The sequence below is a fragment of the Streptomyces sp. NPDC000878 genome, from assembly GCF_053599695.1.
On record NZ_JBSFMT010000030.1, the window covers coordinates 1 to 57,671 of the forward strand.

50 protein-coding genes and 3 pseudogenes (1 of these 53 running past the window's edge) are annotated in these 57,671 nt (G+C 69.8%); 46 read left to right on the forward strand and 7 right to left on the reverse strand.

The window, feature by feature from the left end; genetic code table 11:
* Nucleotides 1-144: 144 nt before the first annotated feature.
* The 24 genes and pseudogenes from ACWDR4_RS25315 to ACWDR4_RS25430 form a co-directional block, all read left to right on the forward strand.
* Nucleotides 145-285: pseudogene (locus tag ACWDR4_RS25315) on the forward strand (RNA-guided endonuclease TnpB family protein); the annotation flags it as partial.
* 401 nt (nucleotides 286-686) lie between these two features.
* Nucleotides 687-1,259: pseudogene (locus ACWDR4_RS25320) on the forward strand (eCIS core domain-containing protein); the annotation flags it as partial.
* A 90-nt stretch (nucleotides 1,260-1,349) separates the two neighbouring features.
* Nucleotides 1,350-3,563: a hypothetical protein gene (locus ACWDR4_RS25325; protein ID WP_450412050.1), complete on the forward strand. Its 2,214-nt coding sequence runs from the start codon at nucleotides 1,350-1,352 to the stop codon at nucleotides 3,561-3,563.
* A gap of 596 nt (nucleotides 3,564-4,159) precedes the next feature.
* Nucleotides 4,160-5,434: an eCIS core domain-containing protein gene (locus ACWDR4_RS25330; RefSeq protein WP_450411903.1), complete on the forward strand. Its 1,275-nt coding sequence runs from the start codon at nucleotides 4,160-4,162 to the stop codon at nucleotides 5,432-5,434.
* Between the two features lie 725 nt (nucleotides 5,435-6,159).
* The gene (locus ACWDR4_RS25335) at nucleotides 6,160-7,947 is read left to right on the forward strand and encodes an eCIS core domain-containing protein (RefSeq protein ID WP_450411905.1); all 1,788 of its coding nucleotides are present in this window, start codon (nucleotides 6,160-6,162) and stop codon (nucleotides 7,945-7,947) included.
* 718 nt (nucleotides 7,948-8,665) lie between these two features.
* The gene (locus ACWDR4_RS25340) at nucleotides 8,666-9,259 is read left to right on the forward strand and encodes a DUF4255 domain-containing protein (RefSeq protein ID WP_450411907.1); all 594 of its coding nucleotides are present in this window, start codon (nucleotides 8,666-8,668) and stop codon (nucleotides 9,257-9,259) included.
* Between the two features lie 19 nt (nucleotides 9,260-9,278).
* On the forward strand, nucleotides 9,279-10,484 hold the full coding sequence (locus ACWDR4_RS25345; RefSeq protein ID WP_450411909.1) for a phage tail sheath family protein: 1,206 nt from the start codon (nucleotides 9,279-9,281) through the stop codon (nucleotides 10,482-10,484).
* A gap of 4 nt (nucleotides 10,485-10,488) precedes the next feature.
* A complete protein-coding gene (locus ACWDR4_RS25350) occupies nucleotides 10,489-11,652 on the forward strand; it encodes a phage tail sheath family protein (RefSeq protein WP_450411911.1) in 1,164 nt (387 codons plus the stop codon).
* Between the two features lie 109 nt (nucleotides 11,653-11,761).
* A complete protein-coding gene (locus ACWDR4_RS25355) occupies nucleotides 11,762-12,199 on the forward strand; it encodes a phage tail protein (protein WP_371658253.1) in 438 nt (145 codons plus the stop codon).
* Nucleotides 12,190-12,579, forward strand: coding sequence for a hypothetical protein (locus ACWDR4_RS25360; protein ID WP_450411913.1), 390 nt, complete (start codon nucleotides 12,190-12,192; stop codon nucleotides 12,577-12,579). Before ACWDR4_RS25355 ends, ACWDR4_RS25360 begins: the two co-directional genes overlap by 10 nt.
* Nucleotides 12,576-12,755, forward strand: a complete 180-nt coding sequence (locus ACWDR4_RS25365) for a DUF6760 family protein (RefSeq protein ID WP_318323770.1) — start codon at nucleotides 12,576-12,578, stop codon at nucleotides 12,753-12,755. Before ACWDR4_RS25360 ends, ACWDR4_RS25365 begins: the two co-directional genes overlap by 4 nt.
* Nucleotides 12,752-13,294 (forward strand): phage tail protein, encoded by a 543-nt coding sequence (locus ACWDR4_RS25370; protein WP_371658251.1) that lies wholly within the window; start codon nucleotides 12,752-12,754, stop codon nucleotides 13,292-13,294. Before ACWDR4_RS25365 ends, ACWDR4_RS25370 begins: the two co-directional genes overlap by 4 nt.
* A 14-nt stretch (nucleotides 13,295-13,308) precedes the next feature.
* Nucleotides 13,309-14,658 (forward strand): hypothetical protein, encoded by a 1,350-nt coding sequence (locus ACWDR4_RS25375; RefSeq protein WP_450411914.1) that lies wholly within the window; start codon nucleotides 13,309-13,311, stop codon nucleotides 14,656-14,658.
* A complete protein-coding gene (locus ACWDR4_RS25380) occupies nucleotides 14,655-15,434 on the forward strand; it encodes a CIS tube protein (RefSeq protein ID WP_450411916.1) in 780 nt (259 codons plus the stop codon). The genes ACWDR4_RS25375 and ACWDR4_RS25380 overlap by 4 nt, the downstream gene beginning before the upstream one ends.
* 15 nt (nucleotides 15,435-15,449) lie before the next feature.
* Nucleotides 15,450-16,508, forward strand: a complete 1,059-nt coding sequence (locus tag ACWDR4_RS25385) for a phage late control D family protein (protein WP_450411918.1) — start codon at nucleotides 15,450-15,452, stop codon at nucleotides 16,506-16,508.
* The gene (locus tag ACWDR4_RS25390) at nucleotides 16,505-17,149 is read left to right on the forward strand and encodes a phage baseplate assembly protein V (RefSeq protein ID WP_450411920.1); all 645 of its coding nucleotides are present in this window, start codon (nucleotides 16,505-16,507) and stop codon (nucleotides 17,147-17,149) included. Before ACWDR4_RS25385 ends, ACWDR4_RS25390 begins: the two co-directional genes overlap by 4 nt.
* A gap of 17 nt (nucleotides 17,150-17,166) precedes the next feature.
* Complete coding sequence (locus ACWDR4_RS25395; RefSeq protein ID WP_371658246.1) at nucleotides 17,167-17,565, forward strand: PAAR domain-containing protein; 399 nt, start codon at nucleotides 17,167-17,169, stop codon at nucleotides 17,563-17,565.
* Nucleotides 17,562-17,963 carry a GPW/gp25 family protein gene (locus ACWDR4_RS25400; protein WP_371658245.1) on the forward strand — a complete coding sequence of 134 codons (402 nt, stop codon included), beginning with the start codon at nucleotides 17,562-17,564 and terminating at the stop codon, nucleotides 17,961-17,963. Before ACWDR4_RS25395 ends, ACWDR4_RS25400 begins: the two co-directional genes overlap by 4 nt.
* A complete protein-coding gene (locus tag ACWDR4_RS25405; protein ID WP_450411922.1) occupies nucleotides 17,960-21,499 on the forward strand; it encodes a putative baseplate assembly protein in 3,540 nt (1,179 codons plus the stop codon). Before ACWDR4_RS25400 ends, ACWDR4_RS25405 begins: the two co-directional genes overlap by 4 nt.
* Nucleotides 21,500-21,507: 8 nt before the next feature.
* Nucleotides 21,508-22,470, forward strand: coding sequence for a baseplate J/gp47 family protein (locus ACWDR4_RS25410; protein ID WP_450411924.1), 963 nt, complete (start codon nucleotides 21,508-21,510; stop codon nucleotides 22,468-22,470).
* Complete coding sequence (locus ACWDR4_RS25415; RefSeq protein WP_450411925.1) at nucleotides 22,467-23,120, forward strand: phage tail protein; 654 nt, start codon at nucleotides 22,467-22,469, stop codon at nucleotides 23,118-23,120. The genes ACWDR4_RS25410 and ACWDR4_RS25415 overlap by 4 nt, the downstream gene beginning before the upstream one ends.
* A 17-nt stretch (nucleotides 23,121-23,137) precedes the next feature.
* A complete protein-coding gene (locus ACWDR4_RS25420; RefSeq protein ID WP_450411926.1) occupies nucleotides 23,138-24,958 on the forward strand; it encodes a hypothetical protein in 1,821 nt (606 codons plus the stop codon).
* A gap of 35 nt (nucleotides 24,959-24,993) precedes the next feature.
* Nucleotides 24,994-25,224: a hypothetical protein gene (locus ACWDR4_RS25425; RefSeq protein WP_450411928.1), complete on the forward strand. Its 231-nt coding sequence runs from the start codon at nucleotides 24,994-24,996 to the stop codon at nucleotides 25,222-25,224.
* A gap of 99 nt (nucleotides 25,225-25,323) precedes the next feature.
* Complete coding sequence (locus ACWDR4_RS25430; RefSeq protein ID WP_450411929.1) at nucleotides 25,324-26,253, forward strand: peptidoglycan recognition protein family protein; 930 nt, start codon at nucleotides 25,324-25,326, stop codon at nucleotides 26,251-26,253.
* A gap of 819 nt (nucleotides 26,254-27,072) precedes the next feature.
* Here the strand turns inward: ACWDR4_RS25430 and ACWDR4_RS25435 are convergent.
* The 3 genes from ACWDR4_RS25435 to ACWDR4_RS25445 all read right to left on the reverse strand — a co-directional run bounded on the left by ACWDR4_RS25435 (nucleotide 27,073) and on the right by ACWDR4_RS25445 (nucleotide 29,339).
* Entirely contained in the window at nucleotides 27,073-27,417 is a 345-nt protein-coding gene (locus ACWDR4_RS25435) for an STAS domain-containing protein (protein WP_450411930.1), read from the reverse strand.
* A 176-nt stretch (nucleotides 27,418-27,593) separates the two neighbouring features.
* Nucleotides 27,594-28,847 carry a cation:proton antiporter gene (locus ACWDR4_RS25440; RefSeq protein ID WP_450411932.1) on the reverse strand — a complete coding sequence of 418 codons (1,254 nt, stop codon included), beginning with the start codon at nucleotides 28,845-28,847 and terminating at the stop codon, nucleotides 27,594-27,596.
* A gap of 6 nt (nucleotides 28,848-28,853) precedes the next feature.
* Nucleotides 28,854-29,339, reverse strand: a complete 486-nt coding sequence (locus ACWDR4_RS25445) for a cation:proton antiporter regulatory subunit (RefSeq protein ID WP_450411933.1) — start codon at nucleotides 29,337-29,339, stop codon at nucleotides 28,854-28,856.
* Nucleotides 29,340-29,720: 381 nt separating this feature from the next.
* On the opposite strand from ACWDR4_RS25445, the gene nhaA reads away from it, so the two are divergent.
* From nhaA to ACWDR4_RS25480, 7 genes are all read left to right on the forward strand, one after another.
* Nucleotides 29,721-31,049 (forward strand): Na+/H+ antiporter NhaA, encoded by a 1,329-nt coding sequence (nhaA, locus tag ACWDR4_RS25450; protein WP_450411934.1) that lies wholly within the window; start codon nucleotides 29,721-29,723, stop codon nucleotides 31,047-31,049.
* The gene (locus tag ACWDR4_RS25455) at nucleotides 31,049-31,318 is read left to right on the forward strand and encodes a hypothetical protein (protein WP_450411936.1); all 270 of its coding nucleotides are present in this window, start codon (nucleotides 31,049-31,051) and stop codon (nucleotides 31,316-31,318) included. The genes nhaA and ACWDR4_RS25455 overlap by 1 nt, the downstream gene beginning before the upstream one ends.
* A 119-nt stretch (nucleotides 31,319-31,437) precedes the next feature.
* The gene (locus tag ACWDR4_RS25460; RefSeq protein WP_450411937.1) at nucleotides 31,438-31,734 is read left to right on the forward strand and encodes a hypothetical protein; all 297 of its coding nucleotides are present in this window, start codon (nucleotides 31,438-31,440) and stop codon (nucleotides 31,732-31,734) included.
* Nucleotides 31,731-32,003, forward strand: a complete 273-nt coding sequence (locus ACWDR4_RS25465; RefSeq protein ID WP_450411939.1) for a hypothetical protein — start codon at nucleotides 31,731-31,733, stop codon at nucleotides 32,001-32,003. Before ACWDR4_RS25460 ends, ACWDR4_RS25465 begins: the two co-directional genes overlap by 4 nt.
* 125 nt (nucleotides 32,004-32,128) lie before the next feature.
* Complete coding sequence (locus ACWDR4_RS25470) at nucleotides 32,129-33,292, forward strand: hypothetical protein (protein WP_450411940.1); 1,164 nt, start codon at nucleotides 32,129-32,131, stop codon at nucleotides 33,290-33,292.
* A 216-nt stretch (nucleotides 33,293-33,508) separates the two neighbouring features.
* Nucleotides 33,509-34,246, forward strand: coding sequence for a flavodoxin family protein (locus ACWDR4_RS25475; protein ID WP_450411942.1), 738 nt, complete (start codon nucleotides 33,509-33,511; stop codon nucleotides 34,244-34,246).
* A gap of 121 nt (nucleotides 34,247-34,367) precedes the next feature.
* Nucleotides 34,368-34,940: a DM13 domain-containing protein gene (locus tag ACWDR4_RS25480; RefSeq protein WP_450411943.1), complete on the forward strand. Its 573-nt coding sequence runs from the start codon at nucleotides 34,368-34,370 to the stop codon at nucleotides 34,938-34,940.
* 455 nt (nucleotides 34,941-35,395) lie between these two features.
* Here ACWDR4_RS25480 and ACWDR4_RS25485 read toward each other — a convergent pair whose 3' ends face one another.
* Nucleotides 35,396-36,904, reverse strand: coding sequence for a SulP family inorganic anion transporter (locus ACWDR4_RS25485; protein WP_450411945.1), 1,509 nt, complete (start codon nucleotides 36,902-36,904; stop codon nucleotides 35,396-35,398).
* Between the two features lie 422 nt (nucleotides 36,905-37,326).
* On the opposite strand from ACWDR4_RS25485, the gene ACWDR4_RS25490 reads away from it, so the two are divergent.
* Nucleotides 37,327-37,731 carry a MerR family transcriptional regulator gene (locus tag ACWDR4_RS25490; protein WP_450411947.1) on the forward strand — a complete coding sequence of 135 codons (405 nt, stop codon included), beginning with the start codon at nucleotides 37,327-37,329 and terminating at the stop codon, nucleotides 37,729-37,731.
* Nucleotides 37,732-38,458: 727 nt separating this feature from the next.
* The gene (locus tag ACWDR4_RS25495; protein WP_450411948.1) at nucleotides 38,459-39,502 is read left to right on the forward strand and encodes a lactonase family protein; all 1,044 of its coding nucleotides are present in this window, start codon (nucleotides 38,459-38,461) and stop codon (nucleotides 39,500-39,502) included.
* 48 nt (nucleotides 39,503-39,550) lie between these two features.
* Here ACWDR4_RS25495 and ACWDR4_RS25500 read toward each other — a convergent pair whose 3' ends face one another.
* Nucleotides 39,551-40,069, reverse strand: coding sequence for a nitroreductase family deazaflavin-dependent oxidoreductase (locus ACWDR4_RS25500; RefSeq protein ID WP_450411950.1), 519 nt, complete (start codon nucleotides 40,067-40,069; stop codon nucleotides 39,551-39,553).
* Nucleotides 40,070-40,237: 168 nt separating this feature from the next.
* Here ACWDR4_RS25500 and ACWDR4_RS25505 point away from each other — a divergent pair, with 168 nt between their 5' ends.
* From ACWDR4_RS25505 to ACWDR4_RS25515, 3 genes are all read left to right on the forward strand, one after another.
* Nucleotides 40,238-41,344, forward strand: coding sequence for a PP2C family protein-serine/threonine phosphatase (locus ACWDR4_RS25505; RefSeq protein WP_450411952.1), 1,107 nt, complete (start codon nucleotides 40,238-40,240; stop codon nucleotides 41,342-41,344).
* Between the two features lie 34 nt (nucleotides 41,345-41,378).
* Nucleotides 41,379-41,915, forward strand: a complete 537-nt coding sequence (locus ACWDR4_RS25510; protein ID WP_371658225.1) for a MarR family winged helix-turn-helix transcriptional regulator — start codon at nucleotides 41,379-41,381, stop codon at nucleotides 41,913-41,915.
* A gap of 218 nt (nucleotides 41,916-42,133) precedes the next feature.
* On the forward strand, nucleotides 42,134-42,844 hold the full coding sequence (locus ACWDR4_RS25515) for a hypothetical protein (protein ID WP_450411954.1): 711 nt from the start codon (nucleotides 42,134-42,136) through the stop codon (nucleotides 42,842-42,844).
* 28 nt (nucleotides 42,845-42,872) lie between these two features.
* Here ACWDR4_RS25515 and ACWDR4_RS25520 read toward each other — a convergent pair whose 3' ends face one another.
* On the reverse strand, nucleotides 42,873-43,619 hold the full coding sequence (locus ACWDR4_RS25520; protein WP_371658223.1) for a DUF4142 domain-containing protein: 747 nt from the start codon (nucleotides 43,617-43,619) through the stop codon (nucleotides 42,873-42,875).
* Between the two features lie 298 nt (nucleotides 43,620-43,917).
* Nucleotides 43,918-44,905: pseudogene (locus ACWDR4_RS25525) on the reverse strand (chloride channel protein); the annotation flags it as partial.
* A 382-nt stretch (nucleotides 44,906-45,287) separates the two neighbouring features.
* Here ACWDR4_RS25525 and ACWDR4_RS25530 point away from each other — a divergent pair.
* From ACWDR4_RS25530 to ACWDR4_RS25575, 10 genes are all read left to right on the forward strand, one after another.
* A complete protein-coding gene (locus tag ACWDR4_RS25530; RefSeq protein ID WP_450412048.1) occupies nucleotides 45,288-47,042 on the forward strand; it encodes a copper resistance CopC/CopD family protein in 1,755 nt (584 codons plus the stop codon).
* Between the two features lie 761 nt (nucleotides 47,043-47,803).
* Nucleotides 47,804-47,893, forward strand: coding sequence for a K(+)-transporting ATPase subunit F (gene kdpF / locus ACWDR4_RS25535; RefSeq protein WP_371658220.1), 90 nt, complete (start codon nucleotides 47,804-47,806; stop codon nucleotides 47,891-47,893).
* Nucleotides 47,894-47,901: 8 nt separating this feature from the next.
* Nucleotides 47,902-49,566, forward strand: a complete 1,665-nt coding sequence (kdpA, locus tag ACWDR4_RS25540; RefSeq protein ID WP_450411956.1) for a potassium-transporting ATPase subunit KdpA — start codon at nucleotides 47,902-47,904, stop codon at nucleotides 49,564-49,566.
* Nucleotides 49,563-51,701: a potassium-transporting ATPase subunit KdpB gene (kdpB, locus tag ACWDR4_RS25545; protein WP_450411957.1), complete on the forward strand. Its 2,139-nt coding sequence runs from the start codon at nucleotides 49,563-49,565 to the stop codon at nucleotides 51,699-51,701. Before kdpA ends, kdpB begins: the two co-directional genes overlap by 4 nt.
* 5 nt (nucleotides 51,702-51,706) lie before the next feature.
* Complete coding sequence (kdpC, locus tag ACWDR4_RS25550) at nucleotides 51,707-52,318, forward strand: potassium-transporting ATPase subunit KdpC (RefSeq protein WP_450411959.1); 612 nt, start codon at nucleotides 51,707-51,709, stop codon at nucleotides 52,316-52,318.
* Nucleotides 52,319-52,439: 121 nt separating this feature from the next.
* A complete protein-coding gene (locus ACWDR4_RS25555; RefSeq protein ID WP_450411961.1) occupies nucleotides 52,440-53,123 on the forward strand; it encodes a response regulator in 684 nt (227 codons plus the stop codon).
* 46 nt (nucleotides 53,124-53,169) lie between these two features.
* A complete protein-coding gene (locus ACWDR4_RS25560; protein ID WP_450411963.1) occupies nucleotides 53,170-55,722 on the forward strand; it encodes an ATP-binding protein in 2,553 nt (850 codons plus the stop codon).
* 212 nt (nucleotides 55,723-55,934) lie between these two features.
* Nucleotides 55,935-56,684 (forward strand): DUF4118 domain-containing protein, encoded by a 750-nt coding sequence (locus tag ACWDR4_RS25565; protein WP_450411965.1) that lies wholly within the window; start codon nucleotides 55,935-55,937, stop codon nucleotides 56,682-56,684.
* Nucleotides 56,685-57,053: 369 nt separating this feature from the next.
* Complete coding sequence (locus tag ACWDR4_RS25570) at nucleotides 57,054-57,485, forward strand: NfeD family protein (protein WP_450411967.1); 432 nt, start codon at nucleotides 57,054-57,056, stop codon at nucleotides 57,483-57,485.
* Nucleotides 57,486-57,489: 4 nt separating this feature from the next.
* Nucleotides 57,490-57,671, forward strand: partial view of an SPFH domain-containing protein gene (locus ACWDR4_RS25575; RefSeq protein ID WP_450411968.1) — the start only. It continues 856 nt past the right edge of the window; 182 of the gene's 1,038 nt are visible here — the first part of the coding sequence; its start codon is at nucleotides 57,490-57,492; its stop codon lies off the right edge, out of view.

Genomic DNA, 57,671 nt, shown 5'->3' on the forward strand with positions numbered 1-57,671 from the left:
CAACGGCACCAACTTGGGGCCCCGACGAGGAACTGACGCACCAACAGCAGAAGTCACACACCAACTAACGATCAACTACTGGCGCAGGACACTAGTACTCCAGCAGTACTTCGTGGCTTGACCTGGGGGAACGTCGAGCGGTGAAGCTACACCTGCACCGCGTGCGGAGCTGTGTCCCCCAGGGACAAGAACTCCGCCCGTGTGATGCTCCTCCGGGCTGGTCTGACCCCGGCTGGTGTTGAGGGCGTAAGGCCTCCTGGAGCGCTGCTCCAGGAGGCGGCCTGAGCCAGGAACCCCCTCCCTTCAGGGAGGGGAGCAGTCAAGGTTGCAGTGAGTGACCGCGTGTGTTCCCGAGCAGCGAGTCTCAGGTGCCGGCGCCGTTGCGGGCCGCTTGAGAGTGCCCGCTGACCTCTCCTCCGCCGGGACCGGCCGGTGAATGGCCCCCGGTCGGCTCCGCGCCACCGCCGAGCCGGCCGCGATGCGACCGGACCTCGGCCCGGCCGTGTCTTCGGCGTCTGCCGCGGTGTCGTCGAAGACGCCGCGGCAGACGCGGCGGAGACAACCTCCGTGTATTCAGTGACCGCGTCGCCCCGTCCGGTCCTGTCGCTCCGTGGCGTGCCGTGCCGGGAGGACGGTACGGGTCGAGCGGCCGCGTCGAGTCGGCCGGTCAGTTCAGGAGGAGATGGATGCCGTTCTTGTCGGCCCCCCGGCGCGATGCCACCCGTGGACCGGAGACACCGGAGGGAAGCACGGGTTCCGCGGCCCGCGGCCGCGGTCCCGGCGGTTCCCGCAAGGCTGCCGCGGACCTGCAGCGCCGGTTCGGCAACCGCCGCGTCCAGCACGTGGTCCAGACAGCACTCGACGTGGGCCGGGTCGATGATCCGCTGGAGCGGGAGGCCGACCGGACCGCGGAGCGGGTCACGGGCACGTCGTTGCGTCGGGCGCCGGCGTTCGCCCGGGACATACCGGCCGCGAGCGGTGGCGCGGCGGATCCGGCGGTGACGGGTGCGGTGGGCCGGTTGCGTGGTGGCGGGGGCGGGCGTCCGGTGCCGGAGGGGATCCGGCGGCGGATGGAAGGCGCGTCGGGCGCGGATCTGAGCGGCGTGCGCGTGCATGTGGGCGGCGAGTCGGACCGGTTGAACGAGTCCCTGGGAGCGCGGGCGTTCACGGTGGGTTCGGACGTGTTCGTTCGGCGTGCCGAGTTCCGGCCGGGGACGACCGCCGGCGACGCGCTCCTGGCACATGAGCTGACGCACACCATCCAGCAGGGTGCGGTCGCGGCGGCCCCGGGGACGGCGACGCGGACCGCGCCGTCGGTGCAGCGGCTGGCGGCCCCCTACCGGGCGCCCATGGGTTTCCGGGCGTTCTACGGGAACAGGGCCCTTGCGGACGAGTACGTCCGGGGGTTCGAAGCCAAGGTCGGTGCCCACTACTTCAATGACCAGGACACCGTGGAACTCGCCAGGGTCGCCGTCGAGAAGCTGAAGGACACGCTCAGCACCATCATCAGGAAGGAACTGGAGAAGGCTGATCCGGCCGCCGAAACGGAGCAGGAGGCCGAGGACCGTGCGCGGAGGGCGTTCTTCCGCGACGACGTGATGTCCGCCGGGCAGGTCGGGACGGGCGTCCCCTACGAGGAGCTGCTCCAGAAGGGCAACGTCCGCGAGCTGATGACGGCCTTCTTCAACGCTGCCTACTACAACAGCAATACCCTCCCCTCGGGGGCCGCGGGATCCGTCGACACCCTCCAGAAGAAGGTCATCTCGGGCGCCGCGGAGCGGGCACTGGCTGCGGAGCCGACCCCGATGCCGACAGAGGATGGCCATGACGCCGCACCCGGGAACGAGCGGCAGCGCGACGAGTTGCGGCGCGTCGGCCGGTGGCTCGGAAGCCACCGCCGGCGTGCCGTCTCCTGGTTGAAGGGGTTCGCCAGGGACCCGTTCGCCACGGGCAACGTCGCGGCGCTGTCCGCGTCGCCGCGCTACCAGTGGTTCACTCTCATGGCGAGCGTGCTGGGGCGCCGCACGATCGGCGGCGACGAAGTGCAGCCGAGGACGCCGAAGTACTACGCCGACGCGGGCACGCCACTCGGTGAACTGGAGCAGCGTTTCGTCGCGCGCCATCTGGATCTGGCCGAGGACGAGCGGCTGCCGGACGGCCAGCCCTTGCCCTGGCGGGAGGGGGCGGTCGCGCTCCGGCCGATCTCGAACCCCTGGTCGCGGAGGGTCCGTTCCTTCGGGATCCCGGTGCAGACGGGCATCTCGACGACGACGGCCAGGATGCTCCTGGCCGCGAAGCTCATCGGCCTCGACCCACAACAACAGGAGACGTTCCTGGGGGCACTGATGGCCTGGATGCTGCCCGGCAAGGACCACACGCTGTTCGAGATCCAGCGTGGTGCCGGGATCGCCGGCCTCAGGATCGACGGCCGCGACCCGTCGAGTTCCCGCTACACCTTCGTCGACGCGTACCAGAACCTCCCCGGAAAGCCGAAGATCGGCGATGTGCGTGCGATGGCCGACGAATCCGCGCTGCCTCACGACCGCCTGTACGACGACGCGATGGCTTCCGGCAGGATCGCCGAGCATGGAGCCGACTGGCTCACGACGGTACATGATGTTTTCGACGAGTACGTCGACGATCCGGACCTCGCAAACTTCAACGCGATGTACGAGGATTTCGAGAACTCGCTGGATCACGACGCGGGCCTGACGCCCGAACAGGGGGACGCGAAGCGCGGCTGGCGAGCCGAGAAGGAAAAACTCGAAAGTCTGAAGAAAGTCATCGACTTGTACCGCGAGGAGAACGGGCTCAGCGTCGACGAGTTCAAGCTCCTTCTGTCCAAGAGACACCGGCAGGCGCTGACCGCGTGGACCGGCCCGCTCTTCCCGCTGCTGAACGACGCCATGAAATACCGTCATTCCTGGAATCCGGCAAAGCGTCTCCTGGGGTATGCGCTGTTCCGGAGGAAGGTCGGCATGATGGTGGGAGAGGGGCGTATCCTCGCCTTCTCCTATGCATCGAAAATGCCGCAGGCGCTTGTCTCCGAACAATTCGAGCGTGCGAAACAAGCACCTCACTCCGCAGCGGAATGGAAGAGGTACCAGAACGAGCTTCCCGCACTGAGACGGCGCCTGTATGAGGAGATCAGCTGGCAGTCGGACATGGCCTACGACGCTCTCCAGCAGTTGCCGAAAGTCGGCAAGGAGTCGAAGCCCGTCATGGTGTTCCGGGGTGAGCGGGCGAGCGCAGGCGTGGGAGTGTGGCGGGCGAGGCGGTCGTGGGCGAAGGGCCGGAGGCTTCGGCAACTTCTCAGCTTCAGCCGCAGCAAGGCGATCGCCGACAACTTTCGGGACGGCGTGGGCATGGGGCTGCTGATCGTCGCCAAACTGGTCGGCAAGTACGCCCGGGACATCGCTCCGTTCTCCAGCGCGGTCCACGAATCGGAGGTCCTTCTGCCACCGGGCGCTCACCTGGCCCCGATGGCGGAGGGAGAGGCCGCCGAAGCGGCCACGGCCGCGGGGGTGAACAGGGGCGACGCGGTCTTCGTGAAGGAGGCGTGAGGTCGGCAGGCGGGAGGGTGATCCGCAACCGCGAGACACATGCCGATCGCCTACGACGGCCCGCTCGGTCACGACCCCTTACCGCGAGGCCTGCGAGTGGGCCGGGTGCGGCGATCTCCGGCGGGTGGCGGAACGGTGCGGCGACGTCGAGATTGTCGACCTGCACCGCGTGTACCGCGGAGAGTGATGCGCGCGGTGTGCGTCGGGCGGGTCGGAGCCTCGTAAGCGGTGGTCACGCTGTTCGGGCGTGCGGCTCGCTGGTTGCGGAAAGGCGTGATGAGCGCGGACTCATTGTGCGAAAATCTCAACTCTCCTTATATGTAACGCGAGTTACGGTTGGTCATTTCGTGATGGGGCGTCTGCTCCGGGCCACCCGGCGAGTGCACCAGAAGATGGGCGAGATTCTGGTCGCGCCGGAGAGTTCGGCACCGGCGCGACGACCGGAAAGGATGCTTCACATGCGTTCCTCTCGGAGTGAGGCAATGTCGGTGCCGAAGGCACGGGCCATCGCCGCAGCCCCCGCGTCGCAGGGGCGTCGGCCCGAACCTTCGCGGGACGGGCTGCTGCGGCTGCAACAGCGGTACGGCAACCGTGGCGTGCGGGGCATCGTCCAGGCGAAGCTGAACGTCGGCCCGGTCGACGATCCCCACGAGCGGGAGGCCGATCGGATCTCGCGGCTGGCGATGGGATCCTCGGCAGAGTCGTCGGTAAGGCGGTCGCCCGAGGCGATCGGGTCCGTGCCCGGTGCGGCCGGGGGCGTCGCGGACCCGGGTGTGGAGCGGGCTGTGACCCGGGCCCGCGCCGGTGGACGACCGGTGCCGGACAGGGTGCGGCAGAGGATGGAACGGGTGTCCGGTGTGGACCTCGGCGGGGTGCGGGTGCACGTCGACGCCGAGGCGGACCGACTCAATGAGGCCTTGGGGGCCAGGGCCTTCACGGTGGGCGCCGACGTGTTCGTCCGGCGCGACGAGTACCGCCCCGGCAGTGCCCGCGGTGACGCGTTGCTGGGCCACGAGTTGACGCACGTGGTGCAGCAGTCGGGGGCGGGCGAGTCCGTCCAGAGATTGCTCAAGAACCGACACCCGTGGCACGGAGTCATGCTGGCCGGCACGGCCGTCCTTCAGAAGGCGGCCGGGCCCGTCGGCAATCCGCAGGTCGGCACCGTCGGGCTCGGGCAACGGGTCCAAGTGACCAACAGGGCGGCCAACTTCCTCCGCATCGACGCGAACGGAGTCGTCGGATACGTTCCGCACACAGTCGTCGACGAGGCGACGGCGAACAGAATGCAACGGGGGCTGGGCGACAAACTCCGGTGGAAGAACTCCGACGCGTCGGGGCTCTCCACCACCGGGGATTCGGAGTACTACGGCACGGACTTCGCGGCATGGGCGTTGGGGAAGGGCGGAGAGTGGCTCATGGCGCCGGGGGAGTTGACGCGGACGACGACCCTCAACTGCTGGGAGGCGATTCTGTACGCCGCCTACAAGGTCGGAGCCCTCACGTGGAGAGACCTGAACAACGTGTACACCATGGTGGCGGCCAATCCTGGCCTGTCGCTGATGACCGCGATGGTGGGCGCTCATCCGCGCTCCGCATATGTCAACGGCGTCAGTGAGCCCGAACGGGGAGATCTGGTCTTCTTCAACGGACTTGACCACGTCGCGTTGGCAGCCGGCCAGAAGCTTGGCACGGATACGGTCGTCTACAGCTTCTGGCCGGCCCCGGACGTGGCTTTCTCCGACTCGTTGAACGGTACCGTCGACAGAGTCAAGGAATGCACGATAGAAGAACTCGTGACCGTCATACAGGGCTGGGATCCGACGGGTCCGGCGCCGGTCGTGGAGTTCGCGGATCCGGCGTGGACGGGGTAGTCGCCGCGGCCCCGGGCAGGCCCTGACGCCGACTGCCCGGGTCACGTATTCGTGCCCGTGACCTCGTTCGAGTGCGACGTCCGCGCAGGCACTCCGCCAGCGGCACATCACGTACTACCGCGAGGGCGGGGCACCAGGTGGCCTGGGCCAGTTGCAGCAGGACTGCCCGACGTGCGGGATCGGCGTTGGCCGCGTTCCCCGTCAGGTTCCTCTGTTCGGACTCCTGGAGTTCGCGTCTTCCCTCAGGGTGGATGTCGTGCCAGGGCACCCGGTGGCCGCGGATCCGGTGCGAGGACGTGGGCCTTCCGGTGGCGTGATCTACGTCACGTTGGTCGGCGAACCGCGACGTCACGGCACCCGAGGTCGCGGCGCCACATCCTCTGAGGCGTACCGGAAGACGCTCGCGCAGACGGCCGGGGGACGCCGGGCGCATAAGCCTCTTGTGCAGGCTGATCGGTACCGTGGCGACACGTCACGATGCCGTCCCAAGGAGGCTCCTCTGGAGGGGGGCCTCGACTTGGACCGGCTCGCTCGGCGGATCCACCTGCCCGGGGGCGACATCCGCGACATCGCCGTCGCGGGTGTTTTCCTCGCCGCTGCGGACGCTGGGGTGGTCACGATGGGGTATCTGCTCCGGGCCGCCCGGCGCGAGTTTCCAGAAGATGGGCAGGATTCTGTCCACAGGACGGTTCGGCACCGGCTCCACGACCGGAAGGACGCCTCGCATGACCTCTCTCCAGTCCCCTCGGCGTGATGCGGCGTCGGCGACGAAGGTGCCGACCGCTGCTGCCGAAGGGCCCCTGCGGCAGGTGCGCGGGCCCGCGCACCCCCGGGACGGGCTGTTGCGCCTGCAACGCCGGTACGGCAACCGCCTCGCGCGGGGGATCATCCAGGCGAAGCTGAACGTCGGTCCGGTCGACGATCCACTGGAGCGCGAGGCCGACCGGGTCGCGCGCCTGGCGACGGGGGCGTCGCCGTCCGCGACGGCGCAGCGTGCGCCGGAGGCGGGGCGGCACGTTCCGGCCGCCGCCGGTGGTACGGCGGAGCCCGCGGTCGCGCGGGCGGTGGAGCGGGCACGCGGTGGCGGCCTGGAGGTGCCCAGCGGTGTCCGGGAACGGATGGAGCGGGTGACCGGGGCGGATCTCGGTTCGGTGCGGGTACACGTGGGGTCGGAGCCGGATCGGCTCAACGACGCTTTGGGGTCGCGGGCGTTCACGGTCGGCTCGGACGTGTTCGTCCGGCGAAGCGAGTACCGGCCGGGTACCTCCCGCGGTGACGCACTGCTGGGGCACGAGTTGACCCACACCGTCCAGCAAGGCGCCGCCGGCCCCGGGCTCGGGTGCGCTCCGCTCACCACCGCGCAGCGTTATGTCGACATCCCGGCCGCCGACCCCCGGTATCCGACGAAGCATGCCGCTGATCGGAGGGAGAACGACCAGTACTTCTTTCCCAGTCAGCGAGAGGTAAATGGCAGTTGGTTCGAGAATGCGGACGCTTTGGTCCTGAACCACATCAACATCGCCGAGTTGAGGCCCAACCTGGCTTACGCGGACACGCCCGATCTGCGCTTCTCTGATGATTTCGATCTCGCCGTCGAGATAGGTGCGGGTGTCGAGTCCAAGGTTTTCTATGCCACAAAGGAACGGATAAAGGAATCGAACTCCGGACTCACCGAACACGTGCGGTTCGTCAGGACTTCCCGATACCTGGAGGTGCAATTGCGGGGCCCGGATTCCCGTTCCGGGGCTGCGCTCACCCGCCACCTGTATCAGGTCGAGCCTCAGGAAGCACTTCCCAAGGAGAAGGGGCTGCAAGGTTTCCGCCAGTCGGTTTCCGGAATGTTCGCCAAAGCAGGGCCCAGGGGACTGCGACTCCGGACTCCGCAGGACTGCGAGCATATGTCGAACTGGGTCGTAGCCTCTGGCCGCCTTCTTGCCCAGTGGTGGGTCGAAACCCTGGCCGAGGTCCTCGATGAGGTCATCCTCACCTTGACGGGAGCCCTCGACCCGCTCATCGGGTCGTATGCGGAGAGCTGGAGGGCATCGAGCCCCGTGAACCTTCGGGGCGCGTACGAGCAACATGCTCGCCTGATGGTCGACAAACTCTATGTGCTCGACGACGGATACCCAGGCCGGCTGCGTGATGAGCTGGGCACAGCGTTGAGACAGCGTCAGATCAGCGAGTTCCTACCCGGGGCGGTGACCGTGGGGTCGCGTTTGATGACCATGGGAAGCGGGATATCCGATAGCGAGAAGCGGCGTGCCGATCCGCCGTTCCAGTACCACTACGCCGGCGTGGTGGCCGTCAGCGGTGGGGACTATCTCACGATGGAGAACTACGCTCGGCGCGACGATAAAGTCCAAACCGCGACAGGGGGCAGCGGCGACCCGCTCTGGTTCTTCTACATGTACGGCACGAATCCCGACCATGCGACCAGCAACGAGACATGGCACAGCAGGTGGGTCGGTTCGGGCAGCTTCGGCGGCTTCCCGTTGTCGTTCATGTCGGAGTAGTGCGCCCGACCTCCGCGCTCGCCCGGCGGCCCTGCGCCGGGGTCGATCGGCGCTGCGGCGGCGCTTCGTCGGCCGTTGGATGCCGCGACCGGTGAGCGACGATCCGGGGCGGACCCGGTAGAGGACCGGGAAGCCTTCGCGGGTGACCGCGGGTTCGATGGCGATCTGCCCAGGGCCGGGGGACGGTCGGTCGGCAGAGTGTCCGAACCGGCGTGGTGCTCCTGCGGACAGTGCGCTCGGTGGCCCGCTGCAAGTCAGGTGCGTCGTCCGCGACCGCGTTGTGGCCGGTCGCTCCCCCGAGTTCTCGCTTCGCTCGACCCCGGGGGCCATCGCTGCGACGCCGACATGATGCAGCCTCCGCGCACCCTGGGGCACTGCCGAACCACACCGGACCGTGCCGGAGCCGCTTGGCGCGGCGGTGGCGTTGCCGTTTCCCGTCGCCGAGACGGTGGTTCGGCAGGGCGACCGACTGACGAGGGGCTGTCCGTCCTGTCCGGGCACGGCGTCGACCTCGGTGGCGGCACATGCGGGGATGCGCCAAGCGTGTGGCGCACATCATGATTGCCGGTGAACGGCCACGTCAGCGCGTCATTGGCAAGCTTCCCACGCTCGCTGAGGCGCTCCCGCAGACGCTCCCGCAGACGTACCGGGGACGCCCGGCGAGTAGATCTTCCGACAAGGCCGACCGGCACTGCGGCAAGCAAGGATGGGGGAAGCGATGTTCCAGGACCTGGACACCACCCTCGCAGCCCTCGTCGAGGCCGAGTTGCCGCTGTCCGGTATCACCGTCAGCTTCGCCACCCCGGACGACCAGTTCCCGCCCTCCGGTGTCACTCTGCCCGCGCTCGCCTTCTTCCTCTACGACGTGCGGGAGAACCACGAGCTGCGCACCAACCAGTGGGACAACACGCGGCAGGAGTCCGGCATGGTCACGCGCAAGCGCGCACCGGCGCGGGTCCTGTGCTCCTATCTGATCACCGCCTGGCCGAACGAGAGCGCGCCCAACCCGGCGCAGGACGAACACCGCCTGCTCGGCGCGGTGATGAAGGTGCTGCTACGCCACCGGGAGATCCCCGCGAGGTACCTGCGGGGGGAGTTGGCCGAGCAGCCGGCTCCGCTGCCGGCCAGGATCACCGCCGAGAGCCACTTGCAGGGCCTTGGCGAGTTCTGGCAGGCCATGGGAGGGCGGCCCAAGGCCATCCTCCACTACAGCGTCACGCTCAGCGTCGACGTCTTCGAATCAGCCGAGGTCGGACCCGAGGTGACCGAGACGGTCGTCCGGGTCGGCCGGGGCGTGGACCACGAGTCATGACGAGGGGGAGATCCCACAGATGCCGCAGTATCTAGCGCCTGGCGTGTACGTCGAAGAGGTTCCCTCGGCGATCAAGCCGATCGCCGGGGCGGGAACCAGCACCGCGGGCTTCGTGGGCGTCGTGGACGACACGGTCACGATGCCGCTGCTCCCCGGCCGGTCCGGGCTGAAGGCCGACGGCACCCCCGAGCCCGCCGACCTCGCCACGGTGGCCCCCGCCGGCGAGGCGCAGCTCGTGGACGGCTGGGAGACCTTCAAGAACCTGTTCGGCGACATCCAGCCGGGCAACAGCACGCTCGCCCACGCGGTCTACGGCTTCTTCAACAACGGCGGTGGCCGCTGCTGGGTCACCCGGGTCGCGCCCGACGAGGACGCGGACCAGGCGGAGGCGAGCCTGATCGCCGCGCTGGACACCTTCACCGTCGTCGACGAGATCGCCCTGGTCGCGATCCCCGGCGCGGTGAGCGACGCGGTGCAGGGCGCACTCCTCGACCACTGCGAGAACCAGTACCTCCAGGACCGTTTCGCGATCCTCGACGGTCGGCAGACCACCGTGCTGACCAAGGAGGCGATCCGGGGCGGCGTCCGGGACAGCAGCTACGGGGCGATCTACTACCCGTGGATCGACGTCGGCGCAAAGGGCGCGGACGGCAGCCCGGTGTACCAGCCGCCGAGCGGCCACCTCGCCGGGGTCTACGCCCGCGTCGACACCGAACGGGGCGTGCACAAGGCGCCGGCCAACGAGGTGATCCGCGGCGCGCTGGGCCTCCAGACGCTGGTCGGCAAGCAGGGCCAGGCCGGGCTCAACCCCGACGGCATCAACGTGATCCGCAGGTTCGACGGCAACAACACGGTCTGGGGGGCCCGCACGATGGCGGGCGCGTCGCAGGCCGAATGGCGCTACATCAGCTCGCGGAGGCTGTTCAACTTCCTGCGCGAGTCGATCGACGAGGGCACCCAGTGGGCGGTCTTCGAGCCGAACTCGCCGGAGATCTGGTCGAAGATGCGCCGTAATGTCGGTGCCTTCCTGAACACGGTGTGGGCGTCCGGCGCGCTCATGGGCAACACGCCCGAAGAGGCGTTCTACGTGCGCTGCGACGAGACCGTCAACCCCGCGCCGGTCCGGGAGGCAGGCCAGTTGGTGGTCGAGGTCGGGGTGGCGCTGGTACGCCCCGCCGAGTTCGTCGTCTTCCGGATCAGCCAGTGGGCCGGCGGGGTCGAGTAGCACCTTGCCGAACGAGACCGTGACCCAGCAACCGACACCGGGCGTGCTCCGGCAGGACGTGTTCCCGCCGCCGGCACCGAGCTTCCTCACCGGGGTGCCCGCCTTCCTCGGCCGGGCGGCCGAGGGACCGCGCACGCCACAGCGGCTGACGCTGTGGCCGCAGTTCGAGGCCGCCTACGGCGCGACGCCCGACGGCTTCCTGGCCGACGCGGTCCGGGGTTTCTTCGACAACGGCGGGCTGCTGTGCCACGTCGTACGGCTCGACGAGTCGAAGGCGCCCCCGGCCGCGTTGGAGGCCGCGCTGGAGGCGCTGGACGCCCTGGAGGACGACGTCGACCTCGTCTGCGCCCCCGACCTCGTCGCGACGGCGCCGTGGCCGGCCGACGGCTCCCTCGACACGGTCCTCGGCCTGCAGCGGGTGCTCCTGCGGCACTGCCGGGACCGGGGCGACCGGTTCGCGCTGCTCGACGGCGTGCCCACGACGGACCCGGCGGTGGTCACGGCCCAGTGCGCGGCGCTGACCGGGGCGGACGGCGCCTTCGGGGCGCTGTACTACCCGTGGCTGTGGGCACCGGGCCGGGACGGGCGGTTGCGGTACCTGCCGCCGTCCGGGCATGTGGCGGGCGTGTACTCGGCCGGTGACCAGCGGGTCGGCGTGCAGAAGGCGCCCGCCAACACGGTGGTCGAGGGCGTCGTCGATCTGCAGGTGAACCTCGGCGCGGCCGAGGTGGGGACGCTGTACGGGCAAGGGGTGAACTGCCTGCGGGCGCTGCCCGGTCGTGGCGTCCGCGTCTGGGGCGCGCGGACCCTCGCCGCGGACCCGGCCTGGCGTGACGTGACCGCGCGGCGCCTGGTCGGCACCATAGGCCGGTGGACCGAGCGGTTCATGACGGGCCTGGTCCACGAGCCCAACGACATACGGCTCTGGGTGCGGATCATGCGGGAACTCACCGCGTACCTCGACGAACTGTTCCAGCGTGGCGCGCTGAAGGGCCGAACTCCGGCCGAGGCGTTCTTCGTCAAGTGCGACCACGAGACCAATCCCCCGGCGGTCGTCGCGGCGGGGGTGGTGGTGACCCAGATCGGTGTGGCTCCGACCGCACCCGCCGAGTTCGTCACCGTTCGCGTCATCCATGGTGCGAGCGGTGTGACGGTCGACGCGGCGTGAATGATTTCGAAAACTTCGAAGGCAACTTCGAAGACAGCTTTTAGGGCAGCTTTCAAGACAGCTTCGACGAGAAGTTCGACAGGAAATTCGACAAGAAGGAGGTGCGGTTGTGGAGAGGGTCGATCCCTATTTCGGCTACAACTTCTCGGTGGAGCTCGACGGCATGACCCGGGCCGGTTTTCGGGAGTGTTCCGGACTGGAAAGCAGTCAGAGCGCCGCCGAATACCGTGAGGGAATGGACGCGAACCTGGCCCCGCGGAAGATCCCCGGTCTGAACAGCTACGGCGACATCACGCTCAGTCGCGGTGTGACGAACGACAGCAAGCTGTGGGAGTGGCGGCAGCGGGTGATGAAGGGCACCGTGGAGCGGCACAACGTGTCGATCACGCTGCTCGACCAGCAGGGCGGTCCCCGGGTGACCTGGAACCTGTTCGAGTGCTGGCCGAAGTCGTGGTCCGGCCCCAGCCTCAACGCGACCAGCGACGAGATCGCCGTCGAGCAGCTCACGCTCGCCTGCGAACGCATCGAGGTCGACCAGTGGAGCTAGCGGGCGGCGTCACCGAGGCTCGCCGCACGGAGTTCCCGTTCACCCTGCCGCACGGCCTCGTCGCGCCGGACGGCACGGTGCATCGCGAGGGCACCATGCGGATGTCCACCGCGCTGGACGAGATCGAGCCGATCAAGGATCCCCGGGTGCGGTCGAACCCGGGGTATCTGGTCATCATCCTGCTGACCCGGGTGATCACGAAGCTGGGTGGCCTGGAATACATCAACACCCACACCGTCGAGAACCTGTACTCGGGCGATCTCGCCTATCTCCAGGACTTCTACCAGCGCATCAACACCAACGGGCATTCCCGGCTCCAGGTGGACTGCCCGCACTGCACCGGGTCGTTCGAAGTGGAGCCCCCCAGCCTGGGGGAATAACGCGCTACTCCCCGGACCGGCTGCACGAGGAAGTAGCGTACGTGGCTTATCACTTTCACTGGCCCTATCTCGACATCATGCAGCTCGACCATCACGAACGGCAGCGCTGGGTCGCCGAGATCGCCCGTATCAACGAGCGGCTCAACGAACACGGAGGGGCAGGGGTGCGGCGATGACGTCGACAGGAATTCCGCTCGGACTGAGCTGGGCGCCCACCGCCGTGGGCAACTGGACCGGACTGCGCTTTCCCGACCCCTTCTCGACCTTCAACTTCGCGGTGGAGATCGAGGGCCTGCTGGTCGGCGGTTTCACCGAGGTCAGCGGTCTGGAGAGCCGGATCGAGATGGAGTCCTACCGGGAGGGCGGAGTCAACGGCTTCGTGCACCAGCTGCCCGGCGCGGCCAGTGCCTCCCCCCTGGTGCTGCGGCACGGGCTGAGCGCGCTCAGCGAGCTCTGGAACTGGTACGACAACACGGCTCGCGGTGTCATCCAGCGCAAGAACGGCACGATCGCCCTGCTCGACCGCCACCGGATCCCGGTGATGTGGTGGAACTTCCGCAACGCGCTGCCCGTGCGCTGGACCGGCCCGACCTTCAACGCCGGAACCGACGAGGTCGGCTTCGAATCCCTGGAGCTGGCGCACGAGGGACTGACCAAACCGCTGCTGGGACAGGCCCTCGCACTGGGCCACGGCATCGCCGACATGGCCGGCTGACAGGAAACACCGAGATGGACGACGACACGACCTTCGACCCGGTGCTGGTCCACCGGCTGTCGCGGAGGGCACTGCGCCCCGGGGTGGTCGACCCGGGTCAGGCACGGGCCGTACTCACCCGACACCACGGCATGACGCCCGCGCTCCCGCTGGCCGAGTCGGCCGCACGGTACGCGGATCCGGTGTCGCACGCCGGTTCGACGGCGCCCATCGTGTACGGGCACCCCGTACCGACCGGGCAGTCCGGGTCCTCCGCCGGAGGTGCGGATGCGGCCGGTCCGGGCTCGTCGGCACCGGCCGGGTCCATGCCGGTCGCCTCGGCGCGCCGCGCACCGGTGTCCTCGGACGGACCGGCGGTGTCGGCTCGTACCGCCCGGCCCACAGCAGCCGAGACGGGTCCCGCACGGACCACGGACGGTCCGGGCATCGGCGGTTCACCCTCGCGCCCCGCGACATCCCCGGCCGTGACGAGGGCGACGCCCATGATCCAGCGCAAGGTCGCCGCGCCGTCCGCCCCCACGACCTCTCCGCCCTCCCGTGCCGGATCAGGACCGGCGCCGATGCCTCGCGTGCCCGGCGTCCCGCTCGCGTCCCGCCGTCCGCTGTCGACACCGGGCACGGCCGGGGCATCCGGTCCCTCGATGCCCGGCCGCGCGGGTCCCCCCGTGCCGTCGAAGCCGCTCGCTTCCGGTCCGGCGACTTCCGGTCCGGTGATGGCGTACGTCCCGTCGGCGCCCCGCCGTGGCCCGGTCGCCCCGGCGGCACCCGGCCGGCACGCCCAGCAGGCCGAGGCCGCCCGCCGGGCCGCCCACCAGAAGGCAGCCGCCGAACCCCTCCTCGCCCGGCCGGGCTCCGGGGTGTCGGATCCCGCCGTCCCATCCGGCTCCGCCGACGGTCCGCACCCGGCCGCGCACACGCCGCCCCCGACCGTCGGCGCTCACCCGGCACCGGCGTCGTACCCGGCGACACCCGGCGCGCGGCTTCCGGTTGACGCGGCGCCGACCGAGGTGGTCTCCGCGCGCCAGCCGCAAGCCCAACCGGTGCGGCCTCTGCCCCTCGCCGTAACCCAGGCGTTGACCACTCCCCATGACCGCCCGTCACCCGGCACGGCCGCACGGCAGGCAACCGGAGTGCCATCGCAGCCGGTGCTCCCGGGCACGGCACAGCACGCGCATCCAGGGCATCCAGGGCACTCCGGGCACGCCGACCCCGCAGGCCACCCGCCCCGCGCCGACCGCGGCACCGAGCAGCCGGACCCGGCGGAGGCCGCCCCGGTGGACGTCGCGCACCTCGCGGACCTGGTGCACCGCAGGATCGTGCGCAGGCTGGCCGTCGAGGCCGAACGCAGAGGGGTGCGGCGGTGACCTTCAACAAGGCGGCGGGCCTGGCGAGCACCCTGCTCGGTGTCGGCCCGGGTGGCGGCGGGCTGCAGAAGCTGACCATCTCCCACGACGGAACGGACTTCGCGGACAACGGACCGATCGAGGCGTTGTTCAACCCGCACGAGATCAGCAGGTCGCGGGCGGTCACCTGGGAGGCGTCCGACCCGGCGTGGGGCGCGTGGACCTGGAGCGGCCTGCAGCACGAGTTCGGGGCCGTGCAGCCCGCGACGCTCTCGCTCGAGCTGTTCTTCGACACCTACGAGTCGAGGGCGAGCGCGTCGGCGTGGGCACGGGCCACCTCGTTCGTGACGCCGCCCAACCCGTTCCAGACCGGCGACGCGACCGATGTCACGGCGCTGACCGGCCGGGTGGCGCGGCTCGCCGAGGTCGACACGGAGTTGCACCGTCCACCGCAGTGCACGCTCTCCTGGGGTGCGTTCTCCGAGATCTTCACCGGTGTGCTCACCCGGCTCGACGAACGGTTCACGATGTTCCTGCCCGACGGCACACCGGTGCGGGCCACCCTCTCGTGCAGCTTCGTCGAGTCCCTCACCGACGCGCAGCTGCGGGAGCGGGAACTGCACTCGGCCGACGTGGACAAGACGTGGACGGTCCGGCGCAACGACACACTGCACAGCATCGCCGCCGCGGAGTACCGGGACCCGCGCCTGTGGCGGCACATCGCCTCGGCCAACGGCATCGTCAACCCGCGTGACCTTCGACCGGGGATGGTCCTGACCATTCCCCGGCTGGGCTGAGGGGAGGGCCACGTGATGAAGACCGCAGAATCCGTGCCGGACCTCGACATCCGCTGCGACGGCGTGCGCCTGCCGCCGGACGCCCGCCTCGACGTGGAGTCGGTGACCGTCCTGGAGGATCTCGACGCGCTCAGCATGTTCACTCTGACGCTGCGCAACTGGGACTCCGAGCGGCTGGCCGTCTCCTGGTCGGACTCCCCGCTCTTCGCGGTCGGCACCGAGGTGCGGATCGCGCTCGGGTTCATCGGCGACCTGCACCCGGTGATGACCGGGGAGGTCACCAGTCTGGAGCCCGCCTTCACCGCGGACCGGCTGCCGAGGCTGACCGTCCGCGGGTACGACTACCGGCACCGGCTGGCCCGTGGTCAGCGCACTCGCACCTTCACCCGTACAAAGGACAGCGCCATCGCCCGCCAACTGGCCCGGGAAGCGGGACTGCGGGCCGAGGTGACCGACACCCGGACCGGCCTCGACTACGTGGTGCAGAACAACCAGACGGATCTGGAGTTCCTCCAGAAACGGGCGAGACTGATCGGGTACGAGGTCCACGTACGGGACAGGGTGCTGTACTTCCGGCCACCGCAGCACGGCCGTCCGCCGTCGGCGACGCTGCGCGTCGGCGACGACATCTCCGAGTTCACACCCCGGCTGCGCACGCTGACCCAGGTGCGCGAGCACTCCGTGCGGGGCTGGGACGTGGCGCGCAAACAGGCCGTCGTCGCCACCGTGGCCGCAGGCCAGGAGTCCACCACCATGGGGGGCACCGCCACCGGCCCCCGCCAGGCCGGCCGGGCCTTCGGCAAGGCAGGGTCGGTCAGCACGGACCTGCCGGTGCCGAACCGGGAGCGGGCCGACCAGATGGCCCGCGGCCAGTTCGACGACCTGGCGCTCACCTACATCACCGGCGAGGCCGAGTGCGAGGGACAGCCCCGCCTGCACGCCGGCGAAGTGGTCGACATCCAGGGCGCGGGCACCACCTTCAGCGGCCCCTACTACCTCACCTCCGTCAGCCACTCGGTGACCGCCGCCGAGGGCTACCGGACCGGTCTCCAGGTACGGAGGAACGCCGCGTGACCGAGATCTTCGACCATCTGGCGGGCCAGGAGCCCGGCCGGGCGGACGGGCGGTTCCACGGGGTGGCGATCGGCATCGTCACCAACAACCGTGACCCGGACGGCCTGGGGCGGGTCAAGGTGGCCCTGCCCTGGCTGGCGGACGACGCCGAGACCGACTGGGCACGGGTGGCGGTCCCGATGGCCGGCGCCGGCCGTGGCTTCGCCTTCCTGCCCGAGGTCGACGACGAGGTCCTGGTCGCCTTCGAGCACGGCAACCCCGAGGTCCCCTACGTCATCGGCGCGCTGTGGAACGGCAAGGACAGGCCGCCGGTCACCAACGGCGACGGCCGCAACGACACACGGTCGATCACCTCCCGCAGCGGGCACGTGATCCGGCTGGTCGACACCGACCGGGACGAGCGCATCGAGATCGTCGACAGGAGTGCCGGGAACAGCATCGTGATCAGCACGAAGGACAACCGGATCACGATCACCGCGACTGCGGACGTCGTCATCTCCGCCGGCGGGAAGCTGCGGCTCAGCGGCAACGGTGTCGAGATCGTCTCCAAGGCCGACGTGAACGTGGAGGCCAAGTCCGCGCTCGCGGTCAAGTCCGGCGGACGGCTGACCATCAAGGGCAGCCAAGTCAACATCAACTGATTGGGGGGTGGAATTCCATGGGGCAGTTCGCTGCGAAGCAGGGTGACCTTGTCACGGCCACCGACATCCATGTCGTCATGGTCTCCGGGCCCTCGGGCCCGGTGCCGACGCCGTTGCCGCACCCGTTCACCGGGATCATCAACGGCGGGCTGAGTGCCGACGTCAACATCATGGGCAAGCCGGCGGCGGTGGCCGGGTCCACCGCCGAGAACACCCCGGCACACCTCCCCGCGCCGCCGGGCACCTCGTTCCAGAAGCAGCCGTCGAACACGGCCACCCTCGAAGGCGGCAGCACGACTGTGAGGTTCAACGGGAAACCCGCGATCAGGACCGGTGACCGGGCCTCGACCTGCAACGACCCGCAGGACCTCCCCAACGGGACGGTCATGGCCACGGGCACGGTGACGATCGGATGACCGAAGTGACGGACAGCGGCTTCCTCGGCACCGGCTGGGCGTTCCCCGTCGGCCACGACCCCGAACAGGGCATACGGCTGACCGGGAGCGGTGCGGAGGCCGTCCGCCAGTCGATCTGGCTGATCCTCGGCACCTCGCCCGGCGAGCGCGTGATGCGGCCGGACTTCGGCTGCTCCATCCACGACGCCGTCTTCGACGTCAACGACGCGAGCACCGCGGGACGCGTCAGCCGGTCGGTGCGCGAGGCGCTGACCCGCTGGGAACCGCGCATCGACGTACTGGACGTCTACGCGGCACCCGACCCCGAGGACCGGCACCGCCTGCTCATCGAGATCAACTACCGGATGCGGTCGAACAACAGCCGCTTCAACCTCGTCTACCCCTTCTACGTCATATGACCGGACAGTCCCCACCCATCGACCCCCGCGACCGCGCAGCCCTGGTCGCCCAGACCACCGCGCTGGCGACCCGCTACAGCGGCTGGCAGCCGCCCGCCGACGGACGTCCGGACGGCGGCCAGGCGCTGATCGGTGTCTTCGCGCGCTTCGCCGAACTGGTGGTGCAGCGTCTCAACCAGGTGCCGGAGCGCGACTACCTCGCGTTCCTCAACCTGATCGGGACCCAGCCGTCGCCACCCCTGCCGGCGCGCGTGCCGCTCACCTTCCGGCTGGCCGAAGGCAGCCGGACCGACGCGCTGGTCCCGGCCGGCACACAGGTAGCCGCCGACCCGCGGGACGGCGAGGACGACGAGGTCGTCTTCGAGACCGGGACCGATCTGGTCGTCACCCGTTCCCGACTGCTGACCGTCGTCGTGGACGACGCCCCGCACGACACCTACGACGACCGCAGCGCCGAGGCGACCGGCGACCAGGACGAACCGTTCGCCGCCTTCACCGCCGAGCTGCCGGTGCCGCACCAGCTCTTCGTCGCCTGCGACCCGGTACTGACCGCCGAGGGCACCAAGGACGTCACACTGATCCTGGCGACCCCGGACGGCACCTTGCTCGACGGGTGGCCGATCTCCTGGACGTACTGGGACGGCACCCGGTGGCAGTCGGCGGAGGCCGGCACCACCCCGCAGGACGGCGCGTGGACGGTGACCCTCACCGGCCTGCCACAACTGCCCCCGTACGAGGTGAACGGCACCTCGGCCGGCTGGCTGCGAGCCCAGCTCGACATGCCCCTGCCGCACGGCACCTCCGGGCTGCCGCCCGACGCGGTCGCGATCGGCAGCCGGGCTCCCCAGGACAGCGCCGACGGGGTGTTCCCGTTCGGGCAGACCGACCAGGGCCGGTTCTTCTACCTCAGCGTCGGCGAACCAGTGGCGGCCCTCGGCGCCGACGTCCGGCTCGCCATCACTCTGGCCCGACCCGGGGTGGCCGGCCCGGCCACCCCGGTGCGGCTGGTGTGGTCGTACAAGGACGGCGACGAGTGGCGGCGGCTGGGTGAGTCCAGCACGGCGGCGGAGACGGCCGACGCGGGCGACACCGGCCTGCGGGACGGCACCCTGGCGATGACCCGCGACGGCGAGATCAGCTTCCGCGTACCGGCGGACTGGCCCGCCGAACTGTTCCAGGGCTGGTCCGGGCACTGGCTCCGGGCGGAGATCGTTCAGGACGGCGCGGCCTACACCCGCCTGCCGCAACTGGCGTCACTGACGCTGGGGTTCGACTGGGATCCGCCCACCGTCACCGGCATCGAGGTGCGCACGGAGACCGTGCCGGAGCCGGTGGCGCCGCCCGGAGCGTTCACCAACGGCACCCCGCTGGACGTGACCAAGGACTTCCCCCCCTTCGGCGAGCAGCCGCGCTTCAACGACACCTTCTACCTGGCCTGCCCCGAGAGCCTGGTCCGCCCCGGCGCGGACCTCACCCTCGACGTGACCCTGACCAACGGCCCGGACGGCCCTGTGCCGCCGGTGAACACCGACGGCGACCCGCGGATCGTCTGGGAGGCATGGGACGGTAGCGGTTGGCGCCCGGCGACCGTCGACGACCCCGACTACGCCTTCACCGCCGACGCCACCCTGCTGCTCACCCCGCCCGACGGCTTCGCGCGCACCGAGGTGGGCGACGTCGAGGGGCACTGGCTGCGCATCCGGTTGATCGGCGGCGACTACGGGGTCGCGGCCGGCTACACCCGAAACAGCGACGGCTCCTACGAGCTGGTCGACGCCACGTTCGCACCGCCGGTGGTCACCACCCTGTCGTGGAGTTCCCCGGGGCCGGCGGCGCCCGTCCCGGCACCGGTCTGCGTCACGCACAACGACTTCCGCCTCACCACCCACCACCTGGACCCCGGTACGCCGTGGTCCGTCACCCCCTTCACCCCGCACCTGGAGCAGGACTCCGCTCTCTACCTCGGCTTCGACCAGCCGTTCGACACCCGGCCGGTCACGCTCTACCTCCAGGTCGAACCGCCGGAACCGGAGGACGTGGCGGCCGACCGGCTCGCCGGGACCGACCTGACCGACCCCGTCGGCCTGGTGTGGGAGTACGGCGGCCCCGACGGCTGGCAGTCGCTGGCCGCGGTCGACGAGACCGCGACGCTGTCCGGTCGGGGCACGGTGCGGTTCGTCGGACCGGCGGACCTGACCGCCCGGGAGTACTTCGGTCAGAGCCGCTGCTGGCTGCGGCTCCGCCTGAGGCACGGAAGCTTCCCGGTCACGCCGCGGCTGCGCCGGATCCTGCCGAACACGACCTGGGCGACGCAGGCCGTCACCGTCACCGACGAGGTCCTCGGATCGGGCACCACCGAGGCCGGCCAGCGGCTCAGCACCGCGCAGAGCCCGGTCCTGGCCGGTCAGCGGCTGGTGATACGTGAGCCGGAGCGCCCGACGGCGCCGGAGGAGGCCGAACTCACCGACGCCGAAGGCGCCGACGCCGTGACGGTCACCGAAGACCCCGAGGAGGTCTGGGTGCGGTGGCACGAGGTGACCGACTTCCACCGCTCAGGTCCGCTCGACCGCCACTACACCATCGACCGCCGGACCGGTGAGATCAGCTTCGGTGACGGTCGGGCCGGACGGGTCGTACCGCGTGGGCAGAGCAACATCCGCGTCACCTACCGCACAGGCGGCGGCGCGGAGGGCAACCGCGACGCGGGGACCGTCGTGACGCTGAAGTCCGCCGTCCCCTCCATCGACTCCGTCACCCATCACGAGCCGGCCTCCGGCGGCAGCGCGTGGGAACCCCTGGACCGGGTGCGGGCCAGGGGGCCGAGGTCGCTGCGCCACCGCGACCGCGCCGTCACGGCCCAGGACTTCGAGGACCTCGCGTACGAGTCCTCCGCCGAGGTGGCCCGGGTCCGGGCGGTGCCGCCCAGCCGGTACGACCCGTTCGACCTCTGGCTCGACCCGGCGGCTCCGCAGCCGGGCAACGCGCACACGGAGGCCGAGGCGAACGCCGGAGGGGTCGGGGTCGTCGTGGTCCCGTACTCCGGCGACCCCCGCCCGGCACCCGGCCTGGGGCTGCTGCGCCGGGTCGAGGAATACCTGCGGGCGCGGTGCGGCCCGACCACCGCGCTCCGAGTCACCGGCCCGGAGTGGATCGAGGTGACCGTCGCCGCGACGGTGGTGCCGTCCTCCCCGGACGTCGCCGGCCTGGTCGGGGGACGGATCGAGCAGACCCTGGAGGGCTTCCTGCACCCGCTGACCGGAGGACCGGACGGCACAGGCTGGGCCTTCGGCCGCAAACCGCACCGCTCCGACCTGTACGCGGCCATCGAGGCCGTCGACGGCGTCGGCCACGTCCCCGCACTCACGGTGACGCAGGTGGCCCACTCCGACGATCTCGGCGACCGGCTGGAGGAAGTGCTCGGCCGTTCGCTGGCGCAGCTCGCGGCCGAGCCCGTGTCCCCGGAGCTGACCCGATGGCTGGAACGGGCACTGGTCTTTTCCGGCCGTCACCGCATCACCGTGACCCTGGGAGCGTGAGGAGTTCCGTGCCGATTCCCCTGCCGAGGCTTGATGACCACGACTTCGACGACCTGGTCGGCGAGGCGCGGGCTCTCCTCCCCGTCCTCCTGCCGGAGTGGACCGACCACAACCCCGGCGACCCCGGCATCGTCCTCGTCGAGCTGCTGGCCTGGCTGACTGAGATGCAGCTGTACCAGGTCGACCAGCTGTCGCAGAGCCACACCCTCAACTTCCTGCGGCTGCTCGGCGGCCCCCAGTGGTCACCGCCGGACACCGGCGGCCTCGACGCGGCCGTACGCCAGAGCGTCGCCGCGCTGCACGAACGCCACCGGGCCGCGACCGCGGACGACTACGAGTACTTGGTCCGCACGACCTGGCCCGAGCAGCCGCAGGCAGCCGGGCTTCCCCGGGTACGGCGGGTGCGGTGCGTGCCGGGCCGGAACCTGTCCGGCACCGACCCGGCCGCGGCGGCCCCGGCGCACGTCAGCGTCGTCGTCCTCCCCGAGCCGGGCGGGACGGCGGACACGCACCCACTGCCTACCGAGGCACTGACCACCGCCCTGCGTGAATTCCTCGACCCACGAAGGATCCTGACCGTCCGCCACCACGTGGTCGGCCCGGAGTACGTCGACGTCACGGTCTCCGCCGACCTCGCCCTGTACGAGGACACCGTGCCGACAGACGCCCTCACCGACGCGCGGAACCGGCTGCGGGACTTCTACGACCCGTTCACCGGCGGTGACACCCGCGACGGCTGGCCCTTCGGGCAGAGCGCGTACCTGTCCGAGGTGTACGCCGTACTCGAACAGTCGCCTCTGGTCGACCACATCGAGAACATCCGCCTCACCCGCACCGGCACGGACGGCGACACCGGCGTGGAGGACATCGCCTTGGACGCCCACCAGCTGGTGCGGCTGACCCGGGTGGACCTGACGGGCTACGACAGCTACGGCAGAACCCACCCGTCGACCTGGGAGCTCCCGGCATGAACGGCGTGAGCAGTGTGAGCAGTGTGAGCCGCTATCTCGACCACCTGCCGGCGGTGTTCCGGGAGGACCCGTTCGCCGGCCGGTTCCTGTTGGCGTTCGAAGCCGTGCTGACCGGCCATGACGACATCGTGGGCCTCGAACAGCTCATCGAACGCTCCGCCGACCACATCGACCCGCTGACCACCGGCGAGGACTTCCTGCCGTGGCTGGCCGGATGGGTCGGCCTGAGCCTGCGCGCGGACTGGGACGCGGACACCAAGCGCGGGTTCATCCGCGAGATCGTGCCGCTGTACCGGCAGCGGGGGACCCTGGCCGGGCTGCGCCGGATGCTGGAGATCTACCTGCGGCCCCTGGACGACGAGGTGACCCGCGACGACGTGGTCGTCTTCGACGAGTTCGAGACGCCCGCCCACTACTTCCAGGTCCAGCTGACGCTCGGCGACGCCGACCCCGGACGGCTGCGCCGCGTCCAGGAGATCGCCCGGGCGATCATCGACCGGGAGAAACCGGCCCACACCTTCTACGCGCTCAGGGTCGTGGTGCCCACGATGCGGCTGGTCTCCGAGGAACTGCGCGAACGCGAGGGCGGCGTACCGGAGTTGCTCATCCTCGGCCAGAACACCGTGCTCGGCACGCGTGACTCGACCTGACATTCGGAGGAAGCCCGATGGCGGACTACACCCAACCCGACGTCGTACCGAAGCGCGTCCGCTTCTTCGACGGGCAGTTCCTGCAGGACCAGGACTTCATCGACGAGCAGAGGTTCCACCTCGACCGTGAACGCAGGCAGAGCAGACTTCTGCGGCTCACCGGAGTCAGCACCGGCCTGACGGTGACCTCGGCCGAGCCGTCCCGGATCACCGTGACCGCCGGCATGGCGGTGGACTCGCCGGGCCGGCACCTCGTCCTGGCCGCCGACACGACCCTGCCGCTCGGCGAGGGTTTCGCCGGGCAGCAGGGTATCGAGGTGCACCTGGCCTACCGGGAGGTCGCGACGGACGTGGCGCAGACCGGTGGGGCGAACGAGCGCCGCTGGGACGAGAGCCCCAGGATCGTGGTGGTCGCTCCGGACGGCACCGCCACGGTCACCCCCGACGAGGCCCCGACCGGCCTGGACGGCCCCACGGTGCTGCTCGCCCGGCTCGCGGTGGCCGAGAACGGCGAGGTCACGGTGGACTTCACCGCGGCGCAGCGTTCCACCCTCTCGGTCGCGGGCGCGCTCGGCATCGGCACCGACGCCCCCGCCAGCGACCTGGAGATCGGCGACTACGGCCCGCAGGACCGGCAGTTGACGTTCAAGGTGGCCGGCGGCGACCGGTACCGCAGCGGGATCCGGATGCGGGCCGGCTCGGAGAGCGAGAACGAGGGCTACTCCCTGGAGTACGACCGGCGGCCGGCCGAGGGACAGGGACTGCACGTCAGGACCCACGGTCCCGACGATCCCGAGGACGGCACGACGAGGCTCTTCGTCGCCCCGGGCGGCGATGTCGGTATCGGCACCACGGCACCGGACAACCAGGGCGGATGGGACCGGGTCCTCGACGTGGTGGGTGCCGCGAGAACCAAGCTGTCGCTGCGGACCGCGGACATCGAGGGGCGCGTGGTGGCGCACCAGGGGGGCGCGTTCGGCGCGTTGCCGGGGATGGCCGTGGGCACGGTGTCCTCCAGCCCGCTGACTCTGGTCACGGCGGGGAAGGCCCGGCTCAGTGTCACCGCCGACGGTCACCTGGGCATCGGCACCGTCACCCCGGACGTGGGTACCGGGGAGTGGGGCCGGGTCGTCGACGTCGTGGGCCCGGGCAGCTCCAAGCTGTCGGTGCGGACCGCGAAGGTGGACGCGCGGGTGATGGCGCACGACACGGGAGTGTTCGGCGCGGGGCCGGGCATGATCGTCGGCACCGCGACCAACAGTGCGCTGTCTCTCGTCACCAACCAGGCCAGTCGGCTCACCATCGGCGCGTCCGGCAGCGTCGGTATCGGCACCAACAAGCCCACGTCCAGACTGACCGTCAGCGCCGAGGACAACCACCTCCAGCTGCGCCGGGAGAGGATCGAGCCGGACGCGGACAACAAGTACGTCTTTCTGGAGCTCTATCAGGACGACACCGGACCGGCGACGTATCCCCCGGCGTCCTTCAACATCAGGTTCAACCACCACGGCTATTACCAGCATCGGATCGAGGCTGGACGGTGGGGGTTTCACTTCAAGCACGGCGACCTGAACAACGACACGTACCGGGACATCTATGCGGCGCAGGTCACCGCCACGTCACTGGCGATCGGTTCGGTCAGCATCGGCGAGTTCGAGCTGGCCGCGCTGAAGAAACTCGCCGCGGGAACGCTCGGCGTCGAGCTCTTCAGCCCCCGCCTCAACGAGTACGGCTACGCCGCCGACGAGGTCAAGTCCGATGTGAAGAACTACGTTCTGACACACCCGACTCCCAGCGTCGAATACCGCAGATGGGTTCTCAAGATCCCGGCTTCGTGATGCACGCGAACCATTGAGCGAGAGGGACGACCGGCATGAGAGCCGAGATGGAAAAGCGCGTCTCCGAACTGGAGACCGAGTACCGAGAAGGACAGCGCATGCTCGCCGACCTGGAGGCCAGGCAGGCCGACCTCCAGCAGACGATGCTCCGCATCAGCGGCGCCCTCCAGGTGCTGAACGAACTCCTGGCCGCCGAGAACGCCTCGGAGACCGGCGACGCCGAACAAGCGCTGTCGACAGCGGCGAGCCAACACGCGGATGTGTGAGCGACCGATGCTCACCACGCGCCGTACCACCTGATATCCGCTCATCCCCGTACGTCCCGTGCCGGTCCGGCCGGGGCTCGTCCCACGTCTGGAGGTCCCATGGCGACTCCCCTGTCCGCAAGTCGAATCGTGGCCGCGTTGAAGGCCGAGGGTGTGAAGGTCGTCGAAGACGACGGCTGGCGCACCCGCAACCGTAACTACAAGGGTGCTTGGGGCCCCGTGAACGGGGTGATGATCCACCACACCGTCACCTCCGGCACCAAGGCCAGCGTGGACCTCTGCCGCGACGGACACGCCACCCTGCCCGGCCCGCTGTGCCACGGCGTCATCGCCAAGGACGGCACCGTCCACCTCGTCGGCAACGGCCGCACCAACCACGCGGGCTCGGGTGACGGCGACGTGCTGAAGGCCGTCATCGACGAAGGCGCCGCGCTACCCGCCCCCAACGAGAACGACACGGACGGCAACACCCACTTCTACGGTTTCGAGTGCGTCAACCTCGGCGACGGCAAGGACCCCTGGCCCCAGGCGCAGTTGGACGCGATCAGGCGCGCGTCGGCCGCGCTGTGCCGGGCGCACGGCTGGTCGGCACGGTCGGTGATCGCTCACAAGGAGTGGACCAACACCAAGATCGACCCGCGTGGGTTCTCCATGAAGGACCTGCGGGCCGACATCCAGCAGCAGCTCACCGGGAAACCCCAGAAACCCCAGCCGCAACAGGAGAAGGACGACGACATGGCCCTGACCGACGCCGACCTCGACAAGATAGCCCGCCGGGTGTGGGCACTCTCCGGTGACGACCCCCTGAAGGGCGGGACCGCGAAGGTCTCGAAGGAGATGATTCTGTCGGGGATGGCCGGGCGCCTGCACCGCGTGGAGACGGCGGTGGCGGCCCAGGCTGCCACGATCGACAAACTCGTAAACGCCATGACGGCAGACCCGGCCGCGGACCTCGACGCCCTGAAGACGGAGATCCGGCAGGCCATCGAGGGCATCTCGGCGACGGTCCGCCTCGACGTGAAGAGCTGACGAGGAACCATGGCGGTATTCCTCCCTCTTGGCGGCCATGGCAAGAGGGAGGATGCCCCGGCGCGTCGGCGTACGGCTACCGCCACCACTTCTCGAAGGCGCGCATCGCTGCCGGGATGTCCTGCGGTACGCCATGAGGCCCGCGCCCCCGACGTGGCGGCCCAGCCCTCGAAGGTGATGGCAAGCCGGGTTACACGTCCAGGCCGCGGAGGTGGCACTCCCGTGCTGGCACTGTGCTGGTGCGACTCCGTCGGCAGGCCGTCCGTGGTGCCTTCGTCGGGGAGGCGCCTACTGAAATCCGCCGGGGTGGTCCTGGGCCCATCACAGGAACGCGGCGGAGTGCTGCTGGTTTGAGATCGCCGCACCTTTGGGGAGTTTGCCAGGGTTGTCACTCACTACACTCCCCGGGTGAACAACATACGGTGCACCCAATGCGGAGCAGTGGGGCTGGAGTTGGGCTTCGTAGAGGACTCCGGAAACGGCGCAACCGGGTCCGCGCGGTGGATAGCAGGACCTGTTGAGCGAGGGCTGCTCGGCGGCGTCAAGAGATGGGGCCGCCTGCGCCGGCAGATCGATGCCTACTGTTGTCCCACCTGTGGCCACCTGGAACTGTTCGTTTCCCAGCAGAGCTAGGGGCGTGGTTCATGAGAAACAGGAACGGCCCGTGGACACCATCTTGCTGTCCGGCGTGATGTGGATCAGCCCCAGGAAGCCGTCATTGACTAGGGTTCCGTCGATCAGGGGGAGGAACGAGGTAAACAGAAGGCGCGCTCGGGCGGCCCGGGTGTCGCCGGATTCCGGTCAACTCAGAATCCTCGCCTACGAGTCGTCGCTGTGTTCGGCCGACAGAGCACGGGAGAGGCCGATCTGGTGCAGGACTGATCGAGCCCGCTCGTCCGCATGTGTGATGACCAGCCGCGTGCTGTGTGCCTGGGCGGTGCGCAGAGCCATGAACAGTGCCGCGCAGCCGTCCGGGCTCAGGTAGTGCACGTCGGTCAGGTCGACCTCCAGGACCTCTGCCCCGCCGTCGACCAACCGGACCAGTCGTCGGCCGGTCGCATCGGCGTTATTGACGTCCAGGTCGCCGTGCAGCCGGACCACCTCGTGAGCGCGGGTGCCCAGGAGTTCTGGCTGTCGGCGGTGGCGCGAGCGGAAGAGGCGCATCAGTGGCTCCGGAGCAGCGGCGGATGATCGCCGACCAGGCTTCCCGGCACACCTGCCGGAAGCGTACCGGCCGTACTGCCGGGGCGCCTCTCCTGTGCCTCCCTTGGCGAACCAGGCGTCCCTGGCCGCTGCCGCACCGGAGGAAGCTCCGCTGACTTACGTCGGTCGGCGCTCGGTCACGCGTGGCCAACGGCGTCCTGGTCGTCGATGGTCTCGTACGCGTCCGTCGGCACAGGCACGTCTTCGCTCGGCTCCGGGGCCGGTGGCCGGTGGCGTTGTCGGAGCAGGCGGGTGGCCAGGGGTTCGGTGTAGCGGGCGGTGAGGGGGCCGAGGATGACGAGGATCAGGACGTAGGCGGTGGCCAGCGGGCCGAGGGCGGGCTCGATTCCGGAGGTGACGGCGAGCCCGGCGATCACGATGGAGAACTCGCCGCGGGCGACCAGGGTCCCGCCGGCCCGCCAGCGTCCTTTGGCTGCGATGCCGGCCCGCTTGGCGGCCCAGTAGCCGGTGGCGATCTTCGTGAAGGCGGTGACGACGGCCAGGGCGAGAGCGGGCAGCAGAACCGGCGGAATGCTGGCGGGGTCGGTGTGCAGACCGAAGAAGACGAAGAACACCGCCGCGAACAGGTCACGCAGCGGGGAGAGCAGACTGTGGGCGCCCTCGGCGACTTCTCCGGACAGGGCGATGCCGACCAGGAAGGCACCGACGGCGGCGGAGACCTGCAGTTGCTGGGCGAGCCCGGCGATCACCAGGGTCAGTCCCAGCACGACCAGCAGCAGCTTCTCGGGGTCGTCGCTGGAGACGAACCGGGAGATGTGGCGGCCGTAGCGGACTGCGAGGACCAGCACTAGGACGGCCGCGCTGAGCGCGACGGCGAGGGTGACGCTGCCTGCCGCGAGTCCGGCCCCGGCCAGCAGCGCGGTGACGATGGGCAGGTAGACCGCCATGGAGAGGTCTTCGAGGACGAGGATGCTCAGGATGGTCGGGGTCTCGCGGTTGCCGAGGCGTCCCAGGTCGCCGAGTACTTTGGCGATGACGCCGGAGGAGGACACCCAGGTGACTCCGGCCAGTACGACGGCTGCGACCGGGCCCCAGCCCAGTAGCAGTGCCATGGCTGCGCCGGGCAGGGCGTTGAGGGCGGCGTCGACGAGTCCGGCGGGGTAGTGGGTCTTGAGGTTGGAGACCAGGTCGCTGGCGGTGTACTCCAGGCCCAGCATGAGCAGCAGCAGGATGACCCCGATTTCGGCGCCGACGGCGACGAAGTCCTCGCTGGTGCCCAGCGGCAGCAGTCCGCCGTTGCCGAAGGCGAGGCCGGCCAGCAGATACAGCGGTATCGGGGAGAACTGGAAGCGTCCCGCGAATCGGCCGAGCAGTCCGAGGACCAGGATGATGCAGCCGAACTCGATCAGGAAAACGGCGGAGGAGTGCATGGCGGGTCACTCCCGCCCAAGTATCGCGGCGGCCGTCTCCACGCCTTCGCGGGTGCCGATGAGGATGAGGGTGTCACCGCCTGCGAGCCGGAAGTCGGGTGTGGGGGAGGGGATCGCCTCGGCCCGGCGCAGTACGGCGACGATGGAGACGCCGGTCTCGGTACGCATCCGGGTCTCGCCCAGCAGGCGCCCGTTCCAGTGCGAGGTGGCCGACAGTTCGATGCGTTCGGCGACGAGGCCCAGGTCGGTGGTGGACAGCAGGTTCGGGGTGTGGTGGGCGGGCATCAGCGCGTCGATGAGGGTGGCCGCCTCCTCCGCGGTCAGCCGGACGGAGAGAGCACAGGCGTCCGGATCGTCCTTGCGGTAGGCGCTGATCGTGCGGTGCCCGTCGCGGTGGGCGACCACGGACAGGCGGCGGTTCTCCCGCGTCGTCAGGTCGTAGCGGACCCCGATTCCCGGCAGCGGCGTACTGCTGAGGCGTGGCGTGCCCATGGCTGTCCCCCTTCTCTCGGCGTGAGCGATGTTCCTGTGGCTCGCGTACGGGGGACGCTCTGATGAGCGCCCAGGTCCGGCCTGTGAGCTTCATCCTAGGCGGCCGGACAAATGGGCACCGCTTCCGGTGATCGTCACCCGCCAGGGGAGAGGGGGGTCCCGGTCGACGGTCCCAGCTGTCGCGCGGACCTTGTCTCGATGCTGATGACCGAGGGTGTGTGGGGCAAGGAGGAGCGATTCCGCTTCGCATCGAGGTGTACGGACCTCGGCAACGGATAGGGTGTAAAGAACGCGTCAAGTGACGTGCGGTGTGCCGGGAAGTCTGGTCGGCGTGGAATGGGCCATGGGCCCTTCGTCGCCGATGCCCGGAGGTCCCCTGTCATGGCGGATGCCCCGCAGTCCCGTTCGCTGTTCCTCGGTGTGCTCCCGCTCCCGGAGCGGCAGGCCGTCGCCCGCGCTCTGCGGACGGAATCGGTGGGCGGCCTGATCCTGCTGGCCGCTGCGGTAGTGGCCCTGGGGTGGGTGAACAGCCCCTTCAGCGGGTCCTACGAACACATACGCGACTTCCACTTCGGCATCCCGGCCCTCGGGCTGGATCTGTCCGTCGGCCACTGGACCGCGGACGGACTGCTGAGCGTGTTCTTCCTCGTCGCGGGGATCGAGCTGAAACGCGAACTCGTGGTCGGCGAGCTGCGCAGCCCGGCAACAGCAGCGCTGCCTGTCATCGCAGCCCTGTGCGGCATGGCGGTCCCGGCCGCCCTTTACGCCGCCACCGCGGGCTTCGGCGGTGGCAGCATGGACGGGTGGGCGGTGCCGATGGCCACGGACATCGCTTTCGCCCTCGCCGTTCTGGCGGTTGTCTCCACCCACTTGCCCGCTGCGCTGCGGGCGTTCCTGCTCACCCTCGCCGTAGCCGACGATCTCGGCGCGATCCTGGTGATCGCCGTCTTCTTCACCGCCGATCTCAATCTGTACGCGCTCGCCGGGGCCTTCGCCGGGCTGGTCGTCTTCTACCTGATCCAGCGGCTGAGGGTGACCGGCTGGTGGTGGTACCTCCCCCTCGGGGTCACCATCTGGGCGCTGATGTACAACGGCGGCGTCCACGCCACCGTCGCCGGCGTCGCCATGGGCCTGCTCCTGCGCACCACCCGCGACGAGGGCGAGAGCGCATCGCCCGGCGAACGCACCGGATACCTGCTGCACCCTCTGTCCGCCGGCATCGCGGTCCCGCTGTTCGCGCTGTTCGCCGCCGGTGTCAGCGTCTCCACGGGCGCCCTGGGGGAGGTGTTCTCCAGCCCCGAGCCACTCGGCGTGGTCGTGGGACTGGTGCTCGGCAAGACGGTCGGGATCTTCGCCGGCACCTACCTCGCGGCCCGCTTCACCCGGGCACGTCTGAACCCGGATCTGGCCTGGGCCGACGTGTTCGCCCTCGCCGCCCTGGCCGGGATCGGATTCACCGTCGCCCTGCTCATCGGCGAACTCGCCTTCCCACAAACCGCCCTGGGCGAGCACGTCAAAGCCGCGGTCCTCATCGCCTCACTGGCCTCCGCTCTCCTGGCCACGCTGCTCCTGCGCCGCCGCAACCGGCTCTACCGGCGCCTGTACGAGGAGGAGAACACCGACGCGGACGCCGACGGCATCCCGGACATCTACCAACAGGCCGCTCCCACACCGGCCGGGCCGGACCGGGCTGACGGGGCGTCCGGCTGATGGACGCCGACACCTCACTGCTGGCACCCGCGATCATGGCCGCCGCCCTGGTGATCAGAACGGCCGTCGGTGAACTCAGGCGCCCAGGCACCGCCCGCGAAGAGTGGGCCTTCGCCACCAACCGCCGCGCCATGGCCGCCGGAACAGCGACCGCCGCGGCCGTAATCCTGCTCGGCTGGCACCAGTCCGGCCCCGCTGCCGCGGCCTGGGCCCTGCTCATCGGGGCGCTCACCGCACGCCTGTTCCACCGCGACCGGGACCGCTCATGACCGCGCCAACGGCGGGCGCTTCGCCGGCCTCGCGCCGACCACCGGTCCTGCGGCGATCGACCCCACCGCTCGCCCGAGTCGACCCGCCTCGCCCACACATCCACAGGAGCCCCGCACCCATGACCTGGCACTGGACCGGTCTCGCCTTCTTCTCCCTCACCTTGTTGCCGGCCGGGCTGGCACTGGTCACCGGCCGAATACCGCACAGGCTGCGGCACCGGCTCGCCCCCATGCGTCCACGCGGCTGGGCACTGCTCGGCCTCTATTCCGCCGCCCCCCTCAACACGATCCCGCGCCTCGCCGAGGCACCGCCCGCGACCATCGTGGTAGCTACGGCTGCCGCAGCTGTCCTCGCCGCAGCGGGCTGCACCTACGCAGCCCTCGCTCCGCACCGGACCAGGAACGCCGCCCAGTGATCAGCAGGCCGCGCCTGACACGCCTCGCGTTCTCGCTCACCGTCTGGTGGATGCTGCTCTCCCTCGCCCTCTGGCTCCTGGGCAGGGCACTTGACCAGCCCGCCTCACTCGGGCAGTGCACTGCCTCGGCTGCCTTCTTCGTCGTCCTGGGGGAGACCGGTGACTGGCTGCGACGACGCTGGCGGGCCGGCCGGATCGCGACTCGGCACCAACCGGCACCGCCACGGCCCCGACCGCCCGACGGGAAGGAACCGACCACGCACTCGTGACGATGGGCTCGCGTCACCGTCCTGGGCGAGCCGGCCCACGCCCGTGATCCGTATGTGATCGGTGCGCCGTAGTCTCCACCCGGCCAGGGAGTTACTGGTTGCGCGATCAAAACGGGGGACAGCACATGGCATACAGACGTGCGGTGATACCGGCACTGGTCGGAGGGGTGCTGCTCACCGCGCTCCTGTGGTGGGCGGGGGCCAGTGCGCAGGCGCTGCACCTGCAGGGCACCGCCGACGTCATCGGTGGCCGGGCTGCGGCCGATCTCCAGCAGTGGCTCACTCCGTGGTCGTACGACCCTCCGGACTCGGTCCGGTTCGGCGCCGGGGTGTCCGGCGGAATCGGGGAGACGGCCGGTATCGACGGCGGCCGTTACCTCGATCTGTACGCGACCGCGCTGCAGATCCGGTTCGCCGCGGTCTTCGCCTTCTTCGTGCCCGGTGCGCTGCTCCTGGTCCGCAGACTGCCGCCGGTGCAGGGTCGGATGCCCGCCGCGCTGCTCGCGACATGGGCGTGGGGTCTGGTGGCCGGGACCCTGGCGGTGACCGTCTCGGCGCCGTGGCTGATCGCTTCGCAGGGGTACGGCAGTTACCGCTTCCTGCCGCAGTTGGCGGGCGTGATCTCTTCCGGGCGGCAGATCCTGGTGCTGACCGCGCTGGTCGCGGCGGCGGCGACGGTGTTCGCGGCGCGCATCACCGCCAAGGGCGCAGGTCCGCTGCCGCAGGAGATCGTCCCGGCGCGTGCCGCGCGGCTGGCCGCCAGTGCCGGGACCGCGGTGGTCGCTCTGTCCCTGGTGGTCCTCTCCTACCAGTCGGTCGCCGGCGCTCTCCAGACGGCGTTCACCGGCGGCGGGCTGCTTGCCGAACCGGGCGACCTGCTGCGCCAGTGGCTCCTGCTCGGCGCCTGGGCGGGTCCGGCGGACACACCGCTCGGTGACTGGCTCCTGTACCGGGCCGCCGACGCGCTGCTGCTCGTGGTGGTGTGGTGGTCACTGCGGCGGTTGCCCGGGCTGCTCACCCGGGCCACTGTCCCGGCGATGGCGGTCGGTGCCGTCTGCGCGACTGTTCTCGGGCTGCTGGCGAGCCAGGTGCTGCGGACGGTGACGGACGGGGCGGGCATGCGCTGGGGCCTGATCTACCTGTCCACCGGCCTCGGCGGCGGCGTCCCGGCCGCCCTGACCTGGGGCCTGGCGGCGGGAGCCACGGCCGCCGTGACACTGCGGGTGGCCGTGCGACGCACACAGGCTGCCGATGCCACGCCTGCTGTCCAGGATCCCGCCCGGCCGTAGCGATGCTGCCGGGTCCCTGACCGACCAGGTACCGCTTCCGCGTCCTCGGCCTTGAGGGTGAGAGGCGGGCGCACGACGGCGTTGGACGCCCGGGGCAAGCGCCGTGCGCCGGTGCGGCGCAGCGGGACAATGCGCGCGTTCCGCGAGACGCTGGCGCCGGGACGGCGCGAAGGCGTTGTCTCCGAGCCCCTGTCCGTTCTCCCTCCGGAGTCCGCCATGGCAGCACCGACCGACTCGTCCCCTGAGGACAGCTACCGCTTTGACGACCTGCGTGCACTCTTCGTCAACTGCACGCTCAAGCCGTCCCCCCAGCTCAGCCACACCCAGGGACTCATCGACAAGAGCCGGGCGATCATGGAGGCGCGGGGAGTGACCACGGACGAGATCCGTGCCGTCGACCACGACATCGCCCCCGGCGTCTACCCGGACATGACCGAGCACGGCTTCGCCACGGACGCCTGGCCCGCACTGTACGAGCAGGTGATGGCCGCGGACATCCTGGTGCTGGCCGGACCGATTTGGCTGGGCGACAACAGCTCGGTCACCAAAAAGGTCATCGAGCGGCTCTACAGTTGCTCCAGCCTCCTCAACTCCCAGGGCCAGTACGCCTATTACGGGCGGGTCGGTGGGTGTCTGATCACCGGCAACGAGGACGGTGTGAAGCACTGCGCCATGAACGTCCTCTACAGCCTTCAGCACCTCGGCTACACCATCCCGCCGCAGGCCGACGCGGGCTGGATCGGACCGGCGGGGCCCGGTCCGTCGTACCTGGACCCCGGCTCCGGGGGCCCGGAGAACGACTTCACCAACCGCAACACCAGCTTCATGACCTGGAACCTCATGCACCTGGCTGCCCTGCTCAAACGCGCCGGAGGAGTCCCCGCCCACGGCAACCAGCGCACGGAATGGGACGCCGGCTGCAGGCCGGGGGCGGACAACCCCGAGCACCGCTGAGCCCAGCCGATCCGCATGCCGGCCGCCGCGTAAGGATTCCGTCATCACCTCAGGGGTACGGAACGCCTGCCCGTCTCCGTTGAATGGAAAGACAAGCGAACTCCGAGGAAACGGGGCAGGGATGTGGCGCGTGCGGAAGGTACTGACCGGGCCGTTGGCCGTAGCGGTGCTGGTGGCGGCGGTCGCCGGGGTCGGCTTCGGGCTGTACTGGTTCCAGCCGTGGAAGCTGTGGCAGAACGAGACCGTCGAGGAAGCCCTGCCGGGGGTGGTCGAGACTTCCGTGCCTCCTACTGCTGCGGCGGCTTCGGCCGCACCCTCTGAGCAGCCCTCGGCCGCCGGCCCGCAGACGCTGGCGAGTGGTGAGCTGATCAGCCACGAGCACGCGACATCGGGCACGGTGAGGCTCGTACGGCTGGTCGACGGCTCCCATGTGGTCCGGCTGGAGAACCTCGACACCAGCAACGGACCGGACCTGCGCGTCTGGCTGACCGACGCACCGGTGAAGGAGGGGCGGGCCGGGTGGCACGTCTTCGACGACGGGAAGTACGTCAGCCTCGGCCGGCTCAAGGGCAACAAGGGAAGCCAGAACTACGCCCTGCCCAGGGACGTCGATCCATCGAGCTACAGCAGCGTGACCATCTGGTGCGACCGTTTCGACGTCTCCTTCGGCGCCGCGCAGCTGGCTCGCATCTGACAGCGGTGGGGATCGGCGACTACGCGCTACGCAGCGCCCAGTTCATCGACGGTCTGGTCCGCGTGGCCTGCACGCCGTGACCAGGCGCGGGGACGACCGCCGAGCCGGCGTGTCGCTGCGCCTGGTGCAATACCCCGCCGTCGCCTCGCTCGTGTCGACGCCCTGTTCGCCGAAGCCGTGTTTCCCGACGGGACGAATAGGACTTCCCGTGTCCTGTGGAACCTGTGCGCGAGGCCGGCGATGGCCGATCCCCAGTCCCGCCCAGCTCTTCGCCGACGGGTCCGATCGTCTGGGAACCCGACTGGCCGGCCTGCTGCGGCGGGCGCACGCCGACGGCGTACTCGACGAGTCGCACCGGGGCACTGGGAGGGGGAGCCGCCGCACCCCCGCAGGGCCGCGGGGGTTCGGTGCCTCCCCACGGCGTCTCAGCATCAGCTGGCAGCCGGACGTACCGGTCAGTGGCTGCCGGTGAGTTCGCCGCTGAGCGTCTTGTGGATCCGGGCGCTGGGTTCGTTCAGGCCGATGATCTCGACGGTCTTGCCGCGCTGGGCGTACTTGGTCTCGATGGCGTCCAGGGCGGCGACGGAGGAGGCGTCCCAGATGTGGGCGGCGGACAGGTCGATGACGACCCTGTCCGGGTCGCCCGCGTAGTCGAACTGGCCGACGAGATCGTTGGAGGAGGCGAAGAACAGCTCACCGGTGACCCGGTAGACGACAGTGGTGCGGTCGGGGTCGGTGACGGCGGTGACCTCGGCGAGGTGGGCGACGCGCTTGGCGAAGATGACCATCGCGGTGATCGAGCCGACGACGACACCGATGGCGAGGTTGCTCGTGGCGACCACGCACACGACGGTGATCACCATGACGGTGCTCTCCCCGGCCGGCATGCGCTTGAGCGTCTTCGGGGCGATGGAGTGCCAGTCGAAGGTCGCGAATGACACCATGACCATCACCGCGACCAGGGCGGCCATGGGGATGTCGGAGACGATCGGCCCGAATACGACGCACAGCACCATCAGGAACGCGCCGGCCAGGAAGGTCGACAGCCGGGTGCGGGCGCCGGAGACCCGTACGTTGATCATCGTCTGGCCGATCATGGCGCAGCCGCCCATGCCGCCGAGGAAGCCGGTGACGATGTTGGCGACGCCCTGGCCGATGGACTCGCGGGTCTTGGAGGAGCGGGTGTCGGTGATCTCGTCGACCAGCTTCGCGGTCATCAGCGACTCCATCAGGCCGACCAGTGCCATGGCGAGCGCGTACGGGGCGACGGTGGTGAGGGTGTCCAGGGTGAACGGTACGTCCGGCAGTCCCGGCACCGGGAGAGAGGACGGCAACTCTCCCTTGTCGCCCACGGTCGGCACCGCGATGCCTGCCGCGACGGTGATGACCGTGAGGATGACGATCGACACCAATGGCGCCGGGACCACCGTGGTGACCTTCGGGAAGAACACCATCAGTGTCAGCCCGGCGGCGAGCAGCGGATAGACCGGCCAGCGAACGTCCGTCATCTCCGGCACCTGCGCCATGAAGATGAGGATGGCCAGGGAGTTGACGAAGCCGACCATCACGCTGCGCGGTACGAACCGCATCAGCTTGGCCACCCCGAGAGCGCCCAGGACGATCTGGAAGACGCCGGCGAGGATGACGGCGGCGACGAGGTAGCCGAAGCCGTGCTCGCGGTTCAGCGGAGCGATCACGAGGGCGACGGCGCCGGTGGCCGCGGAGATCATGGCCGGTCGGCCGCCGACGACCGCGATGGTCACGGCCATCGTGAACGAGGCGAACAGACCGATCGCAGGGTCGACGCCGGCGATGACCGAGAACGAGATCGCCTCCGGGATCAGCGCCAGGGCGACCACCAGACCGGCGAGCACCTCAGTGCGCAGCACCTTCGGGTCGGACAGCCAGGTGGGACGTCGGGAGCCACGCAGCCACGCGGCCGGGGACAGTGCGGAGGAGGACAAGACGAGGGGAACCTGTCGTGCTCGGGCACACCCGGCACCACGGCGGGCGTGCAGGCAGGCGTGGAGGAACGGGGTGGTCCACCACGAGGTCCGCGAGCGGCGGACCGAAGTCAGAGGGCAGCGGCGACGCGACCCGAGAAGGGGTCGGGCGCTGCTTGGGGGCGAAGGATCACGGCGGGCAGGCGGCGGCGCCGGGCAGCACGGACATGCGCACGCTCTCTCCTGCGGACGACGGACATCGGGCTTCGCCGGGGGCTTCGTCGGCCCCGACACGGCTGACGGTGACGGGACGGCATCCCGCACCAGGGAAACGGGCACGGCAGGCAGCCGACCCGGCACCCGAGGAACTCTACCGTAACGTTAGGGTAGAGATCGGCGGCTCACGCCCGTAGCCGCAGTCAGAGCCGAGGAAGGCACCCCGCGTGAGCAGCGAGCACATGCAGATCGGCGAGGTCGCCGTACGGACCGAACTGTCGCTGCGCACCATCCGGCACTACGAGGACACCGGCCTCGTCATCCCCTCCGCCCGCTCCCAGGGAGGCTTCCGCCTCTACACCGAGGCCGACGTCGCCCGCCTGATGGTCATCCGCCGTATGAAGCCGCTCGGCTTCACCCTTGACGAGATGCGCGCCCTGCTCGACGCCACCGACCGACTCGACTCCGGCGAGGAACTGCTGCCCGCAGACCGTGAGGAACTGCTGGAGCGCGTACGCGGGTTCGAGCGGGCCGCCCGGCAGCGGGTCGCGGATCTGCGTACGCAGCTGGCCCGGGCGGAGGAGTTCGCGACCACGCTGGCGGAGCGCCTGACGAAAACTCCCGCCTCCTGACATGGTCCCGTCGGCGCTTTGTCGCGATGGCTGTTGGCGAGCGGCTGTGGGATGCAGCCTCGTCGCCGGGGTGTCGAGTGGATCGGTGATCGTCGGGGCGCCGTCGGTCTGTTCGGGTCTGCGGTGCTGGGTATGAGCCGTCCACGCTCACGGACTCACCATCAGTAGCTCGTCCGCAGCGAGGCTCCGGCATGGCCGGGAGGGTACAGAACTGGCAGGAGGGGAGCCCGCCGACGGCCGGTACGCCGTCCGTGCCGCGAGACTTTGCCGGTATCACTCCTGGGCGCAACGGCAATCGACCGTCGGTCGGCTCCCCGCTCGATCATTGCATAGTGCAAAATGAAATCGCCAGTCATTCCGACCGCTTTCCGGGGAAGTCCTCCCGACGGGTCCGGCCAGGGGCGGACGAACTGATAGTGACACCCTGTGGATGGTGTGCCAGGCGAGAGACCTTACGAGAGCCTGACGTGGTGGTGAAACCCCTCGTGACCCGCTCGTCCCGCAGGTAACTCTGTTGCTGCGCGCCGCCGTTCCGTGGTGGCGGCGAAGGTCCGAGGAGCAACGCATGAGCAGGCACACCAGGCGCAGGTCATCGCTACAGGTCCGGCTGACCGTCGCCGGAGCCGGGATCCTTGCCGCGGCGGCGGCCGTCACCACGGTGAACTTCGCCTCAGCCGGGTAACTCCAGCGGCCTGGGCGCACGGCCGGGGCGGGTCACGCGGTCTTCGTGCAGGGCAATGAGCTCGCCGGTAACACCATCCACGCCTTCGGGCGCGGATACGACGGCGCGCTGAGTGCCGCGGGCGGCTTCGCGACCGGCGGCAAGGGTGGGGACCAGGTCGACGCGCCCACCGACTCGCTCGCGTCCCAGGGCTCCCTGGTCCACGACGAAAGGTCGGGCCTGCTGCTGGCGGTCAACGCGGGCAGCGGCACCGTGACGTCGTTCCGGGTCCAGGGGCAGAAGTTGACGGAGCGTCGAACCGTGTCCTCTGGCGGGGACTTCCCGGCGTCGATCGCGGTCTCCGGCACGCTGGCGTACGTCATGAACGCGGGCGGAGTGGGCAGTGTCCAGGGATTCCGGATCACCGCGAAGGGCCTGGTGGCGTTGAGCGGTTCACATCGCTCGCTCGGGCTGGACAACGAGAAGGTGCCGCTGTTCAGCAGCTCGCCCGGTCAGGTCGCGTTCACGCCGGACGGCCGCGCGCTGGTCGTCACCACCAAGTCGGCGAACACCGTCGAGGTCTTCCCGATGCAGGGTGACGGACGTCCCGCCCATCGGCCGGTGGTCAACGACTCCGCGGGCGGAGTGCCGTTCGCGATCACCTTCGACAAGGCCGGCCGGATGCTGGTGGCCGAGGCCGAGAAATCGACAGTGAGCACATACAAGGTGCGCGCCGACGGAACCCTCAAGGTCGTCCAACGGCCCCTGGCCAACGGCCAGAACACGCTGTGCCGGCTGGAGCGGGCCGGCGACTTCTTCTACGGCGGCAACACCGGCAACTCCACGGTCACCGGTTACCGCACCGACCGGCACGGAAGGCTCGCGCTCACGAACGACATCGGCATCGCTACCCCGCCCTCGGTCATGTCCCAGGGGGTCATCGACCTGGCGGTGACCAGGGACGAGAGGTTCCTGTACGTGCAGAACGGGACCTCCGGCACCGTCGACGGCTTCCGCATCGGCAAGAACGGCTCCCTCACCAAGGTCACCACGGCCACAGGACTGCCCTCCTTCGCCGAATCCGGCATGGAGGGCATAGCCGCCGTGTAAGGAAGCGGCCACTGCGGCCCGGCGCCCCGGACGTCCTTGTCCGGGGCGTCACGCGTGTGAGCATCCATGTTGGCAGTCTCCGGCGGCGTCGAGTCGGACGAAGGGGACGGTTCGCCCCGCCTCGCGGTACGACGGCTCGCTGCCGTCGACGTGAAGTCCCATGTACGCGCACAGGCGGTGGGCCGTCCGGGGATGGCGCCGGGCGTAGTCGGCCATGACCTCGGCGCCTTCGTCGGGTGTAAGGAAGCGGGCAGTGACGGCGTAACGGCGGGTGCCGACCTGCAGGAGCGTCTTCGGCTGCTCCCGCAGGTTCCTGTACCAGTCGGCCTCCGGCCCGAATCCGGAGGCGACGGTCCAACTCGCGTCGGCCGGGGAGCGGGACACCGCTTCCAGGACCACCAGGCGGTCGAGGCTGCTGACTCGGCCGACGTGGTGCAGCAGGAGCAGCCGTTTCCCGAAGAGGCGCCCCAGTCCTGAGCGGAAGAGCAGGATCGGCAGCCGCGCCGCCAGGCGCCGCCACCCGGTGGGGAGTTGGGGGCGGCGAGGTGTGGCGCTTCTGCGCCTCATGGTCGCCTTCCGCGGGTCGGGAATGTCGGCTCTCGGCCTCGATCGGGTAAAGAACCGGGATTGAGAGCCGTCTCACGCGAGCAACCTTTGCATAGCCTAAATGTGGAGGAGGGGTGCCTGCGGAGAATGGGGGTGGCTCTCGAGCGCCGCGACACCGTTGGAGTAGGTATGACCGAGAAGAAGCCGCCGTCGAGCTGGACGGTGCTGTCCTGGATGCCGGGTGTGGTGATGGCGGTTGTCGCGGTGGTGGACGTCGTGGCCGGGCCGGGGGTGGGCTTTCTTCCGCTCGTGTCGCTCGGGCCCGCGTTCTCCGGGTTGGTCGGGGGGTGGCGTCGTACGGCGGTGTTCGGGCTCGTGGCGCTGGTGCTGTGCGTGGGGCTCGGCCTGTACGACGGGCTGTTCGAGGAGCGTCGCGGGTTCACCGCGATGGCGTCGGTGGCGGGCGTGACAGGTGTGGGTATCGCGGCGGCCGTGATGCGCTCGCGCCGCGAAGGGGAACTGGCCAGTGTGCGGTCGATCGCGGAGGTCGCCCAGCGGGTGCTGCTGCGGCCGGTGCCGTTGACCGCGGGGCCGCTGCAGGCGGCGGTGTCCTACACCTCGGCGGTCGCGGAGGCGCGCATCGGCGGGGACCTGTACGAGGTGGTGGCCTCGCCGCACGGCATCCGGGTGATCGTGGGCGATGTGCAGGGCAAGGGCCTGGCTGCGGTGGAGACGGCAGCCGTCGTCCTCGGTGCCTTCAGGGAGGCGGCGCACGACGAGCCGGACCTGGTGGGCCTCGGCGAGCGCCTGGAACGGAGTTTGGCCCGGGAACTGGAGGGCGAGAAATTCGTCACCGCGATCCTCGCCGAGATCGGCGCACGCCACGAGGCCGTCTTCCTCAACTATGGCCATCCTGCGCCGATGGTCGTACGCCAGGACGGAGCCGTCGACTTTTCGCAGCCGCTCGCCTACGCTCTCCCGCTCGGCTTGGGCGTACCCGCAGGGGATGGGCCGAAGCCGTACCGGGTGGACTTCGCCCCCGGTGAGCAGCTGTTGCTCTACACCGACGGCGTCACCGAGGCCCGCGACGAGGACGGCTGCTTCTACCCCGTCGGTGAGCGTGTGCACCTGCTCAAGGACCCCGACGCGCACCGAGCCCTGGAGGCCCTGCGTGCGGATCTTGCCCAGCACGCCGGCGCTCCGCCCCACGACGACGCCGCGATGCTCCTGCTCCGGTATCACGGTCATGAGAAAGGAAAATCTGCTCCCAACTCTTGCGCGAGTCCCGATGCGTGAGTGAGGAGCGCTTTCGGGGCGGTAGAAAGGACGTATGGCGGAGCGCGAGACCCCTGGCGGGGCGATGGACGATGTTGACGTGGTGACCCGTGCGGTGTTGACCGCGTCCCGCTTGCTGGTGGCGGTCTCCGCGCGCTCCCTCGCCGAGGTCGAGGAACGGGTGACGCTCCCGCAGTTCAGAATGCTGGTGGTGCTGTCCACGCGCGGTGCCACCAAGCTGGTCACGCTCGCCGACTTTCTCCAGGTGGCGCCGTCCACCGCGATGCGCATGGTCGACCGGCTGATCGCGGCCGGGCTCGCCGACCGGCAGTCCAACCCCGACAACCGGCGCGAGACCCTCCTGCAACTCACGGAGGAGGGACGGCGCACGGTTGCGGACGTCACCGCCCGGCGCCGCGCCGAGATCGCCGCGATCGTCGAACGGCTCACCCCTACGCAACGGCTGGCACTCATGGAGGCCCTCGCAGCCTTCAACGAGGCCGGGGGAGAACCCCTTGCGGAGGCGCTGGACGTCGCAGGGCCGCACCCACTGGGGTGGGCGGTCGACGTGCCCCTGCTCCGCGACGCCTGACCCGCCCGGAGCCGCCGTCGGATTCGAGCCCGCTCTCCTCCCTCTCGACGCGTTTTGCGTAATGCAAGGGATGCGTGCGGGTGTGGTCGGGCTGCCTGATTCCGGCAACGCAGGCTGCTTGTACCCGTCCGGTCGGGGGCAGTGTGGACCGCCCGCTTGTCACGCCAGGATGCAGGGCCATGGCTGGACACGGAAGGACGCCAGAAGGGGACACGTGCATGCGCCGAAGACGTCGGCCTCTGCCGGAGGTGCACCTGATGGCGCATCTGCGGAGCACGGTGTGGGGGCCGGCCGAGTTCGTCGGCCTCCCACCGTGGCGGCTGGCCGCAGAGGGGCTTGTTGCCGGGTGTGTGGCGGCGGGGGTGATCGTCGGCGTGACGATCGGTGGTGCCTGGTACGGGATTCCCGGGCTGGCGGACGGTGAGGGCGGCCTGGTCTGTGCCGCCGCGCTCGCCCTCTACCTTCGCGTGATGCGGGCCGGACGGGCATTGATAGCCATCGTCGCCCTGCTCGGGGTCTGCCTCGCGTTGCAGGCGCCCCAGGCGGCCGTGGGTCTGGTGTTGGCGGAGCGGGGCCGAGTGGGGTCCGTGGTGGTGACATCGGTCGAGGCCGAACTGGGTGCCGTCCCCGGCCGCTATCTCTGTTCGGTGGCCGACGGTGACGGCGTGCCGCTGAAGGTCCGTATCTGGCGGGGGTGCGGGCGGGCCACCCGACCTGGCGATGCGCTTGCCGTCGTGTACGACGTGAAGGGGCGCGTGCAGCCGCGCGGAGTGGAGGCCGGAGCGTCGCAGGCAGGGCACCTGCGTGACCTGGTTTGCTGGGTCGGCACTCTGGTCGCCGCGTGCCTGGTCGCGGTCGTACGCTCCTACCGGCTCTCCGCCGCCGTATCCCGCTGCCCTGACCGACGGGCCTCGTCGGCGGGACCGTGACAGGTCGCACCGGCCGACCTTTCGCCGATCATCCGCTGGTCGGGCTGGGAGCGGTTGTCGGGGCGCTGGTCCGGACGTTCAGGTCCGGGCGCGGTGTGAGAACGAGGATGGGAGAGCCGGGCTGGGGTGCGGGCGGAGTGACCTGATCCTTGGGGATCTTGGGCGGGGTGGTCTGCTGGAAGTTGACCTGGTCGATGTTGACCAGACCGGTGTTCTCCAGCACGGTGATGTGGTCCAGGACGGTGTCGTTGGCCAGGTCGGCGAGCTGGCGGACCAGGGTGTTCTGGGTGCTGGCACGAATCTTGGCGATGACCGGGAAGATCTGACCGTGCGTGACCCGCATGATGCCGACCGCGGTGGAGTCGAACTCCTTGCCGCTCTTGGAGTCCACCGTCGCCACGAACTGCTGCTGCTGGGGGCTCGCCAGGTTTGGCAGGGTGATGTTCAGCTCGGGGGCGATCTTGAGGCACATCTGGTCCAGCCCGGCATGGCCGACGATCAGGTGCTTGCCGGCCTCCTTCATTGCCGGGCTGGTGCCGCGCGCCATCGCCATCTCTCCCAAGGGGTACTCCCACAGACCGGCCGCGCGGACCTTGACCACGAAGTCGCGGTCTGCCTCGGTCAGTGGCCCGTACTGGGTGTTGGCGATGATCCGGTTCGTGTTCGTCGTCGCGTTCTCTATGCCGAGCATCGCGGGATAGGCGAGGGCTGTGAGGGTCAGACCCAGCGCCCCGAACACGAAGACGCTTCCCAGCTTGTTGAGTGAGACGGGCATGGAGACTCCTGACGTGAGCGAGCTGTATGCCAGGGGGTACGGGCTCGCGGAGGAGAATCTTCATTGCACTGGGTAAATTTTGCAGTGTATGACGTGATGCGCATCACATGTTGAGTTCTTTGGCGCTGCTGGCGGGGCGAGCGTGCCGTCTTCCGCGAACACGTGGATCCAGACGGCGAGGGACGCATCTCCTCGTGCTTCGACGGCGAATTTCGTCGCGATGTTGTCCGACCGAGGCCGGGCAGGACGGATGCCGGCCCGGCCGACCGTACGTGCGTCCCTCGCGTGTGGTGCGTGACTACGCGGATGGCGCCGTATGTGCGGCACGCAGCGCGCTCTGGTGACTGAGCCAGCCGACTGGTCGGCCTTGCTTGCCGTCGAGTACGGGCACTCATACGGGCACTCCGTTACCGGCCGCCGAGAGCGGGACGTGGAGAGCCTCGGCGAGGGGCTGGTCCGCCGTCACGGGTGCGGGTGGCTCGGCGAGCTGCCCGACCCGGGCGGGCGCGGTTTCGGGTTGCCCTGCGAGGGCCTCGGCGACTGCCTGGGCACTGACGACGCCGACGTAGTGCCCGGCATCGTCCACCACGGGGAGCACGCCATGCCCGCACAGGCTCAGCAGGTGGGCTGCTTCGGGCAGCGCGATGGACGACGGCAGGAGCGAGGGGGAGGGGCTCCATGACGGCGCCGACGCGCTGGGTGCCGATCCGGGCCCCGGGGGCGGGACCGTCGAGGTCGACCCCGCGTCGGCGCAACTTGAGCGTGTAGATGTTGTCGCGCGACAGCAGGCGGCTGACTGTCGTTGCGGGCGCGATCGCCAGCATCAACGGGAGGATGACCGAGTACTCGCCGGTCAGCTCGAAGAGGATCACCGCGGCGGTGATCGGCGCGCGGGCCGCGCCCGCGAAGACGGCGCCCATGGCGACCAGCGCGTAGGCGCCCACCGCCCCGGCCGTGCCCGGCAACAGGTCATGTACGCCGATGCCGTACGCCGCTCCGAGCATCGCCCCGATGAACAGGCTGGGCGCGAAGACCCCGCCCGAGCCGCCGATACCGATCGTCAGGCTGGTCGCCACCATCTTGCCCACCAGCAACAGCAGCAGGAAGCCGATGACGTACCCGCCCTCGGTGGCCTTCTCCAGCACCGGATAGCCGACGCCGTACATCTCCGGCAGAACCAGGAGTACGAGGCCGAGTGCCAGTCCGCCGACCGCCGGGCGCAGCCACTCCGGCCCGCGCCAGACCCAGTCGCAGGCGTCCTCGACCAGGTACAGGAAGCGCGAGAAGGGGAAGGCGTGCCCCGGGTGCCCTGAAGTTTTTGCATGATGCAAAACTTTCGCGATGTGGTGAACGTGGCTGATGACGCTTCCGTACCCCCTTGAGAGCGTGGTGGTTCGGGGACCGGTAGCTGCGGGATGCCGAGCTGCTCGTGCTGGGCGGCGGCGTGCGGTGGCCACCGGCCGGGCCCCGGGCCTTCTCCGGTATCTGACCTGCCCGTGCGCTGTCCGCGCGGCCGGAGCACGGCCCCGAGGTCAGCACGGCGTCGGACACGTCGGCACGTGTCCGAACGCCTCCGAGATCCAAGAGCCGACCCGGAGACATGACGTGGAACGACGACAGGCGCAGCAGGGTCGGCGCGTGGGCAGGACACTGCTGGTGGTGGCCGCCATGCTGGCCGGTGTCCTGCTCGGCGGCGCGACACCGGCCTCGGCACACGCGGTGCTGACCGGCAGCGAACCGAGCGCGGGCATGGTGCTGAAGACAGCGCCGAAGTGGGTGACGGTCTCCTTCACCGAGTCCGTCGCCCTGGCCGAGGACTCGGTGCGCGTCCTCGACCCGAACAGCCGCCCGGTCACCGCGGGCGACCCCGAGCACGCGGACGGCAAGGCGGACACCGCGCGCGTGCCGCTGCCCGGCGACCTGCAGGAGGGCACGTACACCGTCTCCTGGCGAGTGCTGTCGGAGGACAGCCACGCCGTGTCCGGTGCCTTCACCTTCTCCGTCGGAGCGCCCTCGCAGACCCGCGCCGAGGTCGCTGCCGAGCCGGCCGTGGATCCCGCCGTCGACACCCTCTACGGCATCGGCCGCTACGTTGCCTACGGGGGCCTGGCCCTACTGATCGGCAGCGCCGTGTTCGTCCTGGTCTGCCGACCCGGGGCCACGGCCGTACGTGTGGTGCGCGGACCGCTTGCGGCCGGGTGGTGGGCGCTGGCGTTGTCGACGGTCGCGCTGCTGCTGATACGCGGGCCGTACGCGAGCGGGGACGGACCGGCCGGGGTGTTCGATCCGCGACTGCTGCGGAGCACGGTGGACAGCCGGCCGGGCATCGCGCTACTGGTCCGCCTGGCTCTGCTCCTGTTGGTGGCCCTGCTTCTCAGGCGCGGCCGGTCCGAGTGGAAAGCCGGACGTGACACGGTGGCGGCGGGCGTCGCACTCTGCCTCGGCCTTGCCGGGACCTGGGCGGCGGCCGAGCACGCTTCCGCGGGGATCCAGGTGCCTGTGGCGATGGTCTCCGCCGTGTTGCACCTGCTCGCCATGTCCGTGTGGCTCGGTGGGCTGACCGCGCTGCTGGTGGCGCTGTTCCGGGCACAGGCCGACGACCCGCTCCCGCCCGCCGCGGTGGCACGTTTCTCCCGGCTCGCGCTCGCCTCGGTGGCCGTGTTGGCAGCCACCGGTGTCTACCAGTCCTGGCGCGGACTCGGCTCCTGGGAGGCGTTCACCACCCCCTACGGGAGGACGCTCGCCCTGAAGATCGCGGCCGTGGCACTCATGCTGTTGGCGGCGTCGCACTCGCGGAACTGGACAAGAGGGCTCCTGCGGGTGCCCCAGGTGAAACCGGTACTGGTCGCCGTGGGCGTTGGTGACCCGAGCTCTCCGCCAGACCTCACGACGGAGCCTGCCGCTGGGTCCAGCACTGCCGAGCCCAGCCCGGAGGTCCAGCGGCGCGGCCTGCGCAGGTCCGTGCTGGCCGAGGTGGTGATCGGCGTCGTGGTGCTCGCGGTCACCACCGTGCTGACGGGCAGCCGGCCTGGGCGGGCCGCCGCCGAGTCCGCAGCGGCGTCCACGGCCGTCGGGCGGTCGAACGTAACCCTCGCGGTGGTCCCTTTCGACACGGGTGTCCCTGCGGGGAGCGGCAAGGTACAGGTCACGCTGGAACCGGGCCGGGTCGGCCGCAACGTGGTGGAGGCCGTGGTCTTCGGCGCCGACGGAAGCCTCATCGACATCCCCGAACTGCGTCTCACCTTCACCCAGTCCGCGCAGCGCGTCGGCCCGCTCGACGCGGAAATCGTCGACCAGCGAGGCTACTGGGGCAGCGACAGCCTCAATCTCCCGCTCGCCGGGATCTGGACGATGCGGGCCACGGTGCGCGTCTCCGACATCGACCAGGTCACTGTGTCCAAGACCGTGAAAATCACCCCATGAGATCCGGGTGGGGACCACAGCCCCGGAGCGAAGGCGGTCGCCGAGCCGCCAGCCACTGACTGGCACGTGCGCGAACGTTCGCGTGCCAGCCATCCGTGACAAGCGGGAAGCACGCCGGTCTGGAGCCGCTGCCTGATGCCTCGAACGCACCCCCACGGCGGTGGAACGAACCGTGCCGCGCGACGGGCGCTACTCACAGCGCGGTGTTCGCAGCGGTGGGCGTCGTGACGACGGTGCTGGGCCACGCCCTGATGCTTGGCGGCGTCCTGCCCCGGTGGCCGGTGGCCGGTGGGCGGTGGGCGTCACGGTCACCTGTACGGCTTCGGTCGTGTGGTGGCTGACTGGCCGGGAACGGGGGCAGCGACGGTAGGACGGTAGCTGGTGTCACGGCCGTCGGCATCGAGCGTCCCGGTGAGGACTTCACGTACGACACTGCCGACAGGATCGCCCAGAAGGGCGACGGCATCGTCGTCACCGGCAAGACCCAGGCGAGGCCGGGAAGCAACGGGCGGGCCGGTTGCCCCGGGTGGGTACCCGGTGCCGGGCGTATGGACCGCGTCAAGAGTGGGCGGGCCGCCGTAAGGGAGGCGTCAAGGGCCCCTGACATCGGTCGGCCGGGCGGGTTTCCTGAAGCGGTCCGAATCCTCACGGGATTTCCCGCCCCTCACTCAGGAGCTCACGATGGCCGACGTGGCCTTCGTCGTCACCACGATCGCGGTGTTCGCGCTGGTGGCTCTCGTCGCCAAGGGGGTGACGAAGCTGTGACCGCCGAGAACATCGCAGGGCTGGTCGTGGCCGTCGCCCTGCTGGGTTACCTCATCCTCGCCCTGATCTTCCCGGAGAGGTTCTGAGTACGCCCATGAGTCCCGTTCTTGCTGACGTGCTCCTGGTGATGGCGCTGATCGGCGCGCTCGCCCTGGCGCACCGCCCGCTCGGCGACTACATGGCCGCCGTCTACAGCTCCAAGAAGCACTTGCGTATTGAGAAGTGGATCTACCGCTCGGTGGGTGCCGACCCGGACGCGGAGATGCGCTGGCCGGCGTACCTGCGGGGGGTGCTGGCCTTCTCCGCGGTGGGCGTGATCTTCCTGTACGTGCTCCAGCGCGTCCAGGACAAGCTGCCGCTGTCGCTCGGCTTCAAGGCGATCACTCCGGACCAGGCGTTCAACACGGCCGTGTCGTTCGTGTCGAACACCAACTGGCAGTCGTACTCGGGCGAGGTGGCGATGAGCCACGTCACCCAGACCGCCGGGCTTGCCGTGCAGAACTTCGTGTCGGCTGCCGTCGGTATCGCTGTCGCCGTCGCGCTCGTGCGCGGTTTCGCCCGGTCCCGTACCGGCGACCTCGGCAACTTCTGGGCGGACCTGGTGCGCGGTGTCGTCCGCATCCTGCTGCCGCTCTCCCTGGTCGTGGCCGTGCTGCTGATCGCCGCCGGCGTCATCCAGAACTTCGGCGACATCCACACCATCACCACGCTGACCGGTGACAAGCAGGCCATCAGCCCGGGTGCGGTCGCCTCCCAGGAGGCCATCAAGGAGGTGGGGACGAACGGCGGCGGCTTCTTCAACGCCAACAGCGCCCATCCCTTCGAGAACCCGGGCGGCTTCACCAACCTGCTGGAGATCTTCCTTCTGCTGCTGATCCCGTTCTCGCTGCCGCGCACCTTCGGCAAGATGGTCGGCAACGTCAGGCAGGGCTACGCGATCGTCGCGGCCATGGGGATCATCTGGTTCCTCGGCGTGGTCGCGGTGACCTGGATCGAGTACGCCCACCCGGGCACCGCCTCGCAGCTCGCGGGCGGTTCGATGGAGGGCAAGGAACAGCGCTTCGGCGAGGGCCCGTCCTCCCTGTTCGCGGTGTCGACGACCATGACCTCGACGGGGTCGGTCAACTCCTTCCACGACTCCTACCAAGGGTTGTCCGGCGGTGTGCTGCTGCTCGGCATGATGCTGGGCGAGCTCGCGCCCGGCGGAGTGGGCTCCGGGCTGTACGGGATGCTGATTATGGCGATCATCGCGGTGTTCATCGCCGGTCTGATGGTCGGTCGTACGCCCGAGTACCTGGGCAAGAAGATCGGGACTCGTGAGATCAAGCTGGCGGCCTGCTACATCCTTGTCACTCCGGCCCTCGTGCTGGTCGGTACCGCTGTTGCCATGGCACTGCAGGACGGCCGGGAAGCCATGACCAACATCGGCGCGCACGGCTTCTCCGAGGTCCTCTACGCCTACACCTCCGCCTCCAACAACAACGGCTCCGCGTTCGCGGGCTTCGGTGCCAACACTCCGTTCTTCAACACGACGCTGGGCCTGTGCATGGCTCTGGGACGGTTCCTGCCGATGGTGTTCGTGCTCGCCCTGGCGGGCTCGCTGGCCGGGCAGAAGCCGGTCCCGGAGACAGCGGGCACGCTCCGCACGGAGAAGCCGCTGTTCACCGGCCTGCTGGTGGGCGCCATCATGATCATTACCGGTCTGACGTTCTTCCCTGCCCTCGCGCTGGGCCCGCTCGCCGAGGGGCTGGCGACATGACCACCGACATCAAGAAGCAAGAGGACGCGATGTCCACAGGCACACCCACCCGGGCGCCGCACCAGGACGCCCCGACCGGTCACAAGGAAGGCCGCGTCGGTGTCGGCCTCTTCGACCCCGAGCAGTTGGTGAAGTCCCTGCCGGACGCCTGCCGCAAGCTCGACCCGCGGGTGATGGTCAAGTCGCCCGTCATGTTCGTGGTGCTGGTCGGCTCGGTGGTCACCACCGTGCTGGCCGTCAGGACCCCGGGGGACTGGTTCGGCTGGACCATCACCGTGTGGCTGTGGCTGACCGTCGTCTTCGCCAACCTGGCGGAGGCGGTCGCCGAGGGCCGGGGCAAGGCGCAGGCCGACACCCTGCGCAAGGCCAAGACCGACACCGTCGCCCGCCGGCTCGTCAAGGACGGCACGGGGGAGGAGCAGGTACCCGGTACCGAACTACGGATCGGTGACCTGGTCGTGTGCGAGGCCGGCGACATCATTCCCGGCGACGGGGACGTCGTCGAGGGCGTCGCGTCCGTGGACGAGTCGGCCATCACCGGTGAGTCCGCGCCCGTCATCCGGGAGTCCGGTGGTGACCGGTCCGCAGTCACCGGCGGCACGAAGGTCCTCTCCGACCGGATCGTCATCAAGATCACGACGAAGCCCGGCGAGACCTTCATCGACCGCATGATCGCCCTGGTCGAGGGCGCGGCCCGGCAGAAGACGCCCAACGAGATCGCGCTGAACATCCTGCTCGCCTCGCTCACCATCGTCTTCCTCCTCGCGGTGGTCACGCTGAAGCCCTTCGCGATCTACGCGGGCGCGGACAAGCAGACCTCGATGATCGTGCTCACCGCGCTGCTGGTCTGCCTGATCCCGACCACCATCGGCGCACTGCTCTCCGCGATCGGTATCGCGGGCATGGACCGGCTGGTCCAGCGCAATGTGCTCGCCATGTCCGGGCGGGCCGTCGAGGCCGCCGGCGACGTGTCGACGCTCCTTCTCGACAAGACCGGCACCATCACCCTCGGCAACCGGCAGGCCGCCGAGTTCGTGCCGGTGGCGGGGACAACCGAGGCCGAGGTCGCGGACGCCGCCCAGCTGTCCTCACTGGCCGACGAGACACCCGAGGGCCGCTCCATCGTCGTCCTGGCGAAGCAGAAGTACGGGCTGCGCGAACGCCACCAGGGCGAGCTGGCGCATGCCGAGTGGATCACCTTCACCGCGCAGACCCGCATGTCAGGGGTGGAGGTCGACGGACGCAAGGTCCGCAAGGGCGCGGCCGGCTCGGTGATCGCCTGGGTGAAGGAACAGGGAGGTGCGGTGTCCGAGGACGCCGGCCCGCTCGCCGACCGCATCTCCGAAGCCGGCGGTACCCCGCTGCTCGTCGCCATCCAGGACGATCAGGGTGCCCGCGTCCTCGGTGTCATCCACCTCAAGGACGTCGTCAAGGAGGGCATGCGGGAGCGGTTCGACGAACTGCGCCGCATGGGAATCAAGACGATCATGATCACCGGCGACAACCCGCTGACCGCCAAGGCCATCGCCGAGGAGGCAGGCGTCGACGACTTCCTCGCCGAGGCCACCCCCGAGGACAAGATGGCCCTCATCAAACGGGAACAGGCGGGCGGCAAGCTCGTCGCGATGACCGGCGACGGCACGAACGACGCGCCCGCCCTCGCCCAGGCCGACGTCGGCGTGGCCATGAACACCGGAACCTCGGCCGCCAAAGAGGCCGGGAACATGGTCGACCTCGACTCGAACCCGACCAAGCTGATCGAGATCGTCGAGATCGGCAAGCAACTCCTCATCACCCGGGGCGCGTTGACGACGTTCTCCATCGCCAACGACGTCGCCAAGTACTTCGCGATCATCCCCGCGATGTTCGCGGTCGCCTACCCGTCGCTCGACAAGCTCAACATCATGGGTCTGGCGTCCCCGGAGTCGGCGATCCTGTCGGCCGTCGTCTTCAACGCGCTGATCATCATCGCGCTCGTACCGCTCGCCCTGCGCGGCGTGCGGTACCGGCCGATGAGCGCGGACAAGATGCTGCGCCGCAACCTCGCCGTCTACGGGCTGGGCGGCCTGATCGTCCCGTTCGTCGGCATCAAGCTCATCGACCTGCTCATCTCGCTGATCCCCGGGATCGGATGAAGGACATGAAGAACTCCGTAGTGAACACCGGGCGCATGGCATGGGCCGCACTGCGCATGCTGCTCGTCCTCACCGTCGTGACCGGCGTCGTCTACCCCCTTGTCGTCACCGGCATCGGGCAGGTCGCCTTCCACGACAAGGCCAACGGTTCGATGACCGAGGCCGACGGCAGGGTGGTCGGCTCGACGCTGATCGGACAGAGCTGGAACATCAAGGGCACCGCCAAACCGGACCCCAAGTGGTTCCAGGGCCGTCCGTCCAACAGCGGCTACGACCCGCTGGCCACCGGCTCCGGCCAGCTCGGCGCCGACGACCCGACGCTCGTCAAGAACGTCCGGGCGGCGAAGAAGCAGGTCGCCGAGTTCAACGACGTCCCCGAGTCCGCGGTACCCGTCGACGCGGTCACCGGCTCGGCCTCCGCCATCGACCCCGACATCTCCCCGGAGTACGCGGACATCCAGGCCAAGCGGGTCGCCGAGGCGAACGGACTGCCCCTCGCCCAGGTGGAGAAGCTGGTCAAGGCACACACCGAGGGCCGTACGCTCGGCTTCCTCGACCAGCCACGCGTCAACGTCCTCGAACTCAACATCGCGCTCAAGGAACTGGCCGAGAACTGAGGGCCGTGGCGGGAAGGGCTGCGACCGAGGGCTGACGGGGCGAGTGCCCTCGTCCCATAGGCCCCCGTTGCGGATCTTCCCGCCAGGACCCGTCCACCGAAGACAGGAAGGCCGCACGCCGATGACCCGGGTGCTGGTGGTGGAGGACGATCCACAGCTCGTACGAGCCCTTGTGATCAACATGCAGGCACGGCAGTACGGAGTGGACGCGGCGCCGGACGGCGCCACGGCCCTCCGGCTCGCCGCCGCCCGTCAGCCCGACGTGGTCGTGCTCGACCTGGGACTGCCCGACATGGACGGCGTCGAGGTGATCAAGGCGCTGCGCGGCTGGACACGGACCCCCATCCTGGTCCTTTCCGCCCGCCGCGCCGCCCAGGAGAAGGTGGCTGCCCTCGACGCGGGTGCCGACGACTACATCACCAAGCCGTTCAGCATGGACGAGCTGCTGGCTCGGCTGCGGGCGGCGGTCCGCCGCACCGAGGCCCTATCGCTGGCTCCCGGGACGAGCGTGGTGACGACCGACTGCTTCAGCATCGACCTGCTGGCCAAGAAGGCCACCCGCGACGGACGCGACATCCGCCTCACCCCCACGGAGTGGCACCTGCTGGAGATCCTGGTGACCAGTCCCGGCCGGCTGGTCACACAGAAGCACCTGCTCCAGGAGGTCTGGGGCCCCACCTACGGTGACAAGACCAACTACCTCCGGGTGTACATGGCCCAGCTCAGGCGCAAACTCGAAATGGACCCGGCCCACCCTCGCCACCTGGTCACCGAGCCGGGCATGGGCTACCGCTTCGAGACGTGACCCACCTGGCAACCCTTTCATCCCGCACGAGCGCAGAGACGAGACGATGGCACGCGGCAAGCTCCGGATCTACCTCGGCGCGGCACCGGGCGTCGGCAAGACCTACGCCATGCTCTCCGAGGCACACCGCCGCACCGAGCGTGGCACCGACTGCGTGGTCGCCTTCGTCGAGCACCACCACCGGCCGCGCACCGAGGTGATGCTGCACGGCCTGGAGGAGATCCCCCGCAAGGAGCTGGAGTACCGGGACACGGCATTCACGGAGATGGACGTCGACGCGGTGCTGACCCGGCAACCACAGGTGGCGCTGGTCGACGAACTCGCCCACACCAACATCCCCGGCTCGCGCAACACCAAGCGCTGGCAGGACGTCGAGGAACTGCTGGACGCGGGGATCGATGTCGTGTCGACTGTGAACATCCAGCATCTGGAGTCCCTGGGCGACGTCGTGGAGTCGATAACCGGCGTACGGCAGCAGGAGACGGTCCCGGACGAGATGGTGCGCCGGGCCGACCAGATAGAGCTGGTCGACATGTCGCCCCAGTCGCTGCGGCGGCGGATGGCGCACGGCAACATCTACAAGCCGGACAAGGTCGACGCGGCGCTGTCCAACTACTTCCGGCCCGGGAACCTGACCGCCCTGCGGGAACTGGCCCTGCTCTGGGTTGCCGACCGGGTCGACGAGTACCTGACCGAGTACCGCAGCGAGCACCGGGTCTCCAAGATCTGGGGCTCGCGCGAGCGCATCGTCGTCGGCCTGACCGGCGGGCCGGAAGGCCGCACGCTGATCCGCCGCGCCGCCCGCCTCGCGGAGAAGGGCGCCGGCGGCGAGGTCTTGGCCGTCTACATCGCCCGCAGCGACGGCCTCACGTCCGCCTCCCCGAAGGAACTCGCCGTCCAGCGCACCCTCGTTGAGGATCTCGGCGGTACTTTCCACCACGTCGTCGGCGACGACATACCGGCCGCGCTGCTGGCCTTCGCCCGCGGGGTGAACGCCACCCAGGTCGTGCTCGGTGTTTCCCGGCGCAAGGGCTGGCAGTACGTCTTCGGGCCCGGCGTAGGCGCCACCGTCGCCCGGGAATCCGGCCCCGACCTCGACGTTCACCTGATCACCCACGACGAGGCGGGCAAAGGCCGCGGGCTGCCGGTTGCCCGGGGCGCTCGGCTCGGCCGGGCGCGCATCGTCTGGGGCTGGCTGGTCGGCATGGGCGGCCCGGTGCTGCTCGCCCTGCTGCTGACCCACGTCGCCGCGGATCTCGGCCTCGCCAACGACATGCTGCTGTTCCTGTCGCTGACGGTGGCCGCGGCCCTGCTCGGCGGACTACTCCCGGCGCTGGCCTCGGCGACAGTCGGGTCGGCGCTCCTCAACTGGTTCTTCACGTCGCCCGTCCGCACCTGGACCATCGACGACCCCAAGAACATCGTCGCCATCGCCGTGTTCTTCGCGGTGGCCACCTCGGTCGCCTCCGTGGTCGACCTCGCCGCCCGGCGAACTCAGCAGGCGGCCCGGCTGCGCGCCGAGTCGGAGATCCTGTCCTTCCTCGCGGGCAGCGTGCTGCGCGGCGAGACGAGCCTGGAGGCGCTGCTCGAACGGGTCCGGGAGACCTTCGGCATGGAGTCGGTGGCCCTGCTGGAGCGCAAGAGCGATGTCGACCCGTGGACCTGCGCGGGCAGCGTGGGCCCCCGGCAGGTCGTGGACCGTCCGGAAGCCGCGGACGTGGACATGCCGGTCGGCGACCACATGGCGCTCGCCCTGTCCGGACGCGTCCTGCCGGCCGAGGACCGCCGGGTGCTCGCTGCCTTCGCCGCCCAGGCCGTCGTCGTCCTGGACCGCCAGCGCCTTCAGCACGAGGCCGACCAGGCCAAGGGCCTCGCCGAGGGCAACCGCATCCGCACCGCCCTGCTCGCCGCCGTCAGCCACGACCTGCGCACCCCCCTCGCCGGCATCAAGGCATCCGTCTCCTCCCTGCGCTCAGGCGACGTCGAGTGGTCCGAGGACGACCGGGCGGAGCTGCTGGCCGCGATCGAGGACGGCGCCGACCGCCTCGACCACCTCGTCGGCAACCTCCTTGACATGTCCCGCCTCCAGACCGGAACCCTCAACCCGCTCATCCGCGAGATCGACCTCGACGAAGTCGTCCCCCTGGCACTCGTCGGCATCCCCGACCCCGAGGCGGCCGTCGTCCTGGACATTCCCGAGACCCTGCCGATGGTCGCCGTCGACAAGGGACTGCTGGAGCGCTCCGTCGCCAACGTCGTCGAGAACGCGGTCAAGTACAGCCCTGACGGCCAGCCGGTGACGGTCTCCGCCAGCGCGCTCGCCGACCGTGTGGAGGTTCGGGTCGTCGACCGCGGCCCCGGCGTCCCCGACGAAGCCAAAGACCGGATCTTCGAGCCCTTCCAGCGCTACGGCGACGCTCCACGCGGAGCGGGCGTGGGGCTCGGGCTCGCGGTCGCGCGGGGCTTTGCCGAGGCCATGGGCGGCACCCTCACCGCCGAGGACACCCCGGGCGGCGGCCTCACCATGGTCCTCACCCTCCCGGCCGCCCCCGGTCATCCGCCGCCCCAGGCCGGCCTTCGGGCAACGGCCACGTCGTAGATCCGTGGACGGCGTTCTGCCCGGCACCGGGCGACGCGACGGACAAGCCGTACACCCCGGCACCTGGGGCGTCAGGAATGCGTCAAGGCCACGCGCGTTCCCGTGGCAGGGCGGGGCAACAGCGGGATCCTGAATCCTGCCGATGGTCGTACCGCGACCATCGACCCGCCGCCCCGGAAACGGGGCGCTCGATCACCCCAGTGAGGTGGACCATGCGCAGCACGTTCCGTGACCGGATCGCTCTGGCCGCCGCTCTGCTCGCTCCGCTCGTGGTCGCGGTCGCCCTGGTGCCGGTCCGTGCCCACATCTCGTCCGCGAATCTGGCGCTCGGCCTCGTCGTGGTCGTCGTGGCGGTCGCGGCCCTGGGCAGCCGGACCGCCGGAGTGGTGGCCGCGCTGTCCGCCGCGGCATGGTTCGACTTCTTCCTCACCCGCCCCTACCAGCGGTTCGTCATCTCCGACAGCGACGACGTCACCACCACGCTCCTGTTGCTCGCGGTGGGCGTGGCCGTCTCCCAACTGGCGGCCCACGCACGCAGACTGAAACTGGTCACTGTCACGGACGCGGCCCACCTGACGCGGATCCACGACACGGCGTCCCTGGTCCAGAGCGGGGCATCGCCTTACACGGTGGTGGACCAGGTGAGCCGACAACTCGTCGAAATCCTGGGGCTGCGTGGCTGCCGCTTCGAGCACGGAACACTGCTCGGACGGCCCCCACACCTCGAACAGGACGGCTCGGTGACCGTCGGGGGAGCCTACCGTGACCTGGAGAAGGACGGCTGGCCCGGCGAGGAGATCGAACTGCGCGCCTCGGTCGGTGGCCGCTATCTCGGCCGGTTCATGCTGCTGCCCGAGCCCGGCACCGTCCCACCGCCCTTGCAAACGCGTCTGGTCGCCGTGAGCCTGGCCGACCAGGTGGGTGCGGCGCTGGACACGGCGGGACCGGCACTCGACCGCTGACCTGGAAGCCCCGGCCCGCGACAGGGCCCGGACTGCCGACCGGCGCTCCCGGCATTCGTTTCTGCGTCAGGCGGCACCAGAACGAACGGGTGAGGCGGTGATGATACCGAGCAGGCACGCCGGTCCGTGCACTGCTCGAAAGCCCGCAGCCTCGACTCCGGCGAGAAACTGCTGGAGCGGTTACGCGAACCCCACAGGTAAAATTGCCGTAAAGGTGTGAATTTGTTTGCTCGATGTGCATATTGCAGAAGTACACCACCGGTCGTTCGGCAGGTTTCCTTTTCCCAGGGGTATCGCGGCTGTCTCGTATCGAGGTGCAATGGTGGGACTCAGGCCCTTCGCGCCCGCACCGGTCAGAAGAGGCACGCAATGGATCCATGGCTGATCTGGTTGATCGTCGCAGGAGTGTTGGCTGTGGCGGAAATCTTCACCCTTACTGCTGCGCTCGGACTGCTGAGTGCGGCCGCGTTGGTCACGGCGGGGTCCGCCGCGGCCGGACTGCCACCGCCCCTGCAGTTCTTTGTGTTCACCATCGTTTCCACAGTCACCGTGTTGTTCGTGCGCCCCGTTGCGCTGCGCCACGTGCTCCGGCCCCAGGTGGAGCGATTCGGTGTGGACGCGCTGGTCGGCAAGGCAGCCTACGTCGTCTCGGAGGTGACGGGCCTGGGCGGCAGGGTCCGTATCGACGGGGAGGAGTGGACGGCCCGCGCCTACGACGAGACGCTGGTGATTCCACCTGGAAAGACCGTCGACGTCATGGAGATCAGCGGCGCCACCGCGATCGTCTACCCCCGGGACTGAAGCCATGGAAACCTCAGCGTTCCTCATCACCGGCCTGATCGTCGCGCTGATCGCGGTTTTCACCGTGGTGCGGGCAGTCCGAATCGTGCCCCAGGCACGCGCTCGCAATGTCGAGCGACTCGGCCGCTACCACCGGACCCTGGACCCCGGCCTCAGCCTCGTCATCCCATTCATCGACCGAGTTCA

Bases quoted from the DNA above. Each gene is read 5' to 3' on its own strand.
- ACWDR4_RS25325 (WP_450412050.1), top strand. From the start codon at position 1,350: ATGGGTTTCCGGGCGTTCTACGGGAACAGGGCCCTTGCGGACGAGTAC.
- ACWDR4_RS25335 (WP_450411905.1), top strand. From the start codon at position 6,160: ATGACCTCTCTCCAGTCCCCTCGGCGTGATGCGGCGTCGGCGACGAAG.
- ACWDR4_RS25340 (WP_450411907.1), top strand. From the start codon at position 8,666: ATGTTCCAGGACCTGGACACCACCCTCGCAGCCCTCGTCGAGGCCGAG.
- ACWDR4_RS25345 (WP_450411909.1), top strand. From the start codon at position 9,279: ATGCCGCAGTATCTAGCGCCTGGCGTGTACGTCGAAGAGGTTCCCTCG.
- ACWDR4_RS25370 (WP_371658251.1), top strand. From the start codon at position 12,752: ATGACGTCGACAGGAATTCCGCTCGGACTGAGCTGGGCGCCCACCGCC.
- ACWDR4_RS25375 (WP_450411914.1), top strand. From the start codon at position 13,309: ATGGACGACGACACGACCTTCGACCCGGTGCTGGTCCACCGGCTGTCG.
- ACWDR4_RS25385 (WP_450411918.1), top strand. From the start codon at position 15,450: ATGAAGACCGCAGAATCCGTGCCGGACCTCGACATCCGCTGCGACGGC.
- ACWDR4_RS25395 (WP_371658246.1), top strand. From the start codon at position 17,167: ATGGGGCAGTTCGCTGCGAAGCAGGGTGACCTTGTCACGGCCACCGAC.
- ACWDR4_RS25400 (WP_371658245.1), top strand. From the start codon at position 17,562: ATGACCGAAGTGACGGACAGCGGCTTCCTCGGCACCGGCTGGGCGTTC.
- ACWDR4_RS25405 (WP_450411922.1), top strand. From the start codon at position 17,960: ATGACCGGACAGTCCCCACCCATCGACCCCCGCGACCGCGCAGCCCTG.
- ACWDR4_RS25415 (WP_450411925.1), top strand. From the start codon at position 22,467: ATGAACGGCGTGAGCAGTGTGAGCAGTGTGAGCCGCTATCTCGACCAC.
- ACWDR4_RS25420 (WP_450411926.1), top strand. From the start codon at position 23,138: ATGGCGGACTACACCCAACCCGACGTCGTACCGAAGCGCGTCCGCTTC.
- ACWDR4_RS25425 (WP_450411928.1), top strand. From the start codon at position 24,994: ATGAGAGCCGAGATGGAAAAGCGCGTCTCCGAACTGGAGACCGAGTAC.
- ACWDR4_RS25430 (WP_450411929.1), top strand. From the start codon at position 25,324: ATGGCGACTCCCCTGTCCGCAAGTCGAATCGTGGCCGCGTTGAAGGCC.
- ACWDR4_RS25435 (WP_450411930.1), bottom strand. From the start codon at position 27,417: ATGCGCCTCTTCCGCTCGCGCCACCGCCGACAGCCAGAACTCCTGGGC.
- ACWDR4_RS25440 (WP_450411932.1), bottom strand. From the start codon at position 28,847: ATGCACTCCTCCGCCGTTTTCCTGATCGAGTTCGGCTGCATCATCCTG.
- ACWDR4_RS25445 (WP_450411933.1), bottom strand. From the start codon at position 29,339: ATGGGCACGCCACGCCTCAGCAGTACGCCGCTGCCGGGAATCGGGGTC.
- nhaA (WP_450411934.1), top strand. From the start codon at position 29,721: ATGGCGGATGCCCCGCAGTCCCGTTCGCTGTTCCTCGGTGTGCTCCCG.
- ACWDR4_RS25455 (WP_450411936.1), top strand. From the start codon at position 31,049: ATGGACGCCGACACCTCACTGCTGGCACCCGCGATCATGGCCGCCGCC.
- ACWDR4_RS25460 (WP_450411937.1), top strand. From the start codon at position 31,438: ATGACCTGGCACTGGACCGGTCTCGCCTTCTTCTCCCTCACCTTGTTG.
- ACWDR4_RS25470 (WP_450411940.1), top strand. From the start codon at position 32,129: ATGGCATACAGACGTGCGGTGATACCGGCACTGGTCGGAGGGGTGCTG.
- ACWDR4_RS25475 (WP_450411942.1), top strand. From the start codon at position 33,509: ATGGCAGCACCGACCGACTCGTCCCCTGAGGACAGCTACCGCTTTGAC.
- ACWDR4_RS25480 (WP_450411943.1), top strand. From the start codon at position 34,368: ATGTGGCGCGTGCGGAAGGTACTGACCGGGCCGTTGGCCGTAGCGGTG.
- ACWDR4_RS25500 (WP_450411950.1), bottom strand. From the start codon at position 40,069: ATGAGGCGCAGAAGCGCCACACCTCGCCGCCCCCAACTCCCCACCGGG.
- ACWDR4_RS25505 (WP_450411952.1), top strand. From the start codon at position 40,238: ATGACCGAGAAGAAGCCGCCGTCGAGCTGGACGGTGCTGTCCTGGATG.
- ACWDR4_RS25510 (WP_371658225.1), top strand. From the start codon at position 41,379: ATGGCGGAGCGCGAGACCCCTGGCGGGGCGATGGACGATGTTGACGTG.
- ACWDR4_RS25515 (WP_450411954.1), top strand. From the start codon at position 42,134: ATGCGCCGAAGACGTCGGCCTCTGCCGGAGGTGCACCTGATGGCGCAT.
- ACWDR4_RS25520 (WP_371658223.1), bottom strand. From the start codon at position 43,619: ATGCCCGTCTCACTCAACAAGCTGGGAAGCGTCTTCGTGTTCGGGGCG.
- ACWDR4_RS25530 (WP_450412048.1), top strand. From the start codon at position 45,288: ATGCTGGCCGGTGTCCTGCTCGGCGGCGCGACACCGGCCTCGGCACAC.
- kdpA (WP_450411956.1), top strand. From the start codon at position 47,902: ATGAGTCCCGTTCTTGCTGACGTGCTCCTGGTGATGGCGCTGATCGGC.
- kdpB (WP_450411957.1), top strand. From the start codon at position 49,563: ATGACCACCGACATCAAGAAGCAAGAGGACGCGATGTCCACAGGCACA.
- kdpC (WP_450411959.1), top strand. From the start codon at position 51,707: ATGAAGAACTCCGTAGTGAACACCGGGCGCATGGCATGGGCCGCACTG.
- ACWDR4_RS25555 (WP_450411961.1), top strand. From the start codon at position 52,440: ATGACCCGGGTGCTGGTGGTGGAGGACGATCCACAGCTCGTACGAGCC.
- ACWDR4_RS25560 (WP_450411963.1), top strand. From the start codon at position 53,170: ATGGCACGCGGCAAGCTCCGGATCTACCTCGGCGCGGCACCGGGCGTC.
- ACWDR4_RS25565 (WP_450411965.1), top strand. From the start codon at position 55,935: ATGCGCAGCACGTTCCGTGACCGGATCGCTCTGGCCGCCGCTCTGCTC.
- ACWDR4_RS25570 (WP_450411967.1), top strand. From the start codon at position 57,054: ATGGATCCATGGCTGATCTGGTTGATCGTCGCAGGAGTGTTGGCTGTG.